General features: G+C 43.4%; 46 protein-coding genes (2 of these 46 cut by a window edge). 24 read left to right on the forward strand and 22 right to left on the reverse strand.

Annotation, left to right across the window (positions count from 1 at the left end; translation table 11 throughout):
* Both DB520_RS05795 and DB520_RS05800 read right to left on the reverse strand, forming a co-directional pair.
* On the reverse strand, positions 1-347 hold the beginning of the coding sequence (locus DB520_RS05795; RefSeq protein WP_114748647.1) for a T9SS type A sorting domain-containing protein. It extends 367 nt beyond the left edge of the window; 347 of the gene's 714 nt are visible here — the first part of the coding sequence; the start codon lies at positions 345-347; its stop codon lies beyond the left edge, outside the window.
* 203 nt (positions 348-550) lie between these two features.
* The gene (locus DB520_RS05800; RefSeq protein ID WP_394340928.1) at positions 551-2,113 is read right to left on the reverse strand and encodes an OstA-like protein; all 1,563 of its coding nucleotides are present in this window, start codon (positions 2,111-2,113) and stop codon (positions 551-553) included.
* 124 nt (positions 2,114-2,237) lie between these two features.
* On the opposite strand from DB520_RS05800, the gene tilS reads away from it, so the two are divergent.
* From tilS to DB520_RS05825, 5 genes are all read left to right on the forward strand, one after another.
* Complete coding sequence (tilS, locus tag DB520_RS05805) at positions 2,238-3,560, forward strand: tRNA lysidine(34) synthetase TilS (RefSeq protein ID WP_114748648.1); 1,323 nt, start codon at positions 2,238-2,240, stop codon at positions 3,558-3,560.
* Between the two features lie 3 nt (positions 3,561-3,563).
* Positions 3,564-4,079 carry a Crp/Fnr family transcriptional regulator gene (locus DB520_RS05810; RefSeq protein WP_114748649.1) on the forward strand — a complete coding sequence of 172 codons (516 nt, stop codon included), beginning with the start codon at positions 3,564-3,566 and terminating at the stop codon, positions 4,077-4,079.
* A gap of 84 nt (positions 4,080-4,163) precedes the next feature.
* Complete coding sequence (gene mdh / locus DB520_RS05815; RefSeq protein WP_114748650.1) at positions 4,164-5,102, forward strand: malate dehydrogenase; 939 nt, start codon at positions 4,164-4,166, stop codon at positions 5,100-5,102.
* 90 nt (positions 5,103-5,192) lie between these two features.
* Positions 5,193-7,907 (forward strand): hypothetical protein, encoded by a 2,715-nt coding sequence (locus DB520_RS05820; protein WP_198675239.1) that lies wholly within the window; start codon positions 5,193-5,195, stop codon positions 7,905-7,907.
* A 97-nt stretch (positions 7,908-8,004) separates the two neighbouring features.
* Positions 8,005-9,690 carry a mechanosensitive ion channel family protein gene (locus DB520_RS05825; protein ID WP_114748652.1) on the forward strand — a complete coding sequence of 562 codons (1,686 nt, stop codon included), beginning with the start codon at positions 8,005-8,007 and terminating at the stop codon, positions 9,688-9,690.
* 61 nt (positions 9,691-9,751) lie between these two features.
* Here the strand turns inward: DB520_RS05825 and DB520_RS05830 are convergent, their stop codons facing one another.
* Positions 9,752-10,885 carry a Gfo/Idh/MocA family protein gene (locus tag DB520_RS05830; RefSeq protein ID WP_114748653.1) on the reverse strand — a complete coding sequence of 378 codons (1,134 nt, stop codon included), beginning with the start codon at positions 10,883-10,885 and terminating at the stop codon, positions 9,752-9,754.
* A gap of 242 nt (positions 10,886-11,127) precedes the next feature.
* On the opposite strand from DB520_RS05830, the gene DB520_RS05835 reads away from it, so the two are divergent.
* The 3 genes from DB520_RS05835 (at position 11,128) to DB520_RS05845 (ending at position 14,285) form a co-directional block, all read left to right on the forward strand.
* The gene (locus tag DB520_RS05835) at positions 11,128-12,069 is read left to right on the forward strand and encodes a glycosyltransferase family 2 protein (protein WP_114748654.1); all 942 of its coding nucleotides are present in this window, start codon (positions 11,128-11,130) and stop codon (positions 12,067-12,069) included.
* Entirely contained in the window at positions 12,062-12,940 is an 879-nt protein-coding gene (locus DB520_RS05840) for a lysylphosphatidylglycerol synthase transmembrane domain-containing protein (protein WP_114748655.1), read from the forward strand. The genes DB520_RS05835 and DB520_RS05840 overlap by 8 nt, the downstream gene beginning before the upstream one ends.
* A 100-nt stretch (positions 12,941-13,040) precedes the next feature.
* Positions 13,041-14,285, forward strand: coding sequence for a glutamyl-tRNA reductase (locus tag DB520_RS05845; protein ID WP_114748656.1), 1,245 nt, complete (start codon positions 13,041-13,043; stop codon positions 14,283-14,285).
* A 24-nt stretch (positions 14,286-14,309) separates the two neighbouring features.
* On the opposite strand, the gene DB520_RS05850 is transcribed toward DB520_RS05845, so the two are convergent.
* Positions 14,310-15,467 (reverse strand): hypothetical protein, encoded by a 1,158-nt coding sequence (locus tag DB520_RS05850; RefSeq protein WP_198675240.1) that lies wholly within the window; start codon positions 15,465-15,467, stop codon positions 14,310-14,312.
* A 456-nt stretch (positions 15,468-15,923) separates the two neighbouring features.
* Between DB520_RS05850 and DB520_RS05855 the strand changes: the two genes are divergently transcribed.
* Both DB520_RS05855 and DB520_RS05860 read left to right on the forward strand, forming a co-directional pair.
* Positions 15,924-16,235: a hypothetical protein gene (locus DB520_RS05855; protein WP_114748658.1), complete on the forward strand. Its 312-nt coding sequence runs from the start codon at positions 15,924-15,926 to the stop codon at positions 16,233-16,235.
* 70 nt (positions 16,236-16,305) lie between these two features.
* Complete coding sequence (locus DB520_RS05860) at positions 16,306-18,192, forward strand: ABC-F family ATP-binding cassette domain-containing protein (protein ID WP_114748659.1); 1,887 nt, start codon at positions 16,306-16,308, stop codon at positions 18,190-18,192.
* A gap of 598 nt (positions 18,193-18,790) precedes the next feature.
* On the opposite strand, the gene DB520_RS05865 is transcribed toward DB520_RS05860, so the two are convergent.
* From DB520_RS05865 to DB520_RS05900, 8 genes are all read right to left on the reverse strand, one after another.
* Complete coding sequence (locus tag DB520_RS05865; protein WP_114748660.1) at positions 18,791-19,954, reverse strand: Gfo/Idh/MocA family protein; 1,164 nt, start codon at positions 19,952-19,954, stop codon at positions 18,791-18,793.
* Between the two features lie 59 nt (positions 19,955-20,013).
* The gene (locus tag DB520_RS05870) at positions 20,014-21,045 is read right to left on the reverse strand and encodes a sugar phosphate isomerase/epimerase family protein (protein ID WP_114748661.1); all 1,032 of its coding nucleotides are present in this window, start codon (positions 21,043-21,045) and stop codon (positions 20,014-20,016) included.
* A 111-nt stretch (positions 21,046-21,156) separates the two neighbouring features.
* Entirely contained in the window at positions 21,157-22,362 is a 1,206-nt protein-coding gene (locus tag DB520_RS05875) for a class I mannose-6-phosphate isomerase (RefSeq protein WP_114748662.1), read from the reverse strand.
* A gap of 14 nt (positions 22,363-22,376) precedes the next feature.
* Positions 22,377-23,471: an aldose 1-epimerase family protein gene (locus tag DB520_RS05880; RefSeq protein ID WP_114748663.1), complete on the reverse strand. Its 1,095-nt coding sequence runs from the start codon at positions 23,469-23,471 to the stop codon at positions 22,377-22,379.
* A gap of 73 nt (positions 23,472-23,544) precedes the next feature.
* A complete protein-coding gene (locus DB520_RS05885; RefSeq protein ID WP_114748664.1) occupies positions 23,545-24,324 on the reverse strand; it encodes a 3-keto-disaccharide hydrolase in 780 nt (259 codons plus the stop codon).
* Between the two features lie 211 nt (positions 24,325-24,535).
* The gene (locus tag DB520_RS05890) at positions 24,536-27,187 is read right to left on the reverse strand and encodes a c-type cytochrome (RefSeq protein ID WP_114748665.1); all 2,652 of its coding nucleotides are present in this window, start codon (positions 27,185-27,187) and stop codon (positions 24,536-24,538) included.
* A 227-nt stretch (positions 27,188-27,414) separates the two neighbouring features.
* Positions 27,415-28,920 carry a RagB/SusD family nutrient uptake outer membrane protein gene (locus tag DB520_RS05895; protein WP_114748666.1) on the reverse strand — a complete coding sequence of 502 codons (1,506 nt, stop codon included), beginning with the start codon at positions 28,918-28,920 and terminating at the stop codon, positions 27,415-27,417.
* A 29-nt stretch (positions 28,921-28,949) separates the two neighbouring features.
* Positions 28,950-32,042, reverse strand: coding sequence for a SusC/RagA family TonB-linked outer membrane protein (locus tag DB520_RS05900; RefSeq protein WP_114748667.1), 3,093 nt, complete (start codon positions 32,040-32,042; stop codon positions 28,950-28,952).
* 319 nt (positions 32,043-32,361) lie between these two features.
* Here DB520_RS05900 and DB520_RS05905 point away from each other — a divergent pair, with 319 nt between their 5' ends.
* The 4 genes from DB520_RS05905 (at position 32,362) to DB520_RS05920 (ending at position 35,830) form a co-directional block, all read left to right on the forward strand.
* The gene (locus DB520_RS05905; protein WP_114748668.1) at positions 32,362-33,024 is read left to right on the forward strand and encodes a peptidoglycan DD-metalloendopeptidase family protein; all 663 of its coding nucleotides are present in this window, start codon (positions 32,362-32,364) and stop codon (positions 33,022-33,024) included.
* 18 nt (positions 33,025-33,042) lie between these two features.
* Positions 33,043-34,179, forward strand: coding sequence for an amidohydrolase (locus DB520_RS05910; RefSeq protein ID WP_114748669.1), 1,137 nt, complete (start codon positions 33,043-33,045; stop codon positions 34,177-34,179).
* Between the two features lie 3 nt (positions 34,180-34,182).
* Positions 34,183-35,337 (forward strand): alanine racemase, encoded by a 1,155-nt coding sequence (gene alr, locus DB520_RS05915; protein WP_114748670.1) that lies wholly within the window; start codon positions 34,183-34,185, stop codon positions 35,335-35,337.
* An 88-nt stretch (positions 35,338-35,425) separates the two neighbouring features.
* Positions 35,426-35,830: an META domain-containing protein gene (locus tag DB520_RS05920; protein ID WP_114748671.1), complete on the forward strand. Its 405-nt coding sequence runs from the start codon at positions 35,426-35,428 to the stop codon at positions 35,828-35,830.
* A 46-nt stretch (positions 35,831-35,876) separates the two neighbouring features.
* Here the strand turns inward: DB520_RS05920 and purU are convergent, their stop codons facing one another.
* The 4 genes from purU to rbfA all read right to left on the reverse strand — a co-directional run bounded on the left by purU (position 35,877) and on the right by rbfA (position 41,409).
* Complete coding sequence (gene purU, locus DB520_RS05925) at positions 35,877-36,731, reverse strand: formyltetrahydrofolate deformylase (protein WP_114748672.1); 855 nt, start codon at positions 36,729-36,731, stop codon at positions 35,877-35,879.
* Between the two features lie 11 nt (positions 36,732-36,742).
* Positions 36,743-39,679, reverse strand: a complete 2,937-nt coding sequence (locus tag DB520_RS05930; protein WP_114748673.1) for a DEAD/DEAH box helicase — start codon at positions 39,677-39,679, stop codon at positions 36,743-36,745.
* 112 nt (positions 39,680-39,791) lie between these two features.
* Positions 39,792-41,015 carry an FtsX-like permease family protein gene (locus DB520_RS05935; protein ID WP_114748674.1) on the reverse strand — a complete coding sequence of 408 codons (1,224 nt, stop codon included), beginning with the start codon at positions 41,013-41,015 and terminating at the stop codon, positions 39,792-39,794.
* 10 nt (positions 41,016-41,025) lie between these two features.
* Positions 41,026-41,409 (reverse strand): 30S ribosome-binding factor RbfA, encoded by a 384-nt coding sequence (gene rbfA, locus DB520_RS05940; protein WP_114748675.1) that lies wholly within the window; start codon positions 41,407-41,409, stop codon positions 41,026-41,028.
* An 82-nt stretch (positions 41,410-41,491) separates the two neighbouring features.
* Between rbfA and DB520_RS05945 the strand changes: the two genes are divergently transcribed.
* Positions 41,492-42,907, forward strand: coding sequence for a hypothetical protein (locus DB520_RS05945; RefSeq protein ID WP_157971949.1), 1,416 nt, complete (start codon positions 41,492-41,494; stop codon positions 42,905-42,907).
* Between the two features lie 14 nt (positions 42,908-42,921).
* Here DB520_RS05945 and rpiB read toward each other — a convergent pair whose 3' ends face one another.
* From rpiB to DB520_RS05960, 3 genes are all read right to left on the reverse strand, one after another.
* Entirely contained in the window at positions 42,922-43,365 is a 444-nt protein-coding gene (gene rpiB / locus DB520_RS05950; RefSeq protein WP_114748677.1) for a ribose 5-phosphate isomerase B, read from the reverse strand.
* Positions 43,366-43,821: 456 nt separating this feature from the next.
* The gene (gene tatC / locus DB520_RS05955; RefSeq protein ID WP_114748678.1) at positions 43,822-44,667 is read right to left on the reverse strand and encodes a twin-arginine translocase subunit TatC; all 846 of its coding nucleotides are present in this window, start codon (positions 44,665-44,667) and stop codon (positions 43,822-43,824) included.
* Positions 44,668-44,680: 13 nt separating this feature from the next.
* On the reverse strand, positions 44,681-45,949 hold the full coding sequence (locus tag DB520_RS05960; protein ID WP_114748679.1) for a serine hydroxymethyltransferase: 1,269 nt from the start codon (positions 45,947-45,949) through the stop codon (positions 44,681-44,683).
* 369 nt (positions 45,950-46,318) lie between these two features.
* Between DB520_RS05960 and DB520_RS05965 the strand changes: the two genes are divergently transcribed.
* The 6 genes from DB520_RS05965 to DB520_RS05990 all read left to right on the forward strand — a co-directional run bounded on the left by DB520_RS05965 (position 46,319) and on the right by DB520_RS05990 (position 53,230).
* Entirely contained in the window at positions 46,319-47,410 is a 1,092-nt protein-coding gene (locus DB520_RS05965; protein WP_114748680.1) for a 6-phosphofructokinase, read from the forward strand.
* Between the two features lie 386 nt (positions 47,411-47,796).
* Entirely contained in the window at positions 47,797-48,369 is a 573-nt protein-coding gene (locus DB520_RS05970) for a flagellar hook assembly protein FlgD (RefSeq protein ID WP_157971951.1), read from the forward strand.
* A 135-nt stretch (positions 48,370-48,504) separates the two neighbouring features.
* Positions 48,505-48,954: a PA2169 family four-helix-bundle protein gene (locus tag DB520_RS05975; RefSeq protein ID WP_114748682.1), complete on the forward strand. Its 450-nt coding sequence runs from the start codon at positions 48,505-48,507 to the stop codon at positions 48,952-48,954.
* A gap of 127 nt (positions 48,955-49,081) precedes the next feature.
* Positions 49,082-50,407 carry a M16 family metallopeptidase gene (locus tag DB520_RS05980; protein WP_114748683.1) on the forward strand — a complete coding sequence of 442 codons (1,326 nt, stop codon included), beginning with the start codon at positions 49,082-49,084 and terminating at the stop codon, positions 50,405-50,407.
* A 31-nt stretch (positions 50,408-50,438) separates the two neighbouring features.
* Positions 50,439-52,490, forward strand: coding sequence for a M16 family metallopeptidase (locus tag DB520_RS05985; protein ID WP_114748684.1), 2,052 nt, complete (start codon positions 50,439-50,441; stop codon positions 52,488-52,490).
* A gap of 20 nt (positions 52,491-52,510) precedes the next feature.
* Positions 52,511-53,230 carry a peptidase, M16 family protein gene (locus DB520_RS05990; RefSeq protein WP_114748685.1) on the forward strand — a complete coding sequence of 240 codons (720 nt, stop codon included), beginning with the start codon at positions 52,511-52,513 and terminating at the stop codon, positions 53,228-53,230.
* Positions 53,231-53,599: 369 nt separating this feature from the next.
* On the opposite strand, the gene DB520_RS05995 is transcribed toward DB520_RS05990, so the two are convergent.
* The 3 genes from DB520_RS05995 to DB520_RS06005 all read right to left on the reverse strand — a co-directional run bounded on the left by DB520_RS05995 (position 53,600) and on the right by DB520_RS06005 (position 56,440).
* A complete protein-coding gene (locus DB520_RS05995) occupies positions 53,600-54,172 on the reverse strand; it encodes a calcineurin-like phosphoesterase C-terminal domain-containing protein (RefSeq protein WP_114748686.1) in 573 nt (190 codons plus the stop codon).
* Positions 54,173-54,262: 90 nt separating this feature from the next.
* Positions 54,263-54,706 (reverse strand): DoxX family protein, encoded by a 444-nt coding sequence (locus DB520_RS06000; RefSeq protein ID WP_114748687.1) that lies wholly within the window; start codon positions 54,704-54,706, stop codon positions 54,263-54,265.
* Between the two features lie 87 nt (positions 54,707-54,793).
* Positions 54,794-56,440 (reverse strand): M61 family metallopeptidase, encoded by a 1,647-nt coding sequence (locus tag DB520_RS06005; RefSeq protein ID WP_114748688.1) that lies wholly within the window; start codon positions 56,438-56,440, stop codon positions 54,794-54,796.
* A 123-nt stretch (positions 56,441-56,563) separates the two neighbouring features.
* On the opposite strand from DB520_RS06005, the gene rpmH reads away from it, so the two are divergent.
* The 3 genes in view from rpmH to DB520_RS06020 are tightly spaced (at most 34 nt apart) and all read left to right on the forward strand, a layout consistent with a single transcriptional unit that may run on beyond the window.
* Positions 56,564-56,722 (forward strand): 50S ribosomal protein L34, encoded by a 159-nt coding sequence (gene rpmH, locus DB520_RS06010; RefSeq protein ID WP_114748689.1) that lies wholly within the window; start codon positions 56,564-56,566, stop codon positions 56,720-56,722.
* A gap of 34 nt (positions 56,723-56,756) precedes the next feature.
* On the forward strand, positions 56,757-57,119 hold the full coding sequence (gene rnpA / locus DB520_RS06015; RefSeq protein WP_114748690.1) for a ribonuclease P protein component: 363 nt from the start codon (positions 56,757-56,759) through the stop codon (positions 57,117-57,119).
* A gap of 10 nt (positions 57,120-57,129) precedes the next feature.
* A protein-coding gene (locus DB520_RS06020) for a S41 family peptidase (RefSeq protein ID WP_114748691.1) crosses the window boundary here: on the forward strand, positions 57,130-57,671 show its 5' portion. The gene runs 1,135 nt beyond the window's last position; 542 of the gene's 1,677 nt are visible here — the first part of the coding sequence; it begins with the start codon at positions 57,130-57,132; its stop codon lies beyond the right edge, outside the window.

Genomic DNA, 57,671 nt, shown 5'->3' on the forward strand with positions numbered 1-57,671 from the left:
CCTCTGGTCTCAATTATGCCAAGATCAAACTCCAGATAAAGATCTGTGTAAATTTCCCCTGGCTGAAGTTTTATTTTAATTTTAGAAAGCTCCTTCTTTGCGTCAAAGCAATTATCCCCAAGGCAGATTTTCATGGATTGTGTAGAACCAATGTTGCCTCTGAGGTGTCTAAGGAAATACTCCTTCTCCTCTTCAGAGTCATTTTGAAGGATTAAGGATTTGCGCTGACTGGTATTTACCTTACCATTGAATTCTACCTTATCACTCAATACACGCACCTGTGTCGTCTCCCCTAGGGACAGGGACACCAAGACCAGTGATAAAAAAAGTGACAGAATCGTTTTCATGTAAAATTTGTCTATAGGCGAAATCGATATTTTTATTGTGCGTTCTTCTCATCTATATACGTATAAAAATACCAAATAGGTTTTGAAAATAGAAACCTCTGTGGTTAAATTTTGTTAACTATTTTAAAATTTTTTTCTGATAAGTCCGTTAAATCTCTTTTTTGTCTAACGAAACCTAAAAATATTTGCCGTTTAAACAATCATTAGAACACCTCATCAATACTATTTTGTATTTCGCCCTCATCAGGAAGGGGTAGGGACACATCTGGTTCATTGAAAAAATTAAAGGGGTCTTTTTCCCTAATTTTTGGGGTTCTCCATGCATGTATCATATTCATATCCGGCCTTTCCTCCTCCCTCCAAAGAAACCCCTTGAGCTCCAGCATATCATCCTTAATCATATGGGGAGGGGTAAAAGAGGCTTCAGGCTTAATCGTGTGCGCAATTTTTCGTATGTTGTTGTCACTAAAGTGCATGATAATCCTACCACAAAGCAATTTGTTGATGCCCCTGACTGTGGTGTCGTTTTCCAAGGCAAAGTAAAGAGATTCCCCATTTCCTTCTACATCTAGTAAAGACATCTCTCCATCCTCGAAATATCCTGTCATTTTCCTGCCCTTAATCTGATTGTAGTTGGATACAGTATCTTTGGTGATGGCAAAGGTATTGCTTCTGAGCAAGGCCCTTTCTATGTCCTGGTTGGCTATCAGAAGCCGGATGCTGTCTGCCGTAATCTGGCTCTTATTGTTCCATAATACGGGGTCACCAAACAAGTATATGGTGGAATCAGCATATTGGTATGCCATGGAATCTGCCCTTCCTGCAAGTTCGGATTTTATCAACCTCATGTTGGGGTAGGAAAGCAGGTACCTTTCTTCCGGGTTAGGGCTGTCCTGGGAAATAAGGGTGTCAGAAATCATGTATAGGGTGTCCTTCTCAAAATATTTCCGTACTAGCGCATTGCCATACACCTTGCTATACTGGAGGTCTTCCCAGTATTTGCCCTCTTCTCCAAAGATTTCAACCTCCCTCTCTTTATTGTAGATGGCCACGTTGTGGATGGCCTCGTAGTATTGTTTTAGTTCGTCGTAAAAGAGGATTTCCCCATATACCTTGCTGGTTTCCGTTTCCACATCCCCATCGTAAAACCTAAATAGCTTATTTTCAGTATCGTAAAAACTTCCTCTTTGCGCATTCAACTTGTTCCCTTCCGCTGACTCTATATTTGTAATTCCCTCTGTTTCAGAAGTTTTTGGTATGGTAAAATAATAAAGGATGTTTGACTTGAGCACATAATCAGGGTTTGTGAGCACTACCTGATCGGTAAAAGTGATTTTCTCAATTTGGGTTTCATAGAGCCCCTTTTCACTGGTCAGAACGTTGAGGCTGTCCACCACCTTGCCAGAATTGAAATAATTGGCCTCACCATTTTCCCTGTTATAGTCCAAAAAATCGGTGTAAAGGGTGGTGCCGTCATTTACAAATACCACATTGTTTCTAAGTTTGGCCAACTGGGTGTCACCGTCATACTCTGCATATCTGCTTGTAACTACTACCGGGTCTTCTTGGTCCTCAATCCTGACTCTTCCAAAAAGCTTCGCCAAATTATCTTGTTGGTAAAAGTGGGCAGAATCACAATAGATCAGGGATTGCTGATGTTTCATGATTACATCATCAATTAGCCGATCAAACCCTCTTCCGCCGAGCAACTTGTCAGCTTGAATGATTTCCAGCTTGCCGTTATCCTGGCTGCCTCCTTGAGCCATAGAGGCAGTGCCAGCAAAAAACAGGGACAGTGCACAAAAAAAGGAGACAATAAAGCGTTCTCTCAGCATATGATTTTGAAATTGAGGGGCAAAATTAGAAGAATTTGGTATTTTTGGTTTCATTATGCTCAACGAATTTTCCGAACATACAAGGTCCACAGGACTTCTCCACCCAGACAAATATTACCTTCATGCCATTAGTGGGGGAATAGACAGTGTATGTTTGGCCCATCTCCTGAAACGTTGTGGGTTCCAATTTGGTTTGGCGCACTGCAACTTTCAGTTAAGGGGATCTGAGAGCGACAAGGATGAAGGCTTTGTAAGGGACCTCGCACAAAGCCTGGGTGTAGAGGTGCTGGTGAAGCGTTTTGAAACGATTACTTACAAAAAGGAGGAAGGGTTATCCACTCAAATGGCCGCAAGGGAACTTAGGTATTCCTGGTTTGAAGAGTTACTCCAAAACCAGGTATGCAAGGGTGTGATAGTAGCCCATCATGCAGATGACCAAGTAGAGACCATATTGCTCAACCTTCTGAGGGGATCAGGGATAGAAGGGCTTTATGGGATGGCCGAACATAGACAAGGAATTATTCGCCCCTTCCTTCCTTTCGACAGAGTATCCATTCAGGCCTATATGGAAAAAGAAGGCCTTGGATGGAGAGAGGATCCCACCAATGCACAAAGTGATTACAAGAGAAACTTCCTGAGAAATGAAGTTTTTCCGGTTTTACAGAAGTTTCAGCCTGATGCTGCCTCCCAGTTATTGGGAAGTTTTGGCAGGATAAAGGATACTGGCAAGGCTTTCTTTCATTTCTTCGAGGACTGGAAATCCAGGTCAATCCTACAGGAAGGGGAGTACCAAAGTCTGCCTTTTACCGAGTTTAGGTACCTTCCAGGGAGAGCCTCCTTGCTCTTTTATTGGTTAAGACAGTATGGTATAAACTTTCCTCAAGTAGAAGAAATCCTCCGGGCTGTAGATGCAGGCACCGATTCCGGTAAATGCTTTCCTGGTAGGGAGTTTGTTTTGAATCTGAACAGGGAGGAGTTAATCCTGGGACCCCTGGTCAAGGAGGAGGCCGAACTGGAAATTTGGCCTCACGATATCGAGGCACATATACGGGGAATACACTACGACATCTTCCATTTAGACAAGCCCAATCCAATCGACAAGAATTCCAGGCATGCCATGTTGGACAAGGATCTTTTGGATTATCCCCTGATTGTAAGAAAATGGAAAGAAGGGGATAAATTCAGGCCCTTGGGAATGAAGCAGTTTAAAAAAATCAGTGATTTTTTAATAGATTTGAAAATCCCGGTATTGAAGAAAAAGGAAGTCCAAGTGTTATGTTCGGGTAAGAACATTGCTTGGGTAATAGGGCAGAGGATTGATGATAGGTTTGCGGTTTCGGTTTCCACTAAGCGTACCCTTTATTTCAAACAAAAATAGAACATGTATAACCCATTTAGAAAAACATACGGTACCGCAGAGCTCAGGCAATTCAAGTTTTTGTCCAGGGTAAAGTTTTTTGAGCAGTTAAGGTATTCGGAGATGATCCGTTTCTTGCCGGCTATCCACAAGCGAAAATTCCAGAAGGACGAGGTGGTGTTTTTCAGGAAGGATCCCAGCCAGGCCCTTTACATCCTGGAAAAGGGGAAGGTCAGGCTGACAATAGACATCAAGGGACAATTTGAAACTATTTTGGAGCTGCATGCAGGTAGTCCTTTTGGGGAAAACTCCCTCCTTAAGGGTTGCAAAAGGATTTACACTTCTATTGTGGACTCTGAGGACGCAGAAATATGGGTTATTCCCCATTTTGCCATCCAGGAGATATTTGAAAACCATCCAAAAATCCAGGCCAAAATGCTCAATTCACTAGCTGAGTTTTATAATGACAATAATGCCAGACTTTTTTCCTCTTATCAGAGTTCTTACGGTTTCTTCAATCTGGGTCAAATGTTTCAATAATTTCCTGCAAGGCTTCCTTGAAAGCCCTTATTTTAATATCTTAGCGCAACTTTTGAAAAAAAATCGTAAACTAAATCATATAAAATGACTAAAGTAACCGTAGTTGGTGCCGGAAATGTAGGTGCCACATGTGCCGATGTATTGGCATATAGAGAAATAGCTGAAGAAATAGTACTGGTAGATATCAAAGAAGGAGTGGCTGAGGGTAAGGCTTTGGACATTTGGCAAAAAGCTCCCATCAACGTGTACGATAGCCGTACGGTGGGATCCACCAATGATTATGCTAAGACCGCAGGCTCTGATGTGGTGGTAATCACCTCTGGATTGCCAAGAAAGCCCGGGATGACCAGAGACGACCTAATCGAGACCAATGCTGGAATCGTAAAGTCAGTGACGGAAAATGTAATTCAGCATTCTCCAGATGCAATTATTATCGTGGTTTCTAACCCATTAGACGTAATGACCTATCAGGCTCATATCACCTCCAAAATGCCCCGAACCAAGGTTATTGGTATGGCAGGGATTTTGGATACGGCCAGGTATAGGGCATTTATTGCTGAAGAATTGGATATCTCCCCCAAAGAAATACAGGCCATATTGATGGGAGGACATGGTGACACTATGGTGCCCTTGCCCAGGTATACTACTGTGGCGGGAATCCCCATTACAGAATTAATCGCCAAGGAAAAGCTTGACGCAATTATCGAAAGAACCAAATTCGGTGGGGGAGAGCTAGTGAAGCTTATGGGAACTTCTGCATGGTATGCACCAGGATCTGCGTCTGCGCAAATGGTGGAATCCATCGTGAAAAACCAAAAAAGGGTATTCCCGGTATGCATAAAACTGGATGGGGAATACGGTATCGATGATTGCTATTTGGGCGTTCCGGTGATATTAGGCAAGAACGGTGTAGAAAAAGTCATTGTACTTGATTTGAACGATGACGAAAAGCAGCTTCTTGAAGTATCCAGGACCCATGTGAAAGAGGTGATGGCTGTATTGGACAAGCTTTCAAAAAACTGAAACACCCGGTTTAAATAAATAAAAAAAATCCCAATGTGAATTGGGATTTTTTCGTTTAACTGACAAGGTTAACCATATAAAGGAAATACTTTGCGAACTATAAAATTCCTTATTATCCTACTCTTGTCCCTATTTTTAGGGGGAGTGGGGTTTTTTATATGGAAAAACGATTTTTTTTCCAGCAGGAGAGCCCCCATGGAATTAGTGGCTTCCAATGCCATTTTTGTATTGGAGACCGAAGCCCCTGTGAGTCTTTGGAATCAACTGGTAACTCAGCCTCTTTGGGAAAGGCTCTCGGACATTCATTCCTTGAAGACCCTGGAAAACCAATTAATCGTATTGGATAGCCTTGCCGGAAAAGGGGGGAATCTTGACAGGGCATTAAAAGGGCATGAGTTTTTGGTTTCTCTGCATCCGATAGGGAGAGGGGAGTTTGACTTTATCTTCACTATTGGGGCGAAAGAGGATAAGTTGAAAGAACTGATTGGAAAGCTGGAGGAGGATGCCACTGGCAGGATAAGAAAAAGGACTTACAGTGGGACACGGTTGATGGAATATACATTAGAGGACGGAAGGGTTTTTTCCTACACTTTCGTGCACAATGTATTTTTAGGAAGTTATACCTCTTTCCTTGTGGAGGACGCGATACGGCTCTCCAAATCAACCGAGCTAAGTAGCTTTGTGGAGAAATACAATTTCTTGCTCAGCGCCAAAGAAAAATCTGGCTTGGGAATCTTGAGAATTGGTTCGGATGGTATCTCGACTTTTTTTGGGAGTGCCTCCTCCGAACCTATGAATGACTTTCAGGCCTTGATGCAGAAAAATCGCATGGCCGCTAATCTATCCCTTCATTTTGAGGATGGGCTGATCAGACTTAGTGGATTGTTATTTGATGCCGAAAGTGGGAAACCGGTAAAGGGAACGACCGTTCTGGACCCAATGGACGATTTGAACCCCTATCTTAGTGGTAGGACAGCCTTAGCCGCAATTTATAACGTTAAGGACATTCGGGATATAGAGACTTTGATCCGTCCAGCTATTGCACAACGAAGCACCATCCAAGCTGATGTGGGGGAAAAATTGTGGGACCAAGGATTTTTTGAGTTTGTGGAGGGCAAGTTTGTAGTTATGAATATGGAAAGCAACCTGCATAGAGACAAGGATAAAATCCTTGTTTTAAAGGGTAGCGAAACCGATAAAGCCCTGTCCCAGTTAAAGGATTTCAGCTTTGAATTGGTGCAGGGAGACTCTGCCCAATGGGTAGTGGACGAGTATTTGAACAATGAGATTTTTTTAATTGCTGCGGAGGAATTCCCTTCTCACCTGCTTAAATCCCAGATTGCCGGTTTCACCAATAGCTATGTTACCAAGGTGAAGGATATGCTGGTATTTGGAAACTCCATGCGTGCTATGAAGGATTATTTAGATGATCTTTATAACGACAATGTATGGGGTAAGTCCATCGTCAAGAGAAAGTACCTGGAGGCAGGCAAAAAGAACAGCTACTTCAGTCAATATTTTGATGTGAACCGACTATATGGAACCTTGCTTAGGGGAACCACCTCTAATTGGGAAGCATTGTTTCAGCGCTATGAACCCCAATTGAAGGCGATCCAATACGGTGCCATTCATTTTTATCTCAGTGAAGACGGCACCAAGGTGGATATAAGCCTCCACTACCAACTAGAGCCCATACAGCAGAAAGCAGATATTAATCTGGCCATTTCCAAATCCGCTTCCTTCCCTAGGAGGTTGATTCACGGGCCCACACCAGTGGAAAATTTTAATGACCAAAGTACTGAATTTATTGTGCAGGATGATGAAAATGCCATTCACCTAGTCAATGGGGAGGGAGACCTGATTTTCAGTCAGTCCACCTCCGGTCCCATCGTAAGTCCTGTTTTTCAGATAGACTATTACAAGAACCAGAAACTTCAGATGGTCTTTGCCACCAAACAGGCGATATATGCCTTTGACAGGTTTGGGGAGCCTTTACCCAACTTCCCTATTCGCCTTCCTGATGAAAAACGCATAGCCTATTTGAATGTGGTGGATTATGACCTAAACAGGGAATATCGGATGTTTATAGGAGACGAAGAAGGGGACCTTTTTCTTTTTGACCAACACGGATCCCTTTTGGACGGCTGGGATCCCAACCGCACTACTGGTAGCCTAACTACCCGCCCCGCGCATCACCGGATTCCAGGTGTGGGTGATTTTATGGTATCCCTACACCGGAACGGGAATCTGGAACTCTTTAACCGCAAGGGTGAAAGGAGAATGGGAGGAAGCATACGGATAGGTGAGACCCTGAACACCTCTTATGGAATCAGTGACAGAGGAGGAGCTGCTTCCCAAATTGTGACAATCAACGAAAAGGGGGAACTAGTGAAGGTGAATTTTAAGGGGGAGCTTACCTACAGGAACCAATTGGTAAGGCCTGACAGAGAAACCCAATTCCACATAGTAAACAACCAAATGCAGGACCAGTTCCTGGTGGTGATCAAAGAATTTAATAAGATACAGGTGTTGGATCCTTCAGAACAGCTTCTTTTTGAAAAGGAAATATTTTCGGAGGAGTTGGATTTCCAATGGTTCAGCTTCGGTTCTGAAAAAAATGTTTTTGTAGTTATTGACAAGGTGCAGGAGTTTATTTTTTTATACGATCTGAAAGGAAAGCTTCTTAACTCTACCCCCCTGAATGGAAAAGAGGAGGTGAGTGTTGTTTACGATGTAGGTAGAAACGAGATGTTGATAGGGGTTGTTTTTGGCAACACCTTCAAGGAGTATAAGCTTCCTCTGTAGGTGAAGGTCGATAAAAACCTTACCTTTGCGCTGTTTTTAATAGAGGCCCCACATAGGAGCCGAGCCCGATGTCAGAAAAGTGAATCAGAAGTAAGAAATGCAAAAAGTTATAGTTTGGTTATCGAGTTGCCTTTTTATTTTAAATCTGGGTATAGGAAGCAGTATCGCCCAATCATTTGAGAGCGAACCTGGAATACCCCTGGACAGTACGGACTACAACAGTCTCAGCTCTCCCTATCATAGCACATTAACTTTTTTTTATAACCTTTCGGAAGAGCATTATAACCCTGAAAAATCAGCAAGGACCCTAGACCTTTCCGGGCAGCCTACGGATAACGCTGTTAAACTAGCCATAAAGCTAAAGCAGGTATTTGACGGAAGAGGGATATATGTAAGGGTGAATGATATTCCCAATGAGCCGAACTATAGGGATACTCTAAGGAACAACCAGCAAAGGTATTACTTTGACACCCAAAGACTACCAACCGTATTTTTAGAAAAGGTGGGTAATGAATGGAAGTTTTCGTCTTTTACCGTTTCCCAAATCAATGAACTGCATCAAGAAACCTTTCCCTTGGGGACTGATAAACTGCTGAATATATTGCCTAGGATAGGGACAGATGTTTATTTCGGCTTACATCTTTGGCAATTAGTTGGGTTGTTTTTGTTGTTGCTGCTAATATTTACCAGCCATAAACTGTTCACCTTTGTAGTGGACAGGGGGTTGCACTACATGTTGGTGAAATTTGGCTATGGCCATGTAGCTGAAAAATACTTGCTTCCCGTGGCTAGGATCACCAGTATCTATTTCATTGTGTTGCTGTTGGCTATTTTTATTAGGATACTTCAGTTACCCATCACAACAGTTTATTGGATTACCCTGCTGCTTAATGCTGCCAGACCCTTTTTGGTGACCATCATTTTTTATAAGGTAGTGGATGTGTTATCGATTTATATGACTAAAATGGCTGAAAAAACCCCATCTACCCTGGATGATCAGCTTGTGCCATTGGTAAGGAAGACCCTAAAGGCATTCGTCATTATTGTAGGGGTGTTATTTATTCTCAAGGATGGGCTTCAGGTAGATATAGTCCCCTTTCTAACCGGACTTTCCATTGGCGGTCTGGCCTTTGCACTTGCTGCCCAAGATACCATTAAAAATTTCTTCGGATCCCTTATGATCTTTATTGATAAGCCGTTTCAGGTAGGAGACTGGATCACAAGTGGAGATGTAGACGGTACGGTGGAAGAGGTGGGATTCAGATCCACGAGGGTGAGGACATTCAGAAATTCACTGATGTATATCCCAAATGGGGTAATTGCAGACCGTACTATCGATAATCATGGTCTGAGGGCCTACAGGCGGTTTTCTACACAGATTACTATCACCTATGACACCCCACCAGAATTGATAGAGGTCTTTGTGGATGGGCTCAGAAAGATCGTGCAGAACCATCCCAAAACCCGAAAGGATTTCTACAATATTTATTTCAACAATCTGTCTTCCTATAGTCTGGACATCATGTTCTACGTGTTTTTCGAGGTGCCTACCTGGCCGGAGGAATTAAAGACTAGGGAAGATTTATTGCTTTCTATCGTGCGCTTGGCCAACGAACTAGGGGTCCGCTTTGCCTTCCCCACTCAAACCCTGCACATGGAAACTTTTCCAGAGAAAAAAGGACTGATGCCCATATATGGGGATGGAAAGGAAGAGTACCAGCAGAAGTTATCCCAGTTTATCAACAAGGAAATACATAAAGGGTCTGCTGGGCCAACCTCCTAAAATAATAGATGCTGTCTCAACCTGCCTTGTCAGGGGGTGAGACAGCATCAGTAAAGGCTGGTTATAAGTCCACTTTTTGACCAGTATCTGCACTCTTTAGGATGGCTTCCACAATCCGAATATCCCTGAGGCCTTCCTCTCCTGGAACTTTAGGATCCTTGTTTTCCAAAATCGCCAAGGCATCGTTGTCCATTTGCATGGCCTGCTGCTTGGGCACTTCATAGGGATGGTTGATTTCCCCCAAGGGGCTTTCTCCCTTCACATTATTATAAGCCGAAAACGGTTCCATGTGTAAGGTGCCTTCCTCACATTCCACCTTGAGGAAATTTATGTTTTCAGCAAAGCTGGTTTTAATATCCGCGGTTACGCCTCCGGGGAACTCTAAAGTCGCTTCCACCACATCGGCAAGCCCATCTTTGTAAACTTCAGGCCTTGTGGAAGTAGTAGTGGCAGACAAAACTGCTACTGGTTCCATATTGCTACCTAATCGGGCTCCCTGTATGGAGTACACCCCCATGTCATAGATGACGCCACCACCCATCTCTTTTTTCTGTTTCCAATGGTCGGTTCGGTTTTCCCGGTATCCTGCGGCACATTCCACGCTCTTCACTGCCCCGAGTTTATTGTCCTTCATAATTTGACGGTATTCTTGCGTATTGGGCTCATGGTGCAGTCTATACCCGATAGTGAGCTGCACGTTGTTTTTCTTGCAGGCATCGATCATGTTTTGACATTCCTGAGAGGTGACTGCCATAGGCTTTTCACACCATACATGCTTACCTGCATTTGCCGCCCTAATTGTGTATTCTTCATGCATAGAAGGGGGCAACACTACATAAATGACATCTATTTCATCGTTGTCTGCTATAGTATCGTAATTGTCATAGTTGTAAATATTGCCATCCGGTATGTCATATTTCTGCTTCCATTCTTCTGCCTTGGAAGGGGTGCCGGTGACGATTCCCGCCAAATAGCAATTTTCTGTCATTTGAAGCGCGGGGGCCAAGAGGTCGGTGCTGTAATAGCCTAAGCCTACTAGAGCCACTCCAATTTTATCCTTCTTTTTATCACTGTCTTCCCCTTCCTGTTCTCTTTGCTGGGGCGAACATGAGATTAAACTTGCTGGTGACAACACGGCCAGACCCCCGCCCAGAGCCAAGGATCTGAGGGCTTCTCTTCTGGAATTGTTTTTCATTTGGTTTAACGGTTAGATGTTGGTGAATGAAATAATTTAATGAATTAAAATAGTCATATAGTTAATCAGGCAAGTGAATATAGGGAATAAATGGTTTTAATTCAAAACGCCCCCTTGTATGCCCCTTATTTTAAAAATGGAATTGGCCAATAGGAGAAGTTTAGTACGTTGTCTGCTCTTTCTTTCGTGGAGTGTTTGTCGCAGGCTTTAAAAAAGCGTATTTTCGGCAAAAATTAAGAGGTATGCCAACACCGGAATTGTCAGTGGTCGTAACGGTCTTTAATGAACAGGAAAATATTCAACCGCTATTGGAAGCGATTTATGCTGCCTTACAACATCTTGATTATGAACTTATCCTAGTAGACGATGGATCCACTGACGAAACTGTAAAGAGCGTAAAGGAACATGCAAACCACCGCACTACCTTGCTTATTTTCAATAAAAATTATGGGCAAACTACTGCTCTTTCGGCAGGAATAGACAAGGCTAAAGGAAGCTATATTGTTACCATGGATGGGGACTTGCAAAACGACCCTTCTGATATACCCATGATGCTGGAAAAGGCAAAGGTGGAGGACTGGGATGTGGTAGCGGGAAAAAGAGCCAAAAGGAAGGATGGATTTGTGCTGCGTAAACTTCCCAGTAAAATAGCCAATTGGGTGATTCGGCATAGTACCAGGGTTTATTTGACCGATTACGGCTGCAGCCTTCGGGTATATAAAGCTTCTATTGCTCAGAATTTGGGGTTATATGGAGAATTGCACCGCTTTATACCTGTTCTGGCCAAGCAGGAAGGGGCTAGGATGACAGAAGTTGCCGTCAAGCATCATCCAAGAATATATGGCACCTCCAAATACGGCCTCAGTAGGACATTTAAGGTAATGGCCGACCTTATTTTAATGTTGTTTTTCCAGAAATATTTCCAGCGACCCATTCATATTTTTGGCACCTTGGGGCTACTATCTTTTTTTGGAGGGTTGTTGGTGAATATTTACCTATTGGCATTAAAAATCATGGGTGAAGATATCTGGGGAAGACCACTACTGCTGGTGGGATTTATCCTATTGCTGGGAGGCATACAACTTATTACTTCTGGAATTGTGGCCGAAATCATTGTCAGGACCTATTTTGAATCTCAGGGTAAGAAAACATACGCAATCAAAGAGGTTTTTCAGGGTGAATAAAAAACTGCTTAAACTTTTTGTAAAATTACTGCTCACCGGAGCAGCTCTTTACTTGGTGTTTAGCAAAATCGACGCTCAGGCTACATGGCTTGTGATCAAGGAAGCCCATAAAGGGTGGCTACTTTTGGCCTGGTTGCTTTTTGTGATTTCAAAGATTTTCTGTGCCTTTCGTCTCAATGTGTATTTTAGGGACATTGGCATAAATATCAGTCAACTAAAAAATATTAAGTTGTATGGGATTGGGATGTTTTATAACCTATTCCTCCCCGGAGGAATAGGGGGGGATGGATATAAAGTGTACCTGCTCAACAAAACCCACGATTCCTCAATAAAACAACTCCTGAATGCTGTTTTGCTAGACAGAGGGAACGGGCTTGCCGTATTGCTTTTCTTGCTTTTTGGCATAATGCTATTTCTAAATTTGGAATGGCCTTTACCAATTACTTTTGCTATGGCCGGAACTTTGGGGATGTTGGCCGTCCCCCCGGGCCTCTTTCTAGTAATGAGGCTGTTTTTTCCTAGCTTCATGGGTTCTATTTTATCCACTACCGGCTACTCCTTCCTGAATCAGGTAATACAATTGTTCAGTGCTTTTTTCATCCTACTGTCACTAGGCATTCAGTCCCATTATCTTGAGTACTTGTTTGTTTTTTTACTGTCCAGTACGGTTTCCGTATTGCCACTTACCATAGGCGGAGTAGGAGCCAGGGAGCTGGTGTTTGTTTTTGCCCATGATTATGTGGGTATTGACAAAAATGCCGCAGTTGCCTTTAGCCTATTGTTTTTCGTCATTACAGCCTTTACCTCTTTTAGTGGTGCATTTTTACGATTTAGGGTTCAAAATGAAAAGGGTCAAGAGGCAAAAACCTAAAACGGGAAAGGACAGTAATGTTGTGATCTTAGTTTTGTTACCCCATCCAGTTTAATCCATTGCTTCGTATATCCAGCCACATTAAAATACGAACTGTTTCATGCATAACTTGCAATTGTACACTCTCCATTGGGAGGATTTCAATAATGAGGTCTGGCCATTCCTGGGTTTTAATCCCAAGGAAATAGGGCGCCTAAATGACAAACTTTCCATACATCCAAAAATCAGGGAATGGCTATTGGTTTCCGGTGCGCAAGGAATGGCATTGTTGGTGGAGGGGCACCCGGCCACTTCGCATTTTGTGATGGGACAATTTGCCTTGGTAAAACAACAACCCAAAGCAGTGCTGAACAAGGTGCTCCAAATCAGGAATGGCCAAGAAGCCGTAAACTATTTTGGGGAATGGATGTGTGGGTTTCGTACTCCTTTACTTGGAGATAGCACTATGATCAACTTACTCAAAAAGTCCTATCAAAATGCCTGCGACAATAATACGGTAGGCCCGTATATCCATAGGCTAGTACAAAGGCTATTTTCAACCCACAATCAGATTCGAAAAAGAACCCCACTTCATCAGGGAAAAAACACCCTACCTGGTCTCGCTGTGGATCTATTAGAATCCTATTTGGAGCTGGCTACTTCGAGAAAAATAGCCATTATAGGATATGGAGAAAGGGGAAATGAAGTGCTTAGACACCTAAAGGGACTTCCCATTAAAGAAGTTGCCATCTTTTCAGACCTAAAATGCAAAGGATCATTAGATGAAAAGCAAATTGGGTTTAAGGTGTCTAACTATGAGCTGGAAGACCTAAGGGACCAATTACCTTACTTTTCGCTTATTGTTAACACGCTGAATGGGCCTCATCCTCTAGTCACTGGAAAGCTGTTTTCAGCTTCTTCCCATAAGTTCAGACTTGTTTTGGACCTTTCCTTTACTCACGGAGTGTCCCAGCAGGTAGGTCAACTACCAGAAACCTTGTTAATTTCAAGCACTCCTATGAGAGCTTTCCACCAGCTTCGGGATTTTCAGAAGCCGCCAGCTATGCGTATGGCAAAAGCCCTTTTGGCTGCTTGCATGGATAAATACCACCAATGGGAAGTGAACTACCAAGCAATGGGAGTGATCAGAGAATTCAAACAACATTTACTGGTGAATAAGGTGGAGCGGTGGAAAAGTCTTTGTCAAGACCACGAGTCAGAGGTGGAGGTGTACCCCGAAGAACATTTAATTCATATTCTGATCCAGGATTTACTAAAAAATTCCGTATTGAAAATCAAGTCCGCAAAAACCGAGCAAGAGAAACAAGCCTATATTGCTTTGATTGCACAGATGTATTTGAATTAACCATGGCTGCAAGTAGATACTTTACTAATCTCTTTTCTGCTTCGAATCAATATTCACCTTATAAATCTTAGCAAAATCCTCTTCCTCCTCTTCGTTAAACCTACCCAGAAACCAAAGGAAGTCTCCCCGGGCCAAAAATTGCCTGGAATCCAGTCTTTCGGGCACCTCCCAATGAGCTAATCGATTGGTAGATTTGTCCATCAATAAAAGCTGAGGGGTGTACTTCCCGGCAATAGATTCATAAAATTCCTTATAGGATTCGGCACTATTGGCTTGGTAATAGGCCTCTCGGTCACTTTTTTCATAGCCTGTAATATAGGATAAAAGCAGGTAATCCTTAAAATTAATCAGGTTTAAAGCCCTTCCGGCAGATTGGTCGGAGGTGATAGCCTTTACATCCACCTTGTCATGGGGACGGCCCTTTCCCTCGTGGAATTCAAGATAGGGAATTGGGCTGCTTTTGATTAGTTCATAGGGCTCCTTTGCCGGGTATTGGTAAAGGGTGGGTTCTGTCCCCACGATAACATAAAATTGGTCATCGGTAAGCGTGAAGGTGGGGTACATTTCAATCATTTCATGCGCCATTCCATTTTTAAAGACGCTGCCCTCCTCAAGGCCCATAAAGCGATGTAGCTGTCCGTCTTTCGGATTGAAGGATGCCATAAGCTCAAAGTGGTCATAATATTCTGGCTCAATTTTGGTAAATTGGTTTCTGGAAATTCCTGTGAAGAATACTTTTCCATTATATATGTGCATGGGTTTATCCACTGTACCTTTTCCTGATAAACCCGGAAATGGGTCTGTGCTGTGTTTTACCCGATTGATCAATTGCCCATCAAAATCAAATTCAAACAGCCCGTTTTGGGAAATGAGCTTGAAGGATTGGTTTCCCGTAAATGTAGCTGCTGACAATAGAAAGCGCCCATAACTATCCTTTACATCCCCTTGTTTTCGCATCTCCATTAGGGTGTTGCCCTGAAAGTCCGTTAATAGAATTAAGCCTTGTTGGCCATCGTACATTAACAGCTTTTCATTCTCCGGATCCACATCCATAAGGCCCAACATGCCTAAATATGGGATCTTGATGGAGTCTTCTAGCGTAATGCGGTAATCAGCATCCATTGACTCTTTAACTCGCTCTCCTCTACAGCCGATGAGCAATAGGTAAATAGAAGGTATCAAAAGGAAATAATACGGCTTAAAAAAAGCATACATGGCCTAGCGGAATAAGGTACAAACAGGTAAGGTATAAATTTAAAAACTAATTATTTAAAAACAAATTAATTTGCCATTTTGTTGAAAGCACTTTTCCCTTTATATCAGATAAGCAAACCAATTCCCAAAACGCAGATCCTTTGATGGAAAACATAACCTTCCCTAGTGAATCCAGTCAGTTGCCGACCTTTATTTCAGAAAATGGATTTTCAGGCCACCGATTACTGTGGTCTATTTTAAAGGGTAAGATTTTGTTTCATGTCTCCATTGGGATATTTAATGAGAATAAAAGCTTTATCCGAATAGGAAATTCCTGAAAAATAGTGATTTTTGTAATCATTCTATAGAATTTCTTTTGACAAATGGCTATTCCTTGGTAGCTTAACAAGTATTTCAGCAACAAATCTCACTAAACGAATCACTATGGCCAAGAAAAAAGGTTCATTTGAAGAAATTGAAAGCCTGCTGAAAGACGTAGGTAATAAAATCGAAGAACTTGTTAAGAAAGGTACCGAGTCTTCGGGTGAGCTCAGGGATGAAATAGAAGATAAGATTTCGAATCTCAGGGAGGAGAAAGAAAGGCTTCAAAAAGATTTTGAAAAGAAAAAGTCTACTTTCGAAAAGAAGTACAAGGGAACCAAAAAGAGGGTAACCCCAAAATTAAAGGAGTCTGCGGGTCATCTCAAAGAAGCTTTCAAGTCCTTATTTCAGGCCATCAATGCCCTTATGAAATAAAATTACTGAATTTCTTAACCACTGCCACACCTTTTGGTAGGGTTAAGGAAAGTTTTGGTAATTTTGAATCATGAATTATTTATCTGTAGAGCAGCTCAGCAAGGCGTTTGGTGAAAAGGTACTTTTTCGGGGTATTTCATTTGGAATAGACCAGGGACAAAAAATGGCCCTTGTGGGTGTAAATGGTGCCGGAAAGTCCACATTGATGAAAATCATAATGGGACTGGAAATCCCAGACGAAGGAGAGGTTGGCATCAACCAAGATATAAAGGTGGCATTCGTACACCAAAACCCTACCTTCGACGCTGCATTGACTGTTTACCAAGCCGTGTTTTCAGGTTCAGACAATGAGCTCCTACAGACCATCACTGCCTACCAAAAGGCTATGCTTCATGCCGAGCAAGGCAAGGACAATGGGAACCAGATGCAAGCCCTGTTTGAAAAGATGGATGCCCTGCAGGCCTGGGACTATGAATTCAAGGTCAAAGAAATCCTAGGAAAGCTGGGCATACAGGATACGGAGGCTGGAATAGATACGCTCAGTGGAGGACAAAGGAAAAGGGTGGCCCTAGCTAAGGCTATCCTGGAAGAGCCCAATCTGCTACTGTTAGATGAGCCGACCAACCACCTGGACCTAGCTACCATAGAATGGCTGGAAGACTACCTGTCCAAGGCCAATCTCTCCCTATTGATGGTCACTCACGACCGTTATTTTCTCGAAAAAGTCACCAACCACATCCTGGAACTGGATGGGGGTAAGGTATTTACCTACCAAGGCAACTATAGCCAGTTTTTAATAAAAAAGGAGGAGCGCTTAGCTACTGAGGCTACCTTACAGGACAAAGCCAAAAACCTCTATAAAAAAGAGCTGGACTGGATGAGGCGGCAGCCAAAGGCGCGGAGCACCAAAGCTAAATACCGGGTGGATGCCTTTGAGGCCACCAAAGAAAAGGCCTTTCAGAAAAGAGAACAAACAAACGTGAACCTGGACGTGCAAAGCCAACGTCTTGGGAAAAAGATCATAGAAATCGAAGACCTCAAAAAGGCGTATGGAGACAAGGTATTGATTGACGACTTCACCTATACCTTCAAGCGGGGAGATAAAATAGGTATTACAGGTCCTAATGGGGCCGGTAAAACGACTTTCCTAAAACTAATTACCGGCGAGGAGCAGCCTGATGGAGGTGAGATCACCATAGGGCAGACTACGGCCTTTGGGTATTATAAGCAGGAGGAGTCAAGCTTTGACCCAACCAAAACGTTAATAGACACGGTAAAGACCGTGGCAGAGGTGGTCACAGTGGGCAGTGGCAGCACGATCACCGTCAGCCAATTTCTCAGTCAGTTTGGCTTTCCACCCAAGCAGCAGCATACTCCCATAGAGAAGTTGAGCGGAGGTGAAAAGCGGAGGCTCCAACTGCTGATGGTACTGATCAAAAGCCCCAATTTCCTGATTTTGGATGAACCCACCAATGACCTGGACATTATGACCCTGAATACCTTGGAGGAGTTTCTGGATAACTTCAATGGCTGCTTGGTAATCGTGTCACATGATAGATATTTTATGGACAGGCTGGTAGATCACCTGTTTGTGTTTGACGGAGAGGGCAATATCAAGGACTTCCCTGGCAATTACACGGACTATAGGGAGTGGGAAAGATCCGTTAAAAAGGCAGACATGTCTCAGAAGGCACCAAAGAAAAAGGTGCCTACCACTACCGAGAAACCAAAAGATTCCTACAAGCCGACTTTCAAGGAAAAAAAGGAATTCGAGGACATCAGTTTGCGTCTGGAGGCACTGGAAAAAGAAAAAGCCTCGCTAACTGAACAGCTAAATGATAGTGAGCTGGAACATGAAGAATTGACACGTCTGTCCTTGCTGGTAGAAAAGCTGGTGGAGGAAACGGAGCAATTGGAAATGCGCTGGTTGGAGTTGAGTGAGCTGGGGCTGGAGTAAGTAGAGAGGCAAGGCTTTGTTTTCATTCCTCCATGATCCGCGCTAAGCCTACTTTTACATTTGATGGCTGAGACTAAGAGACTGTACTCGATCGAGATTTTAGATTTTCTCCGGAAGGTTTTTGACACTGAGGACACAAAGGAGGCACAAAGGGCGCAGAGGGTTTTTTATATGGGGTTTTTGGGTTAGAGTCGTTTGTGTTCTTGGGATTAAAGACTAAGGGGCTTAGAGACTAAGTGACAGTACGCGATCGAGATTTTTGTTTTTGTCGCGCGCGGTTTGATCGATTGGTTTTGATTAGGGATTTTTACCTCTTCCTTAATGGACTACTAATCCTCAGGCTTAAACGTCGATACACCAAAACTTAGACGGGATTAAAAAGCTCCAGAGGAGCGACCGATGTAATAACCATGGGTTTTAACCCAAGGAGAACCTTCATCGGTTAAAAAATAAATTAAGCTCACCTACGGCTTTTCCCCCTTAGAAAGTTATGTACAGGACTGGGGTGTAATAAAAAAAGCCCAGGGAAAGGTTATCCCCAGGCTTATTGATATGTATTTATGGAGTTGTTTGCCTCTTAAACATAGCGAATACTTTTTCACTTCTCCACCCAATCCACACCGGTATCCTTCCAGCTTCTTGAAGCTGCAGAATCTAATACCGCCTGACAAACCTTCTGGGTTTCGTAGGCATCGCGGAAGGTGGGGTGACAAGGTTCTCCTGTCTCCAGACTCTTAAAGAAATCGGCCACCTGATGGATAAAGGAATGCTCGTACCCTATGCTGGTTCCTGGTATCCACCACCTATCCATATAGGGTTGATCCCCGTCGGTGACGTGGATGGAGCGCCAGCCTCTCACTTCCGATTCGTCATCATGGTCAAAATACTCCAGGCGGTTCAAGTCGTGCAGGTCCCAACGTATAGAGGCATGCTCACCGTTGATCTCAAAGGTATACAAGGCCTTATGACCCCGTGCATAGCGTGTAGCTTCGAACAAGCCTAGGGAGCCATTGTCAAAATGGCACTGGAAGGAGCAGGCATCATCTATGCCTACTTTTTGAGTTTTACCGCTACCTTGGTGTACCCTTTCCTTGATAAATGTTTCCGCAACAGCAGATACATCCTTGATTCCCCCATTCATCCACATGGCGGTATCTATGCAGTGGGCCAGCAAGTCACCCGTTACACCTGATCCTGCCTCGTCCACATCAAGTCTCCAAAGAGCATCCCCCCCCTGAGGCAACTCAGGGTTAATGGTCCAATCCTGAAGGAAGTTAGCCCTGTAGTGGAAAATCTTGCCTAGCTTTCCTGAGGCAACAATTTTCTTGGCCAAGGTCACCGCGGGTACTCGCCTATAATTATACCAAACAGTATTCTTCACTCCCGCTTTTTCTACTATCTCAGTCATGGTCTTGGCCTCGTCCAAGGTCCTGGCAAGAGGCTTTTCACATAAGATCATCTTGCCTGCTTTCGCTGCTGCATTTGCAATTTCTGCATGGGTACCGTTGGGCGTGCAGATGTCTATTGCATCCACATCGTCTCGCTCTATGACCTTCTTCCAGTCAGTTTCATAAGAGGCATATCCCCACTGCTCGGCAAAGGCCTTGATCTTATCCTCCCTTCGGGAGCAGGCTACTTGGAGTACAGGTCGGTATTCATATTCAGGAAAGAAATCACCTAGGCGCTTATAGCCGTTGGTATGGATCCTTCCCATCAAACCTGTACCTATCATTCCTATTCTTATTTGCTTTTTTTCAGACATGGCATATTATTTTGGTTGGTAATCTCATTTACTTGTTAAAAAAAATGGGCCAGACAGGATCACTCTTTCCATCCGTGTCTCTCCCTCACCTTTATCAAAGCGGCCAGTATATCGTTCCAGGTCTCCTTTTTGCCCATCACGGCATTGGGGAACATGCATCCATCCCAGCAGATATGCTTGAAGGCCTTGGTGAGTTCACCATTCTCGTCCCTTAGCCAGTAACCGGCATCCTCAGCGATGTCCAGTTTACCATTGGGGTCGTTGGCCAGGCAGTGCCTTCCGGTCTTGTCATGGGAGCCGGAGCCGAAAACGGTGGCGTCATTTTGGGCCACGTGGAAGTCTATAGTCCAGGGCCTTAGGGCATCGGTCATGGTTTTTAGGGCTTCCTTCTTGGGGCCTTCCTCCTCCCAGTTGTACCCTTCCGGTAGCAATTTGTGCTCAGGATAGTTGTACCCCATGGTATAGAGCAGGGTATGGGCCATATCTGCCTGAAAGCCGAGGGTAGGGTTGTTGACAGACTCCAGGGTTTCGAGCATGGTTTTCCAACTGTGCATGCCACCCCAGCAGATTTCTCCTTCGGCAGCCAATCGCTCTCCATAGTTTTCGGCGATTTTGCAGGCTTCCTTCAGGGTTTCCACGATGATTTTCTGGCTACCCTTTGGATCCTTAGCCCACTGCTCTGGGCTGCTGGCGGTATCTATCCTTACGACTCCATAAGGACGAACGCCTGCATCTCTTAGCTTTTGGCCAAACTGACAGGATTTTTCCAAAAGCTTCAAATAGGTGGCCCTATCCTCTTTAGATCCCAAGATGGGGCCGTCCCAGATGGGAGCCACTAAGCTTCCAATATTCAAGTTTAAAGAGGAAACTTTGTCGGCCAGTTTTTTGATGCCGTCATCTCCCGAATCCATGTCGATATGTGGATCAAAAAGACCAATGTCCACCCCGTCGAACTTCACCCCGTTCACCTCGGCAGAAGCGGTGTGCTCCAACATTTCATCAAAAGATATGATCGGCTCAGAATCTGGGCCTTTGCCCACAATCCCGGGCCAAGTCGCATTGTGTAATTTGGGAAAATTATTTTGGGACATAATTTTTATGGTTTTTTGGTACTAAATAGGTTGCATTTTGCAATATATGGCAAGAAATTAAGCAATTTATCTTACAAAGTCAGGATGATTGCTGATTTTCTGCCTAATTCTTTAAATATTCAGATCAGGATTTTCAGGACCGAAATGCTTAAGCATCACGATAGGGTCAGTCTTGGAGTGATTGGTGATTTTCACGCCCTCCGAAGCAGCTTTTTCGGTTACGAAGTATTCGTCATGCGTAAGTTGACCATAGCGAATTAGTGAAGGTGTCTCTACGTCCCATTCACCCATCTGCCCATGACCTTGCATCATGATCATACCATAGGCCGCATTGTCCTTAATCGTCACGGTCTGCCCAGGGAATACCGTCAATTCCTTGGCGCTAAAGGCATCGGATCGGTAGCATATCCAGTTTTCCTGGTATCCTTCTCTTTTCATCTCATCGGCATCCCGCACAGGCTTAGGTTCCATGAACCTTGTTTCGAGCAGGTTGGGGTTCACGTTTAGTTCCCAATCTATCACCTCCATAAGTTGGTCGAAGTCTCCAATGCGTTCTTTGGGAGTGCCGTTCCAGAGAAGCTCTTCTGGTATGATGGCCTCATTAACCAGTGATTGGTACATGGCAAACACATCAGAGGCTTTTTGCGGTTCATAGGTACAGAGGCTGCCAGGAGCGTGGAGCATTCCCGGAGGGACATCCCACCCAGTACCAGGTTGAAGCCTAAAGGCCTGGGAATAATTGGTTATCTTATTGTCCCCTTTAGTGAAGTTCATGAGGCATTTCTTAATCTGCTCCTTGGTGGTGCCTGGGGCAATTCCGAAAAAGGTATAAGGGTAATCCCCTCCATGGTTGTTAAGCTGTGGAGGAAAATAATAGGCTTCAGGTTTACCCTTCTGGCCTATTTTAGCAGCATGCTCGTCATTGTGGTGAATATGGTGTGGTAAGGGGCCCATGTTGTCAAAAAACTTGGAATACATGGGCCAACTCTTATGTTCATCCCATATTCTGGACCCAATTATTTCCCCTTTTAATTCTTCAATAACATCACGCAACAGAACTTGTTCCTCTTTTCCGGAGGGACCTACCACCACCATACTTAAGCCTTCATTTTTACCAGTGAGTGGCCCGTTTTCAGCTGCAGTAGTGGAGGAAAGCCATCTTTCATCTATCCCGCCCCTTGCACCTCCAAGCACATAGTAATCATCTGGGTGGAGTTTTATCCTCCTTCCCGGTACACAAAAAGACCTAGGCACCCAGGTAGGTGCCAAGCGAAGGATTCCTTGACCTTCTTCTAACGCTTTTTTTGCCAAACTCATAGGTAATTTCTGATTTATGTTGTCGATTGATTTATTGCTAATAATCCCTGAAGATCCTCCTCCCGGGTCAAAACTTCCATTTCCAATTCGTAGTACTTGCTCTCACCAGGTTGCAAAAAAAGCAGGCTTCCATCCTCTCTCGCCATAGCCTGTCCTATGGGTGGGTGAGTTCCTGGCTCAAGGGCAGTGACATACTCATGTTCTCCCCAATGTTGCCAATTGGTTAACCAGGGGAGTTGATCTTTCTTAAAGCTTAACTTCAATCCCAACCCAAGTGACTGATTACAAATGCCTGCTGTGCAAATGCCATTTCCAGCAGGCTTAGCATCGATGAAAGCAACATCCTCTCCACTGCCCTTGTGGGCTTCCAAAGGAGGAGGACAGGTTTTGAAATCATTATCCTGGTGAAAAATAGGGTTGTTGGGAGTATCCTCCCTTGGCCTCCAATTTCCTTTCCATACTATACTTGCTCCCTCATCCACCAAGGGCCACCCAAAGTTAATATGGTAGAGGAGCATGTGGGCTTGGGTTTCGTTGGATCGGTTTACTACCTGGTCTATGAGTTGGATTTTGGCTTCTCCGAGTTTTCCCTTTATGGTTCTTTTCAGGCAAAGGTGGGGGCCAAAAACAGTGCTTTCCATAATGATACCTGAAATCGACATTTCAGTCTCCCCCATTATTGGATCGGGCTGCACAATAGAAAGTACCTCAGCCGCTTCATTTGAAATCCTACCATGTAGGCCTCGTTTTCCATGGGCATCTTCTTCCGGCCCTCCCACGTGACTGAGGCCACAGGTGGTAAGTAACCCTCCTCCAAAGGTGCTGAGCCAATCCAGCCCGGAAGCCAAGTGCTGAGGGCCTACTGTCCCTACTTGACTGATCCATGCCAACGAATAGCCACCAAAAAAAGCCTCTGCGATGTCCATACCCCTGTCAAGGAGGACCTTATACCTTAAACCTGTCCCAGTATCTATCCACGCAATCCTACTGCCCCTGCCTGGTCCATTGTCAAGCACGGCTGTTTCTATGCCCCCAAGCTGAGACCTGTGGCCTACTTTTCGGTGCCAATTGGAAGCGGGTGTTGATTTGGTGGTTTCGTACGGGTTCATTAAGGCATTTTAGGTTTAAATATCCAATATACAAAAGTACTCCCTAAGCACTATCCTGCGGTGTCAGGTATATTTATTGTTCTTTTAGGTATAGGTTTTTCAAGGCAACTTTCATAGGAGGGCCTCGGTGAACTTGGATACCCAAGTATCCTTCCATGGCTCTATTGGCAGGGTCGTCGTCGGTTACATCGCTTATCAGCACACCATTGATAAAGTGCTGTAGCCGATTACCTTCAGCTACTATCCTGAACTCGTTCCAGTCCTCTTTATGCATCAAGCTTCTAAGCGAATCCTGGTCCCCAAGGCTTTCTACCACCTCTAAACCCAGCCATGCGTTTCGCTCAATATTCGCCCTTAAGTCTCCCTCTTTTTCTTGTGGATTGATTCTGGTTTTTTGCCCTATATACGCCAAGGTGGTACGCTTCCTTTCTTCATAGTTCTGGCCGGTATAATTGTGTTTTCCGTCCATGTCAGCCTGATACCCCTTTAATGCGTAAGGGATATCTTCCAATTTTTCACTTCGGTATTGAATGCCTGAGTTTCCCGACTCGGAAATCTTAAATTCACCTTTCATCTCAAAATCGCCGGGTTGGCTTTTCTGCCAAATCAGGAAGGTGTTATGGGGCAAATCCACTCCTTCCGTAATTTCACCAATCAAGGTTTCTTCCTCAACCCTCCAATATGCAGGATCTCCATCCCAGCCATCGAGACTTCGCCCATCAAACATGGATGTAAATCCTTCATTTTCGTCCGTCTCGGTTTCATAGGAGGCAGTGGTATCTGTTTGCTGTCCACATGCCACAAGAAAATAAAACGCAATTGCTAAACAGGAATGTAGATGTATTCGCTTCATGATTGTTTGAATTTAATGGTTGGTAAATAAAATAAAAATGAGTAAAAACGAAGGTTGTGGAAATTGAGAGTTTTTCATCCTGCCAAGAAACAATAAACCTTTGTGCTTTCTCTTGAAGGCACAAAGGTTTATTGAAAGAAACTAACCTGATAATTCCCATAATCTTACACACCGAAAATTATCCGATATGGGCGGATATGTCCAAGAGTCCCTATTGGAACACCTCATGTTCGGGGTTGGCACCGGAAACCAAGTAGGCCATGAGATCTTTTAGTTCCTCCTCATTCAGCCTGTTCACTAGGCCTGGAAGCATTACAGAGACATCAGAATAGGTAGTGTTTTTTACTTGGTCCTTAGGGATTTCCCTTAAATTTTCCGGATCAAAGGGGTTTTGTGACACATAGTAATTGTCACTATCCTCACTGATTAACCTGCCCACAATGCTTTTATCATCCTTTAAAGTGAATACCGTTGCTGCATATTGGTCTGAGATCACGTCACTGGGATTGATGGTGGATTCCAGGATATCCCGCTTGGAAAACCTGGTGCCCAACTGTGTGAGGTCAGGGCCTACTGCTCCTCCCTCACCTTTCATGCTGTGGCAGGAAAGACATAGGGTAGCGGCATACATGGCTTCTCCTCTTTTGAAATCCCTCTCATGCAGGTCTTCCACTAAGGGCATCGCCTCTTCCACGGTCCATCGCCTTCCAGGGCCTTCCGGTTCTACTTCAGCAGTACGAAGGTCATTTCCACTTCCAGACAGCCTTTCCGCCCCAGATAAGGTATTATAATAATCAAATTTATTTTCTGGCACTGTTGCCAGCGCCATTTTGCGGGACCGGTCTATAAAGCCAACATAACTTCTACCACCTTTATACTGAAAAGCATCGTTGATCCAAGAAAAGTATTTTTCATAGTACTCATCAGACCAGCCTGCCTTTGCCCCTCCCAAAATGGTGGCATAGTAGGTTTGCTGGGCTGGGGGTACATTGGATAGCATATTGGCAATGTCCAAACCGTACTGAGGGTTTCTCATGATCAGGTCGGAAGAGGAAGTAAATGTTTTTTGATAGTTGGGGTCATCTTCCGCCGTTTCCAGCATGGCCAATAATTTTGGCACAGCTGTAGGTGCCTCAAGATGTACCATTACTTTTCCCATTACCCTATCCACACTATTCAGGTTAGAAGGGAATTGATCATCCAAATAGGATATCAACCTGTTTCTCATTTGCCCAGATGGGTTTCCGTGTCTTGCCAGAATGACCTCAATGGCGCGCACATGATTCAGTTTGTCCTCTTCCGATAGGGATTCAAAATCCACTTCCATCATGGCTTGAAGGATACTGTTTCGCTGCCCGCTTCCTGCATGTCTGGCCAAAGCAATGGCAGCCTGTGCCAATGCCCGGGGGTTCCTTTCTTGTAGAGCCCTGGCCTGCCAAGCGGATAGTGGTTGATGCTCAATTGCAATCCGAGCAGCAAACTGCACAAACCTGTCCTTATGGGATAGGTGAGGCCAGGCCTCATCCACAGCTCCTTCTTGAGGGCCCGAATGGTATTTTTCCAGCTTTCTCCTGATATGGTGTTCATCGGGTAAATCGGATTCCTGCATAGGCGTGACATCCTCCCCTGAAAGGTCACCTGTAAAATGAACCCTGTAGAGGTCGGATTCCAGCCTTCTCCCACCGGTCATAAAATACATGGCACCATCGGGACCGAACACCCCATCGGTAAGTGGTAAGGGAGAGCCAGAAATAAATTCTTCTGCGGTAACTTTGTAGGTACCTCCTTCTGGGGTAAGTTGCATGGCATAGATAATGCCGAAGCTCCAGTCAAATGCATAAAGTGCCTGCCTGTATTTTGCAGGGAATTTGGCATCCATGCCGTACATTACATTGGTGGGCGAACCTTGACCGATATTAAGAATGGCAGGCAAGTTGTCGGTGTAGGAGGGAGACCATTTTCGGTTTCCTGTCCTCCAACCAAATTCACTGCCACTGGTGACATGGTTGATCCTGGTAGGTCGGTACCATGGCATGCCAAAGTCCCATTCCATGTCGGAATCATAGGTAAACATGTCCCCGACCTCGTTAAAGGCAATGTCAAAGGCATTTCGGTAACCTACGCTAAAGAGTTCCCATTCCTTTCCCTCAGGGTCGATTTTGGCTATCCAGCCTCCTGGGGCCCCTCGGTTATTGGCATGTCCGCGTGGATCTTTTATTTCCGGCAAAAGGTTATCATCTTCCCAAACTTTAGGCACCCTGTAATGGTCCATTTCAGGAACGTCCACATGGTTTCCCGCCACCAAATAGATAGATTCTCCATCTGGGGATAGGATCATGCTATGAGGCCCATGTTCTCCGGGACCCCCTGTAAATGTCCGGATTGTGGTGATTTTGTCGTATTGATCATCTCCATTAGTATCCTGGATGCGATATATTCCGGTGGATTTGTCAAACTGCTCATTGGGATTATTGTTGACCATTACATATACGCTGTTAAACGCGTACAGAAGTCCCTGGGCATAGCCCATACCCAGCTTGTCCTCCTCATTGGGGCCTATTTTGAGTTTTTCCACCTTTGGAGCAACACTGTCAGCACCGATTTCCGGGATTTCCAGGCGGTAAATCGCCCCGTATTGGTCAGCGGTAAGTAACCTGCCTTTGTCGTCAAATGCCATGGCCACCCAGGACCCTTGGTCGTTTTCCCCTGGACTGTAAAGGTGTTCGACTTTAAAGCCATCTGGAAATTTAAGCTTTTTTACTTTGGGATGTTTTTCTTCTTCAGGCTCTGAGCCACAAGCCATTATTATTGTCATCAACAGGGCAAAAGCAGTAGCCTTGTTGAGAAATAGTGGATAACGCATATGTTTGTTTTCGTTAATTGACGTTACTGGTGATGCTTTCACCTAGGAATTTTGCATTGACTACAAAATTTAAAATTAGCAACAATTTATGGTTTTATCTTTCCAGAGAAACGGCAAAACCTCCATTAATCATAAATGTAATGGATAATTTTTTTAATTGAAATTAGAAAAGACACGCAAAATGTTGAACATAATGCGTGTCTCTCTCCATTTTTATTATTCAGCATTTAAAAATGCGGCGTAATTTCTGCCTCTGCGGCTGGCAACGCATAATACTTGGTAATATTCGAAAAGGCGTGGTTCCTAAAGGTTGCACCAGAAGGGTAATAGTACCTCATAGGGTCATTTCTCGCCCTTTGGCCAAAGTCAGTAATGACTTCCATGTACCTATCGGTTCTGGTAAGGTCAAACCAACGCTTGTTTTCGAAGGCCAGCTCCACTCTTCTTTCCCTGAAGATGGCTTCGCGCATGTCTGTTTGGGAAGAGGCAGTGGTATTTTCCAGGCCTGCCCTGTTTCTTACCATATTTAGGTATGTGGCTGCCTCTCCGCTATTTCCTTGCTCGTTTAAGGCTTCTGCCAGGAATAATAAAACCTCGGCATACCTATAGATAGGCCAATTCATTCCATGAATATTGTGTAAGGAATGTGGCTTTGCATACTTCTTGATATAGGGATAAGTTTTATTTTCCCGCAAACTCCCCAAAAGATCCACATAGCCTATCGAAACATCCAATCTCTCATCGCCTTCTTCAAATGCCTCTATGATGTCAGGTGTGGGGACATTATTTCCTTGGCCGTCTAAGGGTTCGGTATTGGAGGTTTGGGTAATGGGGCGTAATTCATTTGGGCTGATAGGCCTAGGCATAAACTGATAGAGAAAATTACCCTGTAACCCTTCAGGCCCTTCCAGAAATTGGACCTCAAATACCGATTCGATGTTGTTCTTATTCCCGGAAGTTTCTGAAAAAACATTTTCAAATTCCGGAATGAGCTGATATTGACCGCTGTCAACTATTTCCCTTAATAGGGTTTCCGCCTCAGCCCATCGGTTTTGGGTGATGTAAATATCAGCAAGCAACATTCTTGCAGCCCCAGATGTAACCCTGCCCAAATCCTGATTGGCTTTATTTGGTAAGAGGGGAATAGCCTCCTGTGCATCGCTGATAATTTGCGCATAAAGCTCTTGATGGGAGGATAAAGGAAGGGCTGCCTGATCCCGGGTAGTTACAGGATTTAAGTGTAAAGGTGCATGAGGAAAATACCTAACCAATTCATAATAGGCATATGCCCTTAAGAAGAGGGCTTGTCCCTTGATGTTGTTTTTAGACTGTTGATTAAATTCCACAGCATCAATGGTAGTCAATATTTGATTAGTTCTTGCAATGATCAAGTAATCCAACCGGTATTGGTTCAGCACATGGACATTGGTGGTTATACCATCCGCTTCCGGTAATGCATGGTCACTCAAGTCCTCCTGTTGCTCAGTGGCTCCAAAAAGGATGTTCCTAGCATACATGGTGTTGTCTGATCGCATTTCAGATAAAAGCCACATCCTGTCATTTACGATATTACGCATGGGAGCGTAGGCAGCGTTTACAGCCTGTTGAAAGTCGGCTTCTGTCTGGAAAAATGTGGCAGTACTCAGATTCGTTTCTGGAGTAATGGTCAAAAAGTCTTCACAGCTCCACATTACAGCAGCTAGACAAATGATAAATATATTGATTCTTTTCATGACGATTCAAAATTTTAGCGTTCCTGGGATTAGAAATTCAAATTGGCTCCTATGGTAAAGGTCCTTGGAACAGGGTAACCAAATAGATCTACCCCCTGGCTAAGGTTCCCTCCATCACCCTCTCCACTACTTTGCATGCTGGTTTCGGGATTTTGCCCACCCCAATAATTGGTAAATACATACAGGTTTTGAATAGAGGCGAAAACCCTGGAGGACTTTATGAATTTAGCCCAAGCACCTGCATTATATCCTATAGTTAAGTTCTTAATGCTAAAAAAGGAAGCATCAAAAACGAAGTGACTACTTGCCCAGTCTCTTTCTACCCCAGTCACATTGCCTCCTCCTACAGTAGTGCCAAATATCCCATCTCCGGGATTTTCAGGTGTCCTGAAGCGATTATTCACCTTTCTTACCATGTTAAAGACACCATCCAGGTTTGCAGTACTATACAAATGCCTCATATAGAGCTCATTTCCATAAGAACCTGAGCCTGTAATGCTCATATCGAATTTCCCGTATTGGAATTCATTTACAATTCCATAAGTAAATTTAGGAAATGGGTTACCTATGATAGCTCTATCATCGTTGTCACCACCAATGGTGATGATCCCATCCCCATTTACGTCCCTGTATTTGGCACTTCCTACTGTGGACCTTCCAGGTACCACCGGGGAGTTGGCCAAATCTTCTTCATTCATATAAAATCCTTCCTTTATCAAGCCATAAAACATCCCAAAAGGTTGTCCAACCTGGGTGATATGAGCTAATCCGTACACTCTGTCAATACCCTCGGCCAAGGCTTCTACCCTGTTTCTGTTGAAAGAAATGTTGGCATTAGTGGTCCATTTAAATTTACCATCTGTATTTCGGGTATTGATGGCAAACTCATGACCCCAAAACCTGATCTCTCCAATATTATCATTAAAACTACCAAATCCTGATTCTTGGGGTATTTGAACGTTGTATAAGAGGTTGGTGGTGTTTTTGTTGAAATAATCATACACAAACTGGATCCTGTCATCAAACAATCCCAGATCTAATCCAATATCAAATTGGTTGGTGGTTTCCCATCCCAAAAACGGGTTGGCCAAGGAAGTCACTGCTGCCCCTGGAACCACCGTGTTGTTAAACACATGGTTGACGGTGTTATTGATCAGTGCATATTGAGTATAGTTACCAATATTATTGTTTCCTGTTACCCCATAACTACCCCTAACCTTTAAAAAGGAAACTTGCTCGCTGGTATTTAAGATGTTTTCATCTGATACCACCCATCCTGCAGAAACGGAAGGGAAAATGCCCCATCTGTTTTCCATGCCAAACCTGGAAGATCCGTCACCTCGCACAGCAGCAGTAAAAAGATATTTGCCTTGGTAATTGTAATTTACCCTGGATAAGAGGGAAGTAAGGGACCATTCCTGAACATCGCTTCGGGTTCCTCCCCTGTTGATATTGATGGCTCCTTGAATAGTGGGCAGTCTGTCATCAGCATAGGTATCTGCTTGAACCCTTGTCAATTCGCGCCTGAAGTATTGGTTAGTATATCCAGCCAGGAATTCAAAGTTATGATCATTTATGCTCTTTCTATAAGTAACCAAGTTCTCGTTCAACCAGCCAAAGTCATCCATGGTCTCCCTGATAGACATGGCTACTGTAGGGATGGGTCTATTTATGGCATTGGTGGCTGTGGAAGGGTTAAAGAAGAAATATTGCTGCCCTCTTAATTCGGCATTGATCGTCGACTTAAAGGTGAGGTCCTTAATCGGGCTATACTCTACATACGCATTAGATAGCAGGTTGGTAATTTTGGTCTCATTTGTGATTTCCTGTGCAGACCGTAACCAATTGGGATAGGCGAAAATATTACCGGTCTCACCTGGAAAACGATTGTAATAAGTCAGTTCACCCGCTTCGTCATAGATTGGCATGTTTGGCCAGGTGTGCAGGGCATTGAACAATATACCTACCCCCCGATCACCGTCGGTCCTTGGGGTATTGTCAAAAACATAAGACGGTGCAATGTTGAATCCCAATTTAACTTGATCAGAAACCTTATAATCCGTATTGAGCCTGATGCTATATCGCTGGTAGTCCGTATTCATTACCACCCCTTTCTGGTCAAATAGAGTAGCCACCACAGCAGTATTCATCCTGTCTGTACTGGAGGTAACACTTAAGTTGTAGTTTGAAATCGGTGCACTCTGAAGTAGGGCATCGTACCAATCCTGTGTTTGCCCCTCGTATGCGCTGGGATTTTGAAACATCTCAGGTACGGCCCTTCCCTCCGCCTCAAAATATTCCTTTTTGAAAGTGGCGAATTCTACCGCATCCATCATTTCAAGTCGATTATAATGAGGCACTCGCTGTACGCCCGTATAGTAGTTTAAGGAAACATCCGTCCTTCCTGCCTTACCCCTTTTGGTGGTGATCAGCACTACCCCGTTAGCAGCTCTGGATCCATATAAGGATGTAGAAGCTGCATCCTTTAGCACTGTGATGTCCTCGATTTCGTCAGGGTTAATCGTAGCAATATCTCCCGTGATTGGAAAACCATCTACCACATAAAGAGGTTGACTACCCCCAGCAATGGAAAACTGACCTCTGATCCGTACATTCATTCCCCTTCCTGGTTGCCCGGTGGTTTGGTTTATCTGGACTCCTGCGAGTCGACCTTGAAGTTTCTGAGTCATTTGGGGCACAGGCAGGTCCATTAAGTCGGATCCTTCCACACTTTGTACCGAACCAGTAACTTCCCTTTTAAGCTGGCTACCATAGCCCACCACCACTACTTCCGTGAGGTCACTCATGGAGGACTCCATCACCACCTCATAGTTGGTTAGTCCTGATTGGACTGTCACTTCCTTGGTGCTGTACCCGATATAGCTGAAGGACAATACCTCTCCGGGATCAGCCTCTATTTGAAAAGCACCATCCAGGTCAGTCACGGTGCCCCTGGAAGAGCCTTTCACCAAAACGGAAACCCCTGGTATGGTTTCCATGTCACCTTCAGAGCGCACAACGCCTGATATGGTTTGTGCCCATGCAGCATGGGTCACTAAAACAAAAACCAAGGCGAAAGTTAGCCATCGCCCGGGCCGAAATTGGTAAACATTTGGATTCATAATCTTTTGGATTAATTGTTTTTAACTATTAAAATTTTATAAAAAGTGAATTTGAAGATATGAATTAACAAAAGGTGAAAACAACAACTATCCTGTACTGTGCTGTATATACACACTATAGTGGATATGCTTTCATAAAAAAATAAGATTCCTTAACAAAAAATTTATCTTGCAAGAATTTAATTTTAAATCTTGAATTATTTAAGACAAAATTTTATACTTTTTAATCTTATTCTGGAAAAAGAAAAATATTCGGCTTTTAACGCCATCCAATGAAATAATCTAGTAATTTAAACCGGTAAACCTACTTGCTGTATAAATGCTCGCTGACTTTTACCCTTTGATGGGAGTTCCGTTAACATCCTCTAATACTGAGGTTTTGGACCTCAGCGCAAAGAACACCAGCTTAAACAGGGCGGTTTATCAGGAAGGCAGTTCATTCGAGAATTTCATTACCCATTTTCTGAAATTGTCAAATAAACCTTTCGCCATAGGTGGATACCTTGAAAACAGAAGTATTTATAGCAGGAGCGAAGTGTTTTCCTCAGGAAAGACCAGCTTTAGAAATATCCACATGGGGATTGATATTTGGTCATTCCCGGGAGCACCCGTATTTTGCCCTTTGGAAGGAAGGATACACAGTTTCCAGGACAATATGGGTTTTGGAAATTACGGACCTACCCTTATTTTGGAACACGAATTGCAGGGTAGGGTAATTTATAGCCTATATGGACATTTGAGCCGAGCAGATATGGGTGCCTGGCAGGCTGGGATGACCGTAATTAAGGGGACATTGTTGGGGCACCTCGGTGCTTTGGAGGAGAATGGATGTTGGCCTGCGCACCTCCATTTTCAACTGATCCATAAAATAGGAGAGTACAGGGGGGATTATCCAGGTGTCTGCATGGAAGTGGATATGCAGTATTATAAGCAAAATTGCCCTGACCCCAATAAGTGGATAAATTATCCACATTTAAAATAAAAAACCGAAGTGTTTGACATGGAAAGCAAAAAGGAAGACAGTACACTTGCACAATTTAGAAAAGAGCTCCACCAATACCCGGAATTATCAGGAGAAGAAAAGGAGACCGCCAAGAGGGTACGTTCATTTTTGGAAGCGTACGAGCCCGATGAATGGATTGATGGCCTCGGCAAGCATGGTTTTGCGGTAAGCTATATTGGGAAAAAGGAAGGCCCCTCAGTGATGTTTCGGGCTGAACTCGATGCCTTGCCTATTTTCGAAAAAGGTTCACACAAACACAAGAGTACCAATGAGGGAGTTTCGCATGCCTGTGGGCATGATGGCCATATGGCCATCCTATGCGGGCTAGCAATGAAGCTAGCACAGGAAAGACCCGAAAGGGGAAAAGTCACCCTCTTGTTTCAGCCCTCAGAGGAAACTGGCGAAGGAGCCGAATCCGTAATCAACTCGACCAACTTTAAAAAAATCTCTCCTGAATATTCTTTTGCTTTGCACAATGTCCCCGGCTACCCCTTACATCAGGTGATTTTAAAAAAAGGGCCTTTTAATGCCGCGTCTAAAGGAATGATCATACAGCTAGAGGGAAGGACTAGCCACGCCGCCCATCCTGAAGAGGGGAACAGCCCCGGAGAGGCAATGAGCAAACTGATAGTGGGTTTGCCCCAGTTAAGCAGTGGCATTTCCGATTTTTCATTGATCACGGTCATTCATGCTATTTTGGGAGAAGTTGCCTTTGGCACAACTCCTGGTGAAGCTAAGGTAATGGCTACCTTAAGGACCTTCGATGATCAAAGCATGGACACACTCACGCATCATGCTGAAAACTTGACGAGCTTGATAGCAAAAGAATACGGGCTTAAGTATAACATTTCCTACTGTGAAGTATTTCAGACTGTTGAGAATGACCCTAAGGCCTGGGAATTCGTAAATGAGGCCGCAAAGCAACTGAAGCTAAAAACAAAACACGTCCGAATTCCATTTTATTGGTCGGAGGATTTTGGGCAATTTTCCAAAGTTACCCAATCCATGCTTTTTGGTTTGGGATCCGGGAAAGCCCAGTCCAAATTACATGATGGTGCCTATGACTTTCCGGATGAACTACTACCCACAGGAAGCAAATTATTTATGGAAGTAACTAAAAAACTAAACTTTTAACTCGTGTTCCATACTTCTTTCATAGAAATAAAAAAATCTGCCTACCGACAAAACCTAAAGTTTATCCGTAGCCAGGTAGGGGATAAGGTCATAATATCCTCAGTGGTAAAAGGAAATGCCTATGGACATGGGATCGAAAATATGGTACAAATTGCCGAATCTTCAGGGGTCAGGCATTTTAGTACGTATAGCACTGACGAGGCAAGACGAGTGAATCAATCCTCTACCAAGAACAGCCAAATAATGATCATGGGTATGATAGATGATGCTTCATTGCCTTGGGTACTGGAGAATGGCATCAGTTTTTATGTGTTTGAATTTCAAAGGCTGCACGCGGGGATTGACATGGCCAAGAGGTTGGGCAAAAAAGCGCTTATCCATATTGAGGTGGAAACAGGTTTTCACCGAACGGGATTTGAATGGGAGGAGAAAGAGGAACTTTTAAAAATTTTGAAAGACAACCAATCACATATTGTACTTCAGGGACTATGTACCCATTATGCAGGCGCCGAAAGCATCGGTAATTACGTAAGGGTAAAGCAGCAAATTAAGCGATTCAATGAATTTAAAAATTGGTTTAATGAGCATGGGGTTAATTTCAAGATTTATCATACCGCCTGCTCCGCAGCCTCGATGAGCTATCCGGATACCATTATGGATATGGTCAGGATAGGTATAGCCCAATATGGGTTTTGGCCTAGTCAGGAAACTTATATGCACAAATTCAAGAACCTGGATGAAAACATGAAAAACCCCTTGAAAAGGTTGATCAGTTGGAAAAGTAGGGTGATGAGCACCAAAAAAGTAAAGATGGGGGATTTCGTTGGATATGGCACCTCCTTTATGGCTGCCAGGGACACGACTATCGCATTGGTGCCTATTGGGTATTCCCATGGGTTTAGCAGAAACCTGAGCAATTTAGGCAAGGTGTTGATCCAAGGCAAGATTTTGCCCGTGGTAGGCACCGTTACCATGAACTCCATTTCTGTGGATATTACGGATGCAAAGGAAGTGAAAAAAGGGGACGAAGTAGTCATTATAGGCAGACAGAAAAGGCATGAAATCACAGTGGCCTCATTTGGAGAATCCACACAGCAGGTAAATTACGAGCTGTTAACCCGCCTTCCTCAAGATATCCCTAGGAAAATCGTTTCCTAGCAGCATTTTTTGAATTTTTTACTTTTATTACCGCCTTTAGAACGGTATTTGTGGTTTTACCCAAGCACACCAAAAAAGTTTAAACACTATGCGGATTTTCAACACATTGATAGTATTTCTATTTATAGCAACATTAATTTTTGCTTGTGGGGGCGAGCCATTGGAATTGAGCGATCACGACTGGGTGGTTACCGATGTTACTGGATCCTCAGCCTCTAAGGATAAATTGTCGAATATTACCTTGGAATTCAAGGAAGGACAAGAAGTTGGTGGATTTGCTGGATGCAACGAATACAGAGGAGGAGCTACCTATAACCGCGAACAGATCAAGTTTTCCACCTTGTACACCGATAATGAAAAATGCGATGATATCAGTTTGGAGGAGCGGTTTTTGCGAAACCTAGAAAACAGTGCAACCTATACTTATTCTGCCGGAAAGTTGGTGTTTTTTGACGACTCCGGCAATATCCTGGTAGAAATGGAAAAAGATTAATAGGGAAATCTAACCCCTGAACAGTAGCCCGGAAGGGCTACTTGTTTTAATTAAAAATGATCGTGCGATTACCCACCACCTGAATCTTTCTTGCCAGGTGATATTTTATAGCCTTGCTTAGCACCACTTTTTCAACATCCTGACCTATCTGCACCATTTCTTCTACCGTATTGTGATGTCTTACCCTCGCCACGTCTTGTTCGATGATGGGGCCAGCGTCTAATTCCTCTGTCACATAGTGTGCTGTGGCTCCAATGATCTTCACCCCTCTCTTGTGGGCGGCATGATAAGGTTTTGCCCCGACAAAGGCAGGCAAAAAAGAATGGTGAATATTAATAATCTTAGATGGGAAATGTTGGATAAAATCCCCACTCAAAATTTGCATGTACCTGGCCAATACCACAAAATCAATTTGGTTTTCTTTTAATAATGCGATTTGCTTGCTTTCCTGCTCCTTTTTGTTCTCCTTATTTATTGGGAAATGGTAGAAGGGAATTCCAAAGGCCTTGACCACCGGCTTCATGTCCGCATGGTTGGAGATCACCAAGGGGATGTCCACCTGAAACTGTCCTGAATAATAGCGGCTAAGGATGTCAAACAAACAGTGGGAAAGTTTGGAAACGAATATGGCCATCCTGGGCTTGGGCATTTTAAAGGCCAAGGTATATTTCATCCCAAACCGATCACCCACTTCTTGGGCAAAGATCCTTAATATATCCTCTTTGGGAATGTTAAAGGTCTCCAACTCCCATTCTGCCCGCATAAAAAAATCCCCAATGTCTTCGTCAATGTGTTGGTCAATCTCAATAATGTTTCCATTGTTACGAAACAAAAATTCGGAGACGGCTGCTACAATTCCCTTGTTATCTTTACATTGTATAATTAGTATCGCGGTTTGCATATATGTGATGGTTAGGAAAGTAAAGCCGAAATGTCCTCACTGCTTAGACTCTTGATAAAGCTTTCTTCGGTATTGATGAGTTCTCCTGCCAAGGCCATTTTTCGCTCCTGAAGAGCCATTATTTTTTCCTCTACGGTATCCTTGGTGATGAATTTGTAAATGATAACCTTGTTTTCCTGCCCAATCCGGTGGGCCCTGTCTATGGCTTGTGCCTCCACGGCCGGGTTCCACCAAGGATCTAACATAAAAACATATTCCGCCCTTGTCAAATTAAGGCCAACACCACCTGCTTTTAAAGAAATCAGAAATACCTTAATGGATTCGTCTTCTTGAAAAGCCTTCACCTGTTGCTGTCGGTCTTTGGTACTGCCATCTAAATAGGCATATGGGATTCCTTCTGTGCCCAATACATCCTTAATGATGGTCAGATGTTTTACAAACTGACTGAAAATTAGCACCTTATGGCCTTCACTGGCAGTAGAGGCAATCATATGTGAAATGTCTTCCAATTTACCCGAGCTACCGCTATATTCCGTATCCGTCAATTTTGGGTGGTTTGCGATCTGTCGGAGCTTGGTAAGCCCCCTCAATAGCGTGAATGATTTCCTTGACATTCCCGGAATTGACATTTCGTTGACAATTTTCTCCCTGTAATAGGATTTAGTGTCGTCATAAAGCTGGGATTGTTCTTCAGTCATGGAGGAGTATTGGATATTAATGACCTTTTCTGGCAGATCAGTAGCTACCTGGGTCTTCAGCCTTCTGAGTATAAAGGGCTTTATCATGGCATGAAGTTTCGCCATTTTTTGGGTGTCGTTCTTTTTTTCTATGGGCTGCAAAAACTGTTTGACAAAAGAACCCTTAGAGCCCAAGAGACCCTGGTTAACGAAGTTCATTTGGGACCAGAGGTCCATGGTTCCATTTTCTATGGGGGTACCCGTGAGGATCAGCCTGTGCTTACTGGCGAGTTGAACCACTGCCTTTGCAATAATACTTTCCGGGTTTTTGATAGCCTGGGATTCATCAAGGATGATGTAATTAAAGTAAAAAGAACCCAGCACATCCACATCCAAACGCGTGATGCCATAGGAGGTCAACACAAGGTCGTAGTTTCCAAATTGCTCATGATCTTTTAACCGTTGGGTTCCAGTATAGATCAGGATATTCAATTCGGGAGTGAACTTCTTGGCTTCCAGTTGCCAGTTATAGATCAAGGAAGTCGGCATGACTAAAAGGGAGGTGGCGCTATTGCTGGCTTCTTTTTCATGTGCCAACAAAGCGAGTGTCTGAACGGTCTTACCCAAGCCCATGTCATCAGCCAGGCATCCGCCAAAATGGTATTCGTTCAGAAACCTCAACCAATTATATCCGGCTTTTTGATAGGGACGCAAAGATCCTTTGAAACCGCAAGGAAGTTCATACTCTTCAAAGTTGGTAAAATCTTTCAGCTTTTGTAGTCTCTTGCTCAAGGAAAGTTTTAGCAAATTCCCTTTTTGCAACTCCTGGGCCAGTGCAATGTGGTGTTTCTTAAGTTTAATTCCTCCCCCGTCTGCCTCCTTTTCTTCCATAAAGGAAAATAACTCTGTGTAGTTGGTAAACCAGGACTTGGGTATGATGGCAATTTCCTTGTTTGGCAATTCAAACTCGGATTTCCCCTGCATCAACATTTTTCGGAACTTCACGAAGGGGATTTCATAATCTCCAAACATGACCACGGCTTCCACATCAAACCAATCAATTTTCTCATTGATACGAATGGTGATGTCCGTTTTGCCAATAAAATATCTCTTCCCCTTCTCATTTTGGGTTTGTACAATCTCAATCCCCTCTTCATCAAGCTCGGCTTTATTGATGATTATCCAGTCGTATGCCGCTCTTTTTTGCATGGCCACCCTACCACTTCTCACCTGCAATCCCCTAGAGCGCAAAAAGTCCCCAATGGCAGACTCCAAGGTATTGTCCCTAATCACCTTGTAAAAGGTGTATTCTTCGTTTTTCTTTTCCAATACTACATTTGCGGGCACCTGCTGATCCGCCCTATAGCAATATTCTCCGTACTTGAACCTCAAGTCGAAAACCATTTTTTCATCCTCATCCCCTCCGATTTTTTTCCCAAACATATCTTGCCTTGGGTTACCTGGCAAATCACTCAATGACAGTTGGGGGATAGGCCTTTTTCTCTCTACCTTTATGTCAAAACCCTTGGCAAATACATCAAAAGAAGCCACTAACTGAGTAATGAATTTTTGATAGTAAGACTCCTCCATTTTGCGAGGAATAACTATAAATTTCTTGTTGAGGAAGGGCATCAACTTCTTGCCATCCACGTCCTTTTCAAAACTGTAAAGCTTGTGGTCCACCACCATCCATGCGGGTTCCTTGCATAGCAGGTAGCTCCCCTTATATTGCCAATCTAATTTTTCTCCCTGGTACTTGAGAGTTGGGAAATAATGGGTGTTATCTTCGTTTCTGCGAAAATGGAAAAGGACAGAGGCTTTATCAGGCAAAACCTCAATTTCTTTCCAAATAGGGTTCCCATCATTTCCCATTTCAAAAAGGCGCTTTCCTTGCAGCTTTCTCAAGATTTTAGCCCGTGTCAGCTCCAGCCTGTTTTCTATTAGTTTCTGGGTCTCTTTGTTCGAATTTTGATTTTGGGAATCCTGAAAAACCTTGCGCAAAAAATCCTTAGGCTTGGCACTCTTGGTGTTGAACTTTTTCACGATGGCCTCTTGCTGCATGCTGTCCATCAGCTTGATCAACTCAAAATCCACTTCGTCCAGCCTGCTCGAGAATTCCTCTGCATTCTGAAAGGAAATATTTTGATAGGCATAGGAAAGCCTTCCCTTTTCATCAATCTGAATGGCGAAGGATTCGAAAAGAATACCCAGGTATTCATGATCAAAAAGCGAGTATACAATTTCAAAAGGCTTGTCGGCTGAAACTTTCATGCTGCTGGTGTTTTCAAATCAAAATTCAGAAAAAAGCCCTTTTTCCGATTTTAAGCAGCTTGCAAATTAAAGAATTATTTAAAATTCTTAAACCTAGTGCCAAAAAAATGTGCTATAAATGTGCAACTGTTTTCACCCTTGAAGCAATCAATGCTGGCCTGTAGGATGCTAAGAAGGTAATCAGGATCACGCTAAGGCTGGTATAGACGAAATCTGCCACCTGCATTTTTACCGGATAACTCTCCACAATGGAGGATGTCACCCCTAAGGAAACCAAGCCAAAAGTGTCCTGTAACCAACAAATAACAAAACCCAATAGCAAACCTACTAATGCCCCAGAAAGGGCAATGATCGCCCCCTCTTTAATATAAATCGACCTGATTAGCTTTTGTGTGGCTCCCATAGAAAACAAAACCGCGATATCCTTCTTCTTCTCAATGGCGAGCATGCTGAGGGAAAAGAATATGTTAAAGGAAGCAACAGCCAATATGAAAGTAAGTGTGATAAAGACAAACAGTTTTTCCAGTCTTATGGTCATCAGTAAGCTGGCGTGCTGTTCATCCGTGTCTTTTACCAAAAATTCCTCTCCTACCTTTTCCCGTACCCTTCTTTTCACCCTTTGGACGTCCTTGCCTTCTTGGACCTTAATTTCAAGAGCGGTCCTTCTGTTTCCATAGTTCAGCAGACGTCGGGCAAAATCAAGAGGCACAATGATATATTCATCATCAAATTGCTTTTCTATACTGAATATACCTACAGGCTTAATCACCTCCCTGTTGTACATACTGTTAGGATCTATACTCCCTGCCCTAGGTGCTTTTGGGTAATAGACATGCATCAGTTCAAATTCCTGTTCCAAATCCACGGAAAGGAAATAAGACACCCCTCTCCCTATAATGGCATGGGGCTGGCCTTCCTTACCTAAGGATAGCTCCCCCTGGAAATACCCTTTGTCAAATCTTCCCTGGTTCAGGAAATTATCCGAGACCCCTTTTAACGTAGCCACTAGTTGATTGTCTCCAAACCGGAACAAGGCGTTGTCTTCTATGACTTCAGTCAACACTTCCACGCCATCCACAGCAGCCAGGGAGTTTATCCATTCTTCATCCACCTCAAAGGATTTTCCCATAGCAGGTTCAATTTTAAGTTCCGCATCAAAGGAAGCGTACAGTCCTTTAATCAAATCCTCTAAACCATTAAATACGGATAGAACTATCACCAATGCCATTGTCCCTACAGCTACCCCAATCATTGAGATCCGAGAAAGAATAGTGATGAAGTTCCTCTTCTTTTTGCTGCGAAAGTACCTTGCCGCTATGAAAAACGATAAATCCAAAGCCTACTTACTACTCGTTATCTTTTTCGTCTTCATTCTCATCCTCCTCGGGAATGTCCAATTTGGAAATCACTGAGTCCATATGTTGGGCATATGCCGCTGATTCATCAGGGAAAAAAGCGATTTCGGGTATAATCCTTACTGTTTTCCCTATCCTGGAACCTAGTTTTCCTCGAATGCCTTTCTTGGCTTTGTCGATTTTTTCAAAAAGTTCTTGGTTATTGGCCATCAAAAAACTTAAATAAACCTTAGCTAACCCTAAGTCAGGGCTCATTTGCACTCTGGTGACAGTGACCATTGCATTTCCTATGAGATTTCGAGACTCCTTCAGGAAGATGTCCCCAAGTTCCTTTTGAATTAGTTTAGCGTATTTTTGCTGTCTTTTACTTTCCATAGCAGATAAAGTTATCACAAATGTAGTGAAATATACGCTTATCCCTTAATTTCGTGATTCTAGAATAAACATATGTTGGGTTTTGCTGAGCTTTTTTAAATTTAACGATCCCATTAGACTAGTGGGTATTATCCTACTTTTGCTTTTGCTGAGGCTACCCTACATGTGGATGGGTACTCCAGTCACTCAACCGGAGATGCTCTGGCTGCTGGTCGGAGAAAGGATTTCTGAGGGATTCATGTTGTACACCGACATCAGGGACAACACCGCACCCCTTTCTGCACTGATCTATGGGGGCTTGCATTTCATTTTTGGAAGAACCCTTTGGCCCTATCACCTGCTGGCTTCCTTTATTATCTTCTTGCAATCCGCCTATATCAACTCCTTATTCCTATCCCACAAGTCTTATGATGAAAACACTTATCTTCCGGCTTTTATAACGGTCCTACTTTTTCACTTTTCCTATGACCTACTTACCTTATCTCCAGTGCTCCTGGGAAGCACTTTTTTGCTTTTGGCAATAGGACAGCTCTTCAGCCTGGCCACCATTAATCAAAACAACACGGAAGCCATTGTATTGTTGGGGCTTTTCGCTGGGTTGGCACCTTGTTTTCACTTTCCACTTTTGTTTTTCCTTCCTGTTATGATCCTGACAGGATTATTTATCAGCAATTTTAATTTCCAAGAACTCTTACTTTCCATAGTAGGTTACTTTCTACCCCTTTCAATCATTGGTCTCTTTTTCTTCTGGAACGGTGCTTTTATGGACTTTGTGCAGGGACTGATGTCACCGGGGTGGAAATTGGATAGTTTGGCACATGTGAGTTATAGGGAATTGCTCTATGTTATGGCTTTCCCAATCGGATTTACCGTTTTCGGTTATCTTGCTACTAGTCTTTGGGGCCGGCTTTATATTCACCAACAGAAGCAAAAACAAATAGTAATGATCTATGGCCTGGGTGCAGTCCTATTGGTTTTTTTAAACTATAGGGTGATTGCCTATCAGTTTATTCCCTTCATTCCCCTAATGGTTTTCTTTATTAACCACCTAATTTTAAGGAATGAGCGTTTATTCGTTCAATCGGTGCTCTTTTATGCCTTATTGATCAGCGTTCCTTTTTTTGGCTACAGTTGGTTTTTTTACAAAAAAAATGACAAGTCCTTCTCGGACTATGCCCTTAAAATAGAAGAAAAACATGCGATAGGAAACGGAAGTAAATTGTTGGTGTTGGGGAAAGATTTGGCATATTATCATTCTGCCAGTCCTGCCACCGGATTTTTAAATTTCAACTTGTCCAAAAAACATCTTCTTGAGGTGGAAGATTTCGACAAGATGCATGTGACTATGGCCAATTTTCAGAAGGATCCTCCCGAGTGGGTTATTGACCAGGAAGGTGTGTTTTCCAGCATTCTTCCCTATTATCCAATACTACAAGAAGCATATACGCCTAGAAGACCCGGGATATATGAGTTAAAGAAGGGATCTCAATTTCCCTGATAAGATTCTGCTAGCTATCCACAAGTGATTTTATCTACCCTTCTCTGGTGCCTCCCCCCTTCAAAGTCAGTGGTCAGGAAGGTTTCCACCATCTTTACGGCTAGCTCAAAATCCACAAAACGGGCAGGGACAGCTAACACATTTGCATCATTATGTTGCCTGGCCAATGCTGCCAGCTCTTCTTTCCAGCATATGGCCGCCCTGATATGGGAATGTTTGTTGGCTGTAATAGCTACCCCGTTTCCACTCCCGCAAATGATAATACCCTTATTTATAGCACCTTTTTCATTGCCCACTTCTCTACACAAGGGGTGTACATAGTCCGGGTAATCCACGGAACCATCATTGTAAGGGCCGAAATCCTTTACTTCGTATCCCTTTTCAAGTAGTACCTGGGTTAATTTTTCTTTATAGGTGAAGCCAGCATGATCCCCACCTAACGCAATCGTTTCTTTCATATGTTTATAATTTCTTTTCAGCGGTCATATAGCCTGCCCCTGCCTGCCCCGAACTTGCTTCGGGGAACTCGTTTCGGGGGAATCTCGCATCTCCCCGATAGCTATCGGGGCATCCCAGTGTGTGACGTGCTCGTCATTCCCTGACTGCCGTCAGGACAGGCTAGATTTCATCTGTTTATATTTTTTTTTTAAAGGCCAGATGGAATGCCCTGGATAATCATCCCCCTGTGTGAGAACTTTTCTCATGGGCATTTCATGTGTTTAAATTTTCTTTCCAGCGGCCACACAGCCTGCCCCGAACTTGCTTCGGGGAACTCGCTTCGGGAGCCTGTCCCTGCCTGCCCCGAACTCGTTTCGGGGAATTTATTTCGGGAGAATCTCGCCATTTATAATCACCCCTGTGTGTGGCGTACTCGTCATGCCTGACTGCCGTCCAGGCAGGCTCGATTTCCTCGCTTAGTAATCATTAGAAAGCTCCTCTTCCCTTTTTTGTTTCTCTAATCTTTTGGCTATCACTATTCCTGCCTCGTACAAAACAAGTATAGGCATGGCAATGAGCACTTGGCTGATCACATCCGGTGGAGTGATCAACGCAGACAACACCAAAATGACAACAATAGCATGCCTTCGGTAAATCTTCAACCATGCAGAAGATATCAACCCTGCTTTGGTAAGGAAATAAATCACCACCGGTAGCTGGAACATGACCGCAGATGCAAGCACCAACATGGACAGCGTTCCCACGTAGGAGGTAATGTCGAATTCGTTAAGTATAGTGGGGTCCAATTGGTAATTGGACAAAAAATTAATGGATAGAGGAGCCAATATATAATACCCGAAAGCCGCACCGGAAAAAAAGAGAAAACTGACAAAAAAGACAGCTCCCCTGGCAGCATTTCTTTCCTGGTCATAAAGGCCGGGGCTGATGAATCGCCACACCTCCCAAAACACGTAGGGAAACGCTGCTATTAACCCTACCACCAAACTAGAGGTGATATGCATAGAAAACTGCCCAGTCATTTGCCTACTCTGGATGATGAAAGGCAGTTCTTCGATGCAAAGGGCAGGAACCGAAAAGAAATCTGACAACTTACACAGGGCTCTGTAGGTCACAAAGTCTACCTTAGAAGGCCCTAAAATAACCTTCCCAAACACAAAACTTTTTGACAAAAAAGCCAATACCATAAATACAAGTATAGCTGATATGGACCTGAGCAAGTGCCAACGCAGTTGCTCTAAATGATCCAGAAAGGACATGCCATTGTCCTCCTCTTCCTCTTCTCTATATTGATCCAGTGCCACTAGAATTTGTTATTTAGTATAACGGAAATTTAACCATCCACTGATTAACCTCCTCTTTGATTGTTGCCAGTTTGGCATCATCCTCATGGGAAATAAGTGCATTGTTTATATGTTCGGCAATTTTCATCATGTCGTCTTCCTTCAAACCCCTAGTGGTAACTGCTGCTGTGCCCAGCCTCATACCTGAGGTCACAAAAGGAGACCTTGTGTCGAAAGGAACCATGTTTTTGTTTATGGTGATGTCCACTTTGCCCAAGGTTTCTTCAGCAATTTTTCCAGTGAGATCCTTGTTTCTAAGGTCAATCAACATCAAATGATTATCAGTACCACCAGAAATGATCTTATAGCCTTTGTCAACAAAGGCTTGAGCCAAGACCTGGGCATTTTTCTTGACTTGAAGGATATATTCCATATACTCATCAGACAGGGCTTCTTGGAAAGCGACTGCTTTGGCAGCAATAATATGCTCCAAAGGACCGCCCTGGGTGCCTGGAAAAACTCCTGAATCCAACAAGGAAGACATTTTGCGTAAGGCTCCTTTGGGAGTTTTTAACCCAAATGGATTGTCAAAATCTTCTCTCATAAGTATCAATCCACCCCTGGGGCCCCTTAAGGTTTTATGGGTGGTTGTGGTCACCACATGGCAGTATTCCAAGGGATCCTTCATCAATCCCCTAGCGATAAGTCCTGAGGGGTGGGAAATATCTGCCAGCAAAATCGCTCCTACCTCATCTGCGGTAGCCCTTAACCTTTGGTAATCCCAATCTCTACTGTAGGCGGAGGCACCACAGATGATTAGCTTGGGGTTAACTTCTTTCGCTTTGGCATCTACCTTATCATAATCGATTAGGCCGGTGGACTCTTCTACCCCATAAAAGTGAGGGTCGTATAACTTTCCCGAAAAATTAACCGTTGAGCCGTGGGTCAAATGTCCACCATGGGAAAGGTCAAAACCCAATATGGGATCCCCTGCCTTTAGGCATGCCAGAAAGACCGCAGCGTTTGCTTGGGCACCAGAGTGAGGCTGCACATTGGCCCAGGTGGCGCCAAAAAGCTGTTTTGCCCTGTCTATTGCTAGCTGCTCTATTTCATCCACCACTTCACAGCCACCATAATAGCGTTTATTGGGAAGGCCTTCCGCATATTTATTCGTAAGTACTGAACCCGCCGCCTCCATTACTTGCTTACTTGTGAAGTTTTCGGAAGCAATCAGCTCAATACCTCTCTTTTGTCTGTCTTCTTCTTTGGAGATTAAGTCGAATATTACCTGGTCTCTTTTCATGAATGGAATAAGGTTTATGCACGCCTACTTCAGAAGTGGGCAATTTTGACCTAACTTCAAAAGTATAGCTAATTTTTGGATGGGCAAAATTACTCCTTAAGAATGGATATTCCAATTACTAATCTGCTTTGACAAGCACAATACTTGGGCCTTGACCTAAATTAATTACCAATCCATACCGTAAAGTAGGTAATGTTTATTCAATTACCATTAACTTTAAACTTGTTTACTGACCATTAGAAAACAATTATTTAAATATGAAATCGAGCATGACGCAAGTGACAAACGGAGGGATGATTATCGTTGTGAGATTCCCCCGAAACGAGTTCGGGGCAGGCTATCTGACCATTAAAAAACAATTATAAACAGATGAAAAAACTTTTAATCAGTACTGGGGGAGGTGATTGCCCCGGTTTAAACGCAGTAATAAGAGGAATATTCAAAAGAGCCCAGAAAGAGGATGGATGGGAGGTCTATGGCAGTATGGAGGCTTTGTCCGGTGTAAGGAGGGATCCCCCCGAGATAATCAAACTAGATAACGCCACCACAGCTGGAATCCATGTAAGGGGAGGCACCATTCTCAAGACCACCAATAAGGGAAACCCGCTGCAATTCCCAGTTAAAGATGAGAAGGGAAACATTACTTTCACCGACATCACCCAACAATTAGCCGACAAAATATCAGAAATGGGTTTTGATGCCGTCATAAACATCGGGGGCGATGGGTCCCAGAAAATTTCTCAGGCCTTATTTGAAAAGGGAGTGCCTGTAATCGGTGTGCCCAAAACCATTGACAATGATTTATCTGCCACCGATATGACCTTTGGGTTTCAAACGGCCGTACAGATTGCCACCGATAGTTTTGACAAGCTGGTCACCACTGCGGAAAGCCATCATAGGGTAATGATAATGGAAGTAATGGGAAGGGATGCGGGATGGATTGCCCTTCATACAGCCATTGCAGGGGGAGCTGAGATCTGTCTCATCCCAGAAATACCCTATGATGTAGGTAAGGTTTTCCAAAGAATTACAGAAAGGTATAAAAATGGGAGAGGCTTTGTAAACATTGTCATTGCAGAAGGAGCAAGAGCTAAGGATGGCACTGTGGTATCCGCTCCAGGTGAGGAAGGATCGGAGCATGTACGGTTGGGAGGGGTAGCTTATGAACTGTCCCGTCAATTAAAGGCTGCAGGATGTGAAGCGGAGATCAGAGAGACAGTCTTAGGCCATGTTCAACGTGGGGGAACACCCATTGCCTTTGACCGCCTATTGGCCACTATGTTTGGGGTAAAGGCCTTCGAACTGGTGCTGGCCGGAAGTTTCGGTAAAATGGTGTCCTTCCAGAACAATGACTTTATCGCTGTTGATCTAGTGGAGGCCACTACAAGTTATAATCTTGTAAATAAAGAATCCTTTTTGGTGAAAGGGGCTAAGGGGCTTGGGATTTCCTTTGGAGACTAAAAAAAGCAGTATTTGTAGCAAATAAGGACAGGAAGGTGTACGGTAATGTACACCTTTTTCTTTTATGCCGATGGGTAGGTCAGCACACAATTTTTTTTAGAAGAAATATTTCTGTCTATGATGCAACCTCCATTTTGTCAGGGCAATACAGCAAATCTCACAAAATTGGCAAAATAGTGTCCGCTTCCTAGACAACTAAGTGATCGCTTGTCCACCGCTGAACACACTAAGCATTTTTTCGGAATTTTAATTGGGGATTGTTTTGAGAAAAACCGGAGAATTAGAAATTATTTTGAATGCGAGGGATTCCCGAAAATATATTTGGTACAAGTTTGGACTTTAGCTTTTCCAAAAAGAAACTAAAAAAACTTAAACCAAATACGATCATGAAAACTTTAATGACAGCACTCTTAGCACTTGCAATCCAGGTAGGAACTTTCGCTTCCCCAAATGAGAAGCCCCTTGCGGAGGTAACAATGGTGGAATCTCAAAACCAGAAATTCAAAGTTCATTTATTGGAAGGGGTAGGTAGGGTACAAATCAGCATCCTTAACCAAAAAGGCAAATTGGTGGATAAGACATCTTTTAAAATAGATGAGCCCTCTGTAATTCCATTCAATATTAGCCAACTTCCTGAAGGTAATTACACCGTAAAGGTAGAGACCAAAATGGAAGAAATTGCTTTTGAAGTAAGCGCCAAAAAGCCAGTACAGAAAAAATTGTTGGCTTACGCAAATGTAAAAAATGACAACACCGTGAATTTAAAAGTGGTGGGTATAGAAAATCCTGGCATAAAAGTGACTTTCTATGATCAATCTCACCGAAGAATCACTTCCGATCATGTAGATGTTGCAGGCGGGTTTTCCAAAGATTACATCTTGAAAAACAGAAAACTTAAGGAGGTATACATGGAGGTGATAGACCAAAAAGGAAAATCAAAAATCTTTTATTTCGATTGAAACTTAAGGTGCCGGGTAATTAGTCCCTTTCCTCCTACAGGGGAGAAAGGGACATTTACTTTTAGGGGAGGCCGGATCTCTATCCTTGCTATTAAGGAATAATTGAGCGTAATTGAAGGTTTAAAACCTTTACCCATGAAAACCACAAAACGCATTTTCGAAGAGCTTAATGAAATCATTGAAAGAAATTACGATGTAATTCAAAATTACAGGGATGCCTCGAGGAACGTGGATAATGAACTTCTAAGGAATTTTTTTATTTCCCATGGCAAAGAAAAACTGGCAATGTATAAGGAGATGAAGGAGATAGTGAAGGACTTGGGGGGGAAACCCGCAGAAGAGGGAAGTGTTTTCAGCCTGTTCAAAAGGTCTTGGAACAATTTTACCGCTTCCCTTTCGCATGGTAATGAAAAAGAAGTATGCGAAAACTGCATTGCTGTAGAGGCAAAAGCCGTAGTGGAATACAAGGACTTACTCAAAAGAGAACAGGAACTACCCGATTCCTTGAAGGAGCTTTTGGAGAATCAAAAGCAAAGGACCCTAAATGCTATTCGGGAACTTGAAGCCATCAAGGAAAAATTTTAAGTGCTATTTTACCCGCTAAATGAAAATTTAAAACAATTTAACCGATTTGGTATTTTCTCCTTAAAGCTTTGGCATTATTTTTAACAGCTTGGATATTTCACTTGTGACCATTCTAAACATTACAGATATGAATAAACATTGCTTTTTGATGATAGGGAGTTTCCTGATGATGTCCTCCCTATTAGCCCAAAACAAAATAGAGTTTCAAGAGCGTACCCTGGATAATGGTCTGAACCTGATCATGCACCGGGACAACAGCACACCAATAGTTGCGGTTGCGGTCTTGTATCATGTAGGTTCGAAAAACGAAAAGCCTGACCGTACAGGTTTTGCACATTTCTTTGAGCATTTACTTTTTGAAGGCACAGAAAACATAGGGAGGGGCGAGTACATGGAAAAAGTAGAGTCCATTGGGGGAACCTTAAATGCCTTTACCTCCAATGACATTACCTACTATTACGAAATTGTGCCTTCCAATTATCTGGAAACTGCTTTATATATGGAAAGTGAGCGCATGCTTCACCCCAAAATCGATCAAGTAGGAGTGGATACCCAGAGGGAAGTCATCAAAGAGGAAAAGCGGCAAAGAGAGGACAACAGGCCCTATGGCAGCATTTTAAGGGAAACCATGAAACGGGCTTACCAAGAACACCCCTACCAATGGGTAGTGATTGGGTCCATGGATCATTTAGATGCTGCTACCTTGGAAGAGTTTGCTCAGTTTCATGCCGATTTTTACGTTCCTAATAACGCCACACTTGTGCTTGCAGGAGACATTGATTATGAACAGGCCGAAGAATGGGTGAGCAAGTATTTTGAAGAAATACCCTCCGGCCCAGAGGAGTTTTTCAGACCTTCAGTCGATGAACCCAAAAAAGAATCGGAGATAAGGGATATTGTCTATGATGATATTCAGATTCCCGCCATTATCCAAGCCTACAATTTGCCCCCTAAAAACCACCCGGACTCCTATGCTTTGGATATGCTGTCCACCTACCTTACAGGGGGGAATTCATCCCTCTTGACCAAAGAACTGGTGGATAACCAACAGAAAGCCCTAGGTGTATATGCATTTCCCTTGGAGCTCGAAGATGGGGGTATTTTTATCATGCAGGCCTTGCCCAATATGGGTGTGGACCCCGATGACTTGGAAAGTGAAGTGGACAGGCTTATAAAGGAGGTAAAAGCCTCGGGTATTTCTGAAAGGGAATTCGAGAAACTCCAAAATATCATGGAAAATAACATAGTAAGCCAAAACAGTTCCATGGAAGGCATAGCCCAAAACTTGGCCATGGCAAGGGTATTTTATGGTGACCCCAACTATGTAAATAAGGAACTGGAGTATTATCGAAAAGTAAGCAAAGAGGATATAAAACGAGTGGCCAATGAATACCTGAGGACAGACGGTAGAGTAGTATTGCATTACCTTCCTAAGCCTCAGGATAATGATTAATAGTAGTGTTTAGACTTAACTTCTCTTAAAAATGAAATATATATTCATCAACCTCGCCTTTCTTTTTTTGATCGTGGGAAATCATGCCTTGGCCCAGGTGGACAGGAGCAGCTATCCCTCCCCGGCTCCAGCACCGGAAATACAGATGGGGGATGCCCATTCCTTCACTTTGGAAAATGGGTTGAAAGTATTTGTCGTGGAAAACCAAAAACTGCCCAGAGTGGCTTTCTCCCTGATCTTGGAAAGGGATCCCATTACAGAAGGGGATAAAGCAGGCATGTCGGGGTTTGTGGGAGAAATGATGATGGGAGGAACCACCAACAGAAGCAAGGATGAGCTCGATGATTCCATTGACTTTATTGGTGCATCCTTGAGAGCATCTTCCAACTCCGTCTATGCCTCCTCATTAAAAAAGCACCAGGAAAAGACACTGGAATTGATGGCTGATGTGCTGTTCAACCCGATATTTCCTGAACAGGAGTTGGAAAAACTGAGAAAACAAGCCTTGACTGCATTGGCCCAGAGCAAGGACAGCCCAAATAGCATTTCGGGGAGGTTAACCTCCGCGTTGAACTACGGAAAAGACCATCCATATGGGGAAACTGAATCGGAACAAACCCTAAATAACATTCAGGTAAGCGACATAAAAGAATATTATGACACTTATTTCAAACCTAATATTGCTTATTTAGCTATTGTAGGAGATATCACCCCGGAAGAAGCTGCACCCTTAGTGGAAAAGTATTTCGGTGAATGGGAACCGGGGGAAGTACCAAATCATGAATATGAGACACCTACCCCACCGGCAACCCATCAAGTAGCCCTGGTAGATAGGCCATCCTCAGTGCAATCCGTTGTAAGGATTACCTATCCCGTGGTGATGCGATTGGATCATCCCGATTATTTGGTAACAAGAGTGCTGAACGGAATTTTGGGAGGTGGTACCTCCTCCAGACTTTTCCAAAACCTGCGTGAAGACAAGGGATATACTTATGGTGCCAATTCCAGTTTCGGTGCCGACAAGCTGGTAGCCAGTTTTACGGTTTATGCAGATGTAAAGCAAACTGCCACAGACAGTGCCATCAATGAAATGCTTTATGAAATCCGAAATATGGCCGAAAATGGTGTTACCGAAAAAGAACTGGAAATAGCGAAGGCAACCATAGGTGGTTCGTTTGGACGTTCACTGGAGCAGCCATCCACTATAGCCAGTTTTGCCATTAACGCAGAGCGCTATGGTTTGCCTGACGATTTTTATTCCGCCTACCTGCAAAGGCTCAATGCTATTACCGTAGAGGAAGTGAATGAAGCGGCTAACAAATACCTAAAACCCGAAAACCTCTACATCACGGTCGTAGGGAATGGCAATGAAATATATGACAAGCTTACTGCATTTGGGGAGGTGCAAAAGTATACCAATATGGGGGATCCAGAGCGGGAACTGGAATTGGGAGATATAGATATTTCTGCGGCCGATGTCATTGAAAATTACATTCAGGCAATAGGCGGAAGGGAGTCTGCATCGGCTCTTGAAACAGCAAAAATGCGGCTATCCGCAGAAATTCAAGGTACTAAATTAAATATGATTGTACTGTATGACGTTCCAAAGCAAAGGATGATGCAAAGGATGCTTATGATGGGCAACGAAGCCAGCAAAACAATCATAAAGGACGGGAAAGCTACCGTAAATGCGATGGGACAATCCCAAACCCTTCCAGATGAGAAATTCGAAGACGTGAAAATGTCCATGTGGATCATCCCTGAACTCCATTATGAAAATATGGGCTATTCCCTAGAACTAGAAGGTCTGAGGGAAATTGACGGAAAGGAAGCCTACAAAGTAGTGGTTTCAAATCCTACAGGCGGCACAATTACCAATTATTATAGTGTTGAGTCCGCCATGAAGTTAAAAAGTGAAAGCCAGGTAGAGGGAGAAACCACTTATTTGGCCTATGAGGAATTCGAAGGGGTGAAACTGCCCGTTGAAATTTCACTGCAATCCCCTATGATTCCCTTTCCTATCAACTCCAAATTGGAAGATTTAGAAATCAACCCTACATTTACGGAAGAAGATTTTAATTGATTTACCATTTTACTATAGCAATGAATAACTTAAAATCCTTTTATCTGACAGGTCTAGCAGCGCTGGCCTTTTGCGCACAGGTTATGGCCGAAATTGATTTGCCCGTCCAGACCTCTGATAAAAGCCCCAAAGAAATTATAGAAAGGTATATTGAGGCCATTGGGGGAAAAGGAAAAATCCAGGAAATCAAGAATGTCACCCAGGTGATGGAGGCAAACGTTCAGGGTATGGAAATGGAAATCAGCTCCACCAGTGACCAGGAGAACAAAAGGTTAATGCAGCAAACCGCCTTAAATGGTAACGTCATGTCCAAAACTGTTGTAAGGGACGGCAAGGGGTATATCAGTGCCATGGGGCAAACCCAGGACTTAGAAGGGGATCAACTAGATGCCGTAAATATGCAGATGTATCCTTTTCCTGAGTTGCATTATGAGGAAATGGGTTTCACCCTGAGCAGTGGTGAGATATCGGAGGTAGATGGTGAAAAAGCCTATACCATCATGATATCCACGCCCCAAGGCATGGAAACAAAAGAATATTATAGTATGGAATCAGGCCTTAAATTACGGGTGTCCTCAGAAACCACAGGCGAAATCACTTATGGCAATTATCAAGAGACAGAGGGAATTCTTTTTCCTATGCTAATGACAATTTCCAACCAAATGCTACCCTCGGCCATAGAGGCTAAAATTATCACACTGAGGTTTAATGATAATTTGGATCCTTCATTATTTGAGTAAATAACAAATAAAAAATAGGGCATCACGAGAACGTCACACTTAGAATTGAAAATTGGCATTTTCGGAAAGTAAATGACATTTGATTTCTCGCAACCCTGCCCTGGTTTTATTCAGGGGGCCGCAACGCTTGCGGCATGAATAAAATAATTGTCTTTTGCAATATCAAAAATTAGCATTTTTCCAATGAATTTTTAGGTGATATGTTAATGGTAAGGATTCGATCAGGCCGTTTATTGGATCCTGAAAGCCCTGTGAGAAGCCCATTCCTTCCCAACAAATCCTGGGTTAGAACTTCAACAGGATGGGTTCCTTTAGGCAGATCAGCAGGCAGCTTTCCTGCCCAAATAGGATTCGAAGGCCATGGGACATCTATTTTCCACCCAAAGCCCCATCAGCCCTTCTACTGTTTTCGAGACTAAGGTCTAAAAATTCGTTTAGACCATGCATCCACTCAATATATGGGTCCGGTTTTGAGACCAGACTGAGGGGGCAATCCGCACTTTCGTTCGTCCTCATTTCCGCAATTGACCTTTCAGAACCGGAAAACAAATTAAACCCCTTTTGCATGGAAGTGAGTTTCTCGGCAGCAATATCATTGGGTAAAAAGATGTTCATCTGGTAATCCGCTGGCCTTCTCACGGCTTTAAATTGGATTTTGTAGCCTGTCCCTTCAATGCGCGGAATACTGTATCCATATGGGGCACCATCATTCTTGGGGGCATGGGGTATTCCGGTTTCATCCTTCAGCTCGCCCCACAACTTCCACTTACCGTTGCATTGATAAAATGATGGTGGGGAGAAGCTCCCTCCCATGAAAGTAGCGTATCTTTTCTCATCCAATAAGATATCTCTATTGTGGTCATGATTGTCAAGTGTAATACCAAAGGCCGCATCAGTACCTATACACTCCTCTACCACATCATGGGAAACATAATTAACCACTTTTTATTTCGACGATAGGAGGCAGGCAAACTGGTCTACCATATTAAAGAGGCTGGCTCCTATTCTGAGCCAACCTCTTTCCTCAACAATCTACCAGTTAGGATGCGTTTTCATGTAATGGTCCAATGAAAATTTTCCACTGCCAAAGACCAAAAAGATGATCAGGAGTACAAACACTGCCAAAGACATTTCAAACTCCAAGTTGTTGGAGACAGATAGGAATCCTTGATTGATGTTCACGAAAAATACTGCCCCAAAAAGAATGGGAAGCTGAACTATTATTGCCATCCGGGTAAGTAGCCCCAAAGCAATCAAAATACCTCCTACCAAATGTGCAAAAGCCACATAATGTGCCAAGGCCATGTGGAAGAAACCAATATCCATTCCACTTATCAAGCCCATTAAAGCTTCTGTATTCGAAATAAAGAGTATCCCTTTGTAAAGGATAAACAAACCTAATGCTACACGGACAAAATCAATCCACCTGGGATGGTGTGTGTCCGCCCAATGTTCGATGTTGTGAATGAGTGCCATAGTATGATTTATTTTGGGTTACCCTTAATGTACGATATTTTTGCACCTTCTGTTAAAAAAATAAGAGATTTTCCTAAGTAAACCACGCTATTTCATCCATTTCTCCCTTATGGTAGCAGAGTGGCTAACCAAAAGCTCAAAATCATGGTAATAGGATTTAGCACTTTTTTTCAATTCGCATAAGATTGATTTTCCCCTTCTGTTCGCCACTATCTGTATTCTGTCCTGAAGAATCTTGAAACTATTAATCCGATCCCCAAGCATAAGGGATTGATACGCTTCAGATTCCTGATGGAGCTTTCCAATTTCCCCTTTGGCATTAGCAGAGATCCCATATTGGCCTTCCAATAGGTCCTTTTTAGGTTTTTTGTGGCATTCAATACCCAGCATTTCAAGAGATTGTAGGAGAAGGGGGTAAATATCCTTGCGTCCAAAAATAAAGTCCTTATGAAAGGAATCGCAATTCAAGGAAGAACCCAAATATACTTGTAGTAATTCTTGAACCTCTTGCATTTCATAGCCAAGATTGGCCTTACCATAGCTTTCCCAAAGCTTTTTCATAAACCTGGATAACGAGCTACCTGCTTGCATCAATGCAATATCCAGGCAAAAGGCTAAAAGTGCTCCTCGGTTATAAATGCTAACTTTCTTGTCCGGAATCCCTGGCTGATAGCCATCCAACCAGAGATCAAAACTCGATTCCGCTATGGACTGGTGCTTCCATGCACAACTGTTGAACTCCCTATCCATCATTTTGTGAAATTTTTCCAAATACCTTTCAAGGGTGAAGTAGCCAGTCTTTAATAGGTAAAGATCCCCCATGTAGGAGGTGATGCCTTCCAAGAGCCAACCAGACTCCATGTATGCTTCTTTTGAAAAATCGTATGGCAATATTTCCTGGGGTCTAATCCTGCAAACATTCCAAAAGTGGTACAGTTCATGGCTGCTAACCCCGACTAATGCTTCCTGAAATTCCCGATTATTTATTTGCTCTGCCGGACCCAAAGTAATCACCGTGGAATACTTGTGCTCTACCCCATGATAATGCCGATAAGGAAGTAATTGAAAGAGAAAATGGTAATCCTCTGCAGGGAAATCTCCAAAATCCTCAATTTGCCTTTCTGTAAAGGCCTTGAAAGTTTCGAGAAGTTCCCCAACATCCATTTGCAGGCTACCTTGAAACCAAAGATGGAAATTGCACCCACAAGTTTGGTAGGTGAAATGTTGTAGGGAATCTGAGGCAATCAAAGGGCTGTCCACCAAATGTTGGTAATTCCCAGCTATAAACACAAATGGTTCTTCGGTAGCCTTCAATGCTGTAGCGACTTTGTAAGTAGGTGGTACAACTAAACGCACCATTATGGGATCCTGTTCCCTGCCCTTGATCGCAAAAAGTAGGTTGATAAAATTGATGTACAGTTGCTCGGGATCCAACCAAGATCCCCCGGCATCCATTTGGGCCGCGTAGTAGTTGTAAGAAATGGTATACCTGCCACTTTCTTCAGGGGTAAATGCCCAACTTTCCTTGGTAAGTTTATGGTGAGGCACCCTATGGCCATTAATTTCCACTCTAAAGTCCCTAATAAATTGAGCATAGTGGGCCATAAAATACCTTCCTGGCCTCCAGCTTGCCAATTGAAGGTTACAGGTTTCCCCCTCCTTGAAGTCAGCAGAAAGCTGAATACTAATCAGTTGAGATGAAGGTACGGGGGTCTTAATCACACATTCGATCATAGGTTGGGGACTTGGTGTTCAAACAAAAGTAAGTAGTGGTTTGCAAATAAAAAAAACCTACCTATCTTTGCACTCCTTTTATAAATGACGAAAAGATTACAAAAATTATAAAGCTCTAAAGCAATGAAAAGAACGTTCCAACCTTCCCGCAGGAAAAGAAGAAACAAGCACGGTTTCAGGAAAAGGATGTCTACCGCAAACGGAAGAAGGGTTCTAAGGTCTAGAAGGGCCAAGGGAAGGCATAAGTTGTCGGTATCCTCAGAAAAAACCGTTAAGAAATAATAACTTCGGGAGAACCCCGAAAAAAAGGACAAAGATGGATGTAAAATTTCCCAAAACGGAAAGACTGCATTCCAGAAAGTTAATCAAGGAACTTTTTGAAAAAGGTTCCTCTTTTTTTTTATATCCCTTCAAGGTCATTTGTTTACCCTACCCTTCCATTGAAACTAACCAGGTACTTATTTCTGTTTCAAAGAAGAAGATAAGGAAAGCGGTATGTAGGAATTTGGTAAAAAGAAGGATCAAGGAAGCCTATCGTTTGAATAAACACCTTTTACAAGCCAATAAGCAGGATAAGCAACTCATTGCATTCGTTTACGTATCTTCAGATTCAATGGGTTTTGATGAAATTCAAATTAAAATCCGCAAATGCCTGAATAGAATTATTAACAAAAAGTGATGATCAGCACATGGTAAAGATCTTAAAAAATCATAAAAAAAGGGCCTTAATAGGTCTAGTTGCAATTATTTTTTCAGTCGGCTTTCTTTTTGCCTTTTCGGTAAAGAACGACAAGCTTTTCTCCATCGCCAAAAATCTGGACATTTTTGCTTCCCTGATCAGGGAGCTTGATTCCTACTATGTAGATGAGATTGATCCGGACAATCTGGTAGCGGTAGGAATAAGTGCCATGCTGGAAGAACTTGACCCCTATACCGAATTTATACCGGAAGAGGATTCGGATGACTTCAGGATGATGACCACAGGAGAATATGGTGGAGTGGGTGCAATGATAGGCAATAGGACTGGTACCAACATGATCCTAATGCCCTACAAGGGTTTTCCCGCCCAATCAGCCGGGTTGAGGATAGGAGACGAAATTCTCAAGGTGGATTCCGTAAACGTGGTGGACAAACCCACTGCGGAAATCTCAAAATTGCTCAAGGGGCCAGCAAACACAAAGGTTAATGTGAAGGTGAAAAGAGGGGATGACACCTTAGCTGTGGAACTTAC

The sequence above is a fragment of the Pleomorphovibrio marinus genome, assembly GCF_003347495.1.
In the GTDB taxonomy this organism is placed as follows: Bacteria; Bacteroidota; Bacteroidia; order Cytophagales; family Cyclobacteriaceae; genus Pleomorphovibrio; species Pleomorphovibrio marinus.

Bases quoted from the DNA above. Each gene is read 5' to 3' on its own strand.
- DB520_RS05800 (WP_394340928.1), bottom strand. From the start codon at position 2,113: ATGGCTCAAGGAGGCAGCCAGGATAACGGCAAGCTGGAAATCATTCAA.
- tilS (WP_114748648.1), top strand. From the start codon at position 2,238: ATGCTCAACGAATTTTCCGAACATACAAGGTCCACAGGACTTCTCCAC.
- DB520_RS05810 (WP_114748649.1), top strand. From the start codon at position 3,564: ATGTATAACCCATTTAGAAAAACATACGGTACCGCAGAGCTCAGGCAA.
- mdh (WP_114748650.1), top strand. From the start codon at position 4,164: ATGACTAAAGTAACCGTAGTTGGTGCCGGAAATGTAGGTGCCACATGT.
- DB520_RS05825 (WP_114748652.1), top strand. From the start codon at position 8,005: ATGCAAAAAGTTATAGTTTGGTTATCGAGTTGCCTTTTTATTTTAAAT.
- DB520_RS05830 (WP_114748653.1), bottom strand. From the start codon at position 10,885: ATGAAAAACAATTCCAGAAGAGAAGCCCTCAGATCCTTGGCTCTGGGC.
- DB520_RS05835 (WP_114748654.1), top strand. From the start codon at position 11,128: ATGCCAACACCGGAATTGTCAGTGGTCGTAACGGTCTTTAATGAACAG.
- DB520_RS05845 (WP_114748656.1), top strand. From the start codon at position 13,041: ATGCATAACTTGCAATTGTACACTCTCCATTGGGAGGATTTCAATAAT.
- DB520_RS05855 (WP_114748658.1), top strand. From the start codon at position 15,924: ATGGCCAAGAAAAAAGGTTCATTTGAAGAAATTGAAAGCCTGCTGAAA.
- DB520_RS05860 (WP_114748659.1), top strand. From the start codon at position 16,306: ATGAATTATTTATCTGTAGAGCAGCTCAGCAAGGCGTTTGGTGAAAAG.
- DB520_RS05865 (WP_114748660.1), bottom strand. From the start codon at position 19,954: ATGTCTGAAAAAAAGCAAATAAGAATAGGAATGATAGGTACAGGTTTG.
- DB520_RS05870 (WP_114748661.1), bottom strand. From the start codon at position 21,045: ATGTCCCAAAATAATTTTCCCAAATTACACAATGCGACTTGGCCCGGG.
- DB520_RS05875 (WP_114748662.1), bottom strand. From the start codon at position 22,362: ATGAGTTTGGCAAAAAAAGCGTTAGAAGAAGGTCAAGGAATCCTTCGC.
- DB520_RS05880 (WP_114748663.1), bottom strand. From the start codon at position 23,471: ATGAACCCGTACGAAACCACCAAATCAACACCCGCTTCCAATTGGCAC.
- DB520_RS05885 (WP_114748664.1), bottom strand. From the start codon at position 24,324: ATGAAGCGAATACATCTACATTCCTGTTTAGCAATTGCGTTTTATTTT.
- DB520_RS05890 (WP_114748665.1), bottom strand. From the start codon at position 27,187: ATGCGTTATCCACTATTTCTCAACAAGGCTACTGCTTTTGCCCTGTTG.
- DB520_RS05895 (WP_114748666.1), bottom strand. From the start codon at position 28,920: ATGAAAAGAATCAATATATTTATCATTTGTCTAGCTGCTGTAATGTGG.
- DB520_RS05900 (WP_114748667.1), bottom strand. From the start codon at position 32,042: ATGAATCCAAATGTTTACCAATTTCGGCCCGGGCGATGGCTAACTTTC.
- DB520_RS05905 (WP_114748668.1), top strand. From the start codon at position 32,362: ATGCTCGCTGACTTTTACCCTTTGATGGGAGTTCCGTTAACATCCTCT.
- DB520_RS05910 (WP_114748669.1), top strand. From the start codon at position 33,043: ATGGAAAGCAAAAAGGAAGACAGTACACTTGCACAATTTAGAAAAGAG.
- DB520_RS05920 (WP_114748671.1), top strand. From the start codon at position 35,426: ATGCGGATTTTCAACACATTGATAGTATTTCTATTTATAGCAACATTA.
- purU (WP_114748672.1), bottom strand. From the start codon at position 36,731: ATGCAAACCGCGATACTAATTATACAATGTAAAGATAACAAGGGAATT.
- DB520_RS05930 (WP_114748673.1), bottom strand. From the start codon at position 39,679: ATGAAAGTTTCAGCCGACAAGCCTTTTGAAATTGTATACTCGCTTTTT.
- rbfA (WP_114748675.1), bottom strand. From the start codon at position 41,409: ATGGAAAGTAAAAGACAGCAAAAATACGCTAAACTAATTCAAAAGGAA.
- rpiB (WP_114748677.1), bottom strand. From the start codon at position 43,365: ATGAAAGAAACGATTGCGTTAGGTGGGGATCATGCTGGCTTCACCTAT.
- DB520_RS05960 (WP_114748679.1), bottom strand. From the start codon at position 45,949: ATGAAAAGAGACCAGGTAATATTCGACTTAATCTCCAAAGAAGAAGAC.
- DB520_RS05965 (WP_114748680.1), top strand. From the start codon at position 46,319: ATGAAAAAACTTTTAATCAGTACTGGGGGAGGTGATTGCCCCGGTTTA.
- DB520_RS05970 (WP_157971951.1), top strand. From the start codon at position 47,797: ATGAAAACTTTAATGACAGCACTCTTAGCACTTGCAATCCAGGTAGGA.
- DB520_RS05975 (WP_114748682.1), top strand. From the start codon at position 48,505: ATGAAAACCACAAAACGCATTTTCGAAGAGCTTAATGAAATCATTGAA.
- DB520_RS05980 (WP_114748683.1), top strand. From the start codon at position 49,082: ATGAATAAACATTGCTTTTTGATGATAGGGAGTTTCCTGATGATGTCC.
- DB520_RS05985 (WP_114748684.1), top strand. From the start codon at position 50,439: ATGAAATATATATTCATCAACCTCGCCTTTCTTTTTTTGATCGTGGGA.
- DB520_RS05990 (WP_114748685.1), top strand. From the start codon at position 52,511: ATGAATAACTTAAAATCCTTTTATCTGACAGGTCTAGCAGCGCTGGCC.
- DB520_RS06000 (WP_114748687.1), bottom strand. From the start codon at position 54,706: ATGGCACTCATTCACAACATCGAACATTGGGCGGACACACACCATCCC.
- DB520_RS06005 (WP_114748688.1), bottom strand. From the start codon at position 56,440: ATGATCGAATGTGTGATTAAGACCCCCGTACCTTCATCTCAACTGATT.
- rpmH (WP_114748689.1), top strand. From the start codon at position 56,564: ATGAAAAGAACGTTCCAACCTTCCCGCAGGAAAAGAAGAAACAAGCAC.
- rnpA (WP_114748690.1), top strand. From the start codon at position 56,757: ATGGATGTAAAATTTCCCAAAACGGAAAGACTGCATTCCAGAAAGTTA.